Source organism: Pseudomonas sp. 31-12, from assembly GCF_003151075.1.
Taxonomy (GTDB): domain Bacteria; phylum Pseudomonadota; class Gammaproteobacteria; order Pseudomonadales; family Pseudomonadaceae; genus Aquipseudomonas.
Genome location: NZ_CP029482.1, coordinates 4,287,682 through 4,343,416 on the forward strand (window position 1 = coordinate 4,287,682; position 55,735 = coordinate 4,343,416).

At 60.9% G+C, this 55,735-nt stretch carries 56 protein-coding genes and 1 pseudogene (1 of these 57 cut by a window edge); 34 read left to right on the forward strand and 23 right to left on the reverse strand.

The window, feature by feature from the left end:
- The first annotated feature begins 301 nt into the window (after positions 1-301).
- Together DJ564_RS20265 and DJ564_RS20270 are read left to right on the forward strand one after the other, a co-directional pair.
- Positions 302-1,507 (forward strand): NAD(P)/FAD-dependent oxidoreductase, encoded by a 1,206-nt coding sequence (locus tag DJ564_RS20265; protein WP_109632762.1) that lies wholly within the window; start codon positions 302-304, stop codon positions 1,505-1,507.
- Positions 1,508-1,676: 169 nt separating this feature from the next.
- Positions 1,677-3,128, forward strand: coding sequence for a M15 family metallopeptidase (locus DJ564_RS20270; protein ID WP_109632764.1), 1,452 nt, complete (start codon positions 1,677-1,679; stop codon positions 3,126-3,128).
- Positions 3,129-3,352: 224 nt separating this feature from the next.
- Here the strand turns inward: DJ564_RS20270 and DJ564_RS20275 are convergent, their stop codons facing one another.
- Positions 3,353-4,075: a tellurite resistance TerB family protein gene (locus tag DJ564_RS20275; protein ID WP_109632766.1), complete on the reverse strand. Its 723-nt coding sequence runs from the start codon at positions 4,073-4,075 to the stop codon at positions 3,353-3,355.
- 397 nt (positions 4,076-4,472) lie between these two features.
- On the opposite strand from DJ564_RS20275, the gene pcsA reads away from it, so the two are divergent.
- The 4 genes from pcsA (at position 4,473) to DJ564_RS20295 (ending at position 7,216) form a co-directional block, all read left to right on the forward strand.
- Positions 4,473-5,195: a phosphatidylcholine synthase gene (gene pcsA / locus DJ564_RS20280; RefSeq protein WP_109636136.1), complete on the forward strand. Its 723-nt coding sequence runs from the start codon at positions 4,473-4,475 to the stop codon at positions 5,193-5,195.
- Between the two features lie 6 nt (positions 5,196-5,201).
- Positions 5,202-5,588 (forward strand): DUF488 domain-containing protein, encoded by a 387-nt coding sequence (locus tag DJ564_RS20285; RefSeq protein ID WP_109632767.1) that lies wholly within the window; start codon positions 5,202-5,204, stop codon positions 5,586-5,588.
- Positions 5,589-5,721: 133 nt separating this feature from the next.
- Positions 5,722-6,189, forward strand: coding sequence for a GNAT family N-acetyltransferase (locus DJ564_RS20290; protein WP_109632769.1), 468 nt, complete (start codon positions 5,722-5,724; stop codon positions 6,187-6,189).
- A gap of 100 nt (positions 6,190-6,289) precedes the next feature.
- Positions 6,290-7,216, forward strand: a complete 927-nt coding sequence (locus tag DJ564_RS20295; RefSeq protein ID WP_109632771.1) for a universal stress protein — start codon at positions 6,290-6,292, stop codon at positions 7,214-7,216.
- 135 nt (positions 7,217-7,351) lie between these two features.
- Here DJ564_RS20295 and DJ564_RS20300 read toward each other — a convergent pair whose 3' ends face one another.
- Together DJ564_RS20300 and DJ564_RS20305 are read right to left on the reverse strand one after the other, a co-directional pair.
- Positions 7,352-8,164 carry a class I SAM-dependent methyltransferase gene (locus DJ564_RS20300; RefSeq protein WP_109632773.1) on the reverse strand — a complete coding sequence of 271 codons (813 nt, stop codon included), beginning with the start codon at positions 8,162-8,164 and terminating at the stop codon, positions 7,352-7,354.
- 37 nt (positions 8,165-8,201) lie between these two features.
- The gene (locus DJ564_RS20305) at positions 8,202-8,471 is read right to left on the reverse strand and encodes a DUF4242 domain-containing protein (RefSeq protein WP_094471809.1); all 270 of its coding nucleotides are present in this window, start codon (positions 8,469-8,471) and stop codon (positions 8,202-8,204) included.
- A gap of 183 nt (positions 8,472-8,654) precedes the next feature.
- Between DJ564_RS20305 and DJ564_RS20310 the strand changes: the two genes are divergently transcribed.
- Positions 8,655-9,647 carry an AraC family transcriptional regulator gene (locus DJ564_RS20310; RefSeq protein WP_109632775.1) on the forward strand — a complete coding sequence of 331 codons (993 nt, stop codon included), beginning with the start codon at positions 8,655-8,657 and terminating at the stop codon, positions 9,645-9,647.
- Positions 9,648-9,656: 9 nt separating this feature from the next.
- Here the strand turns inward: DJ564_RS20310 and DJ564_RS20315 are convergent, their stop codons facing one another.
- The 3 genes from DJ564_RS20315 to DJ564_RS20325 all read right to left on the reverse strand — a co-directional run bounded on the left by DJ564_RS20315 (position 9,657) and on the right by DJ564_RS20325 (position 11,520).
- Positions 9,657-10,865 (reverse strand): cytochrome c biogenesis protein DipZ, encoded by a 1,209-nt coding sequence (locus DJ564_RS20315; RefSeq protein WP_109632777.1) that lies wholly within the window; start codon positions 10,863-10,865, stop codon positions 9,657-9,659.
- An 85-nt stretch (positions 10,866-10,950) separates the two neighbouring features.
- On the reverse strand, positions 10,951-11,205 hold the full coding sequence (locus tag DJ564_RS20320; RefSeq protein WP_109632779.1) for a hypothetical protein: 255 nt from the start codon (positions 11,203-11,205) through the stop codon (positions 10,951-10,953).
- A 48-nt stretch (positions 11,206-11,253) separates the two neighbouring features.
- Positions 11,254-11,520 carry a DUF2790 domain-containing protein gene (locus DJ564_RS20325; RefSeq protein WP_109632780.1) on the reverse strand — a complete coding sequence of 89 codons (267 nt, stop codon included), beginning with the start codon at positions 11,518-11,520 and terminating at the stop codon, positions 11,254-11,256.
- Positions 11,521-11,826: 306 nt separating this feature from the next.
- On the opposite strand from DJ564_RS20325, the gene DJ564_RS20330 reads away from it, so the two are divergent.
- The 5 genes from DJ564_RS20330 to DJ564_RS20350 all read left to right on the forward strand — a co-directional run bounded on the left by DJ564_RS20330 (position 11,827) and on the right by DJ564_RS20350 (position 16,141).
- Positions 11,827-12,567 carry a response regulator gene (locus tag DJ564_RS20330; RefSeq protein ID WP_109632782.1) on the forward strand — a complete coding sequence of 247 codons (741 nt, stop codon included), beginning with the start codon at positions 11,827-11,829 and terminating at the stop codon, positions 12,565-12,567.
- A complete protein-coding gene (locus tag DJ564_RS20335) occupies positions 12,564-13,874 on the forward strand; it encodes an ATP-binding protein (RefSeq protein WP_109632784.1) in 1,311 nt (436 codons plus the stop codon). Before DJ564_RS20330 ends, DJ564_RS20335 begins: the two co-directional genes overlap by 4 nt.
- A 104-nt stretch (positions 13,875-13,978) precedes the next feature.
- On the forward strand, positions 13,979-14,611 hold the full coding sequence (locus DJ564_RS20340; protein WP_109632786.1) for a CDP-alcohol phosphatidyltransferase family protein: 633 nt from the start codon (positions 13,979-13,981) through the stop codon (positions 14,609-14,611).
- On the forward strand, positions 14,598-15,197 hold the full coding sequence (locus DJ564_RS20345) for a 1-acyl-sn-glycerol-3-phosphate acyltransferase (protein ID WP_109632787.1): 600 nt from the start codon (positions 14,598-14,600) through the stop codon (positions 15,195-15,197). The genes DJ564_RS20340 and DJ564_RS20345 overlap by 14 nt, the downstream gene beginning before the upstream one ends.
- Positions 15,194-16,141, forward strand: a complete 948-nt coding sequence (locus DJ564_RS20350) for a phosphatidate cytidylyltransferase (RefSeq protein WP_109632789.1) — start codon at positions 15,194-15,196, stop codon at positions 16,139-16,141. Before DJ564_RS20345 ends, DJ564_RS20350 begins: the two co-directional genes overlap by 4 nt.
- A 144-nt stretch (positions 16,142-16,285) precedes the next feature.
- On the opposite strand, the gene DJ564_RS20355 is transcribed toward DJ564_RS20350, so the two are convergent.
- From DJ564_RS20355 to DJ564_RS20365, 3 genes are all read right to left on the reverse strand, one after another.
- Positions 16,286-17,044 carry a DUF2063 domain-containing protein gene (locus DJ564_RS20355; protein ID WP_109632791.1) on the reverse strand — a complete coding sequence of 253 codons (759 nt, stop codon included), beginning with the start codon at positions 17,042-17,044 and terminating at the stop codon, positions 16,286-16,288.
- A complete protein-coding gene (locus DJ564_RS20360) occupies positions 17,037-17,876 on the reverse strand; it encodes a DUF692 domain-containing protein (RefSeq protein ID WP_109632793.1) in 840 nt (279 codons plus the stop codon). Before DJ564_RS20360 ends, DJ564_RS20355 begins: the two co-directional genes overlap by 8 nt.
- A gap of 144 nt (positions 17,877-18,020) precedes the next feature.
- Positions 18,021-19,355, reverse strand: coding sequence for an acetamidase/formamidase family protein (locus DJ564_RS20365; protein WP_109632795.1), 1,335 nt, complete (start codon positions 19,353-19,355; stop codon positions 18,021-18,023).
- Positions 19,356-19,789: 434 nt separating this feature from the next.
- On the opposite strand from DJ564_RS20365, the gene DJ564_RS20375 reads away from it, so the two are divergent.
- Both DJ564_RS20375 and DJ564_RS20380 read left to right on the forward strand, forming a co-directional pair.
- The gene (locus DJ564_RS20375) at positions 19,790-20,836 is read left to right on the forward strand and encodes a class I SAM-dependent methyltransferase (RefSeq protein WP_109632798.1); all 1,047 of its coding nucleotides are present in this window, start codon (positions 19,790-19,792) and stop codon (positions 20,834-20,836) included.
- 131 nt (positions 20,837-20,967) lie between these two features.
- A complete protein-coding gene (locus DJ564_RS20380; protein ID WP_109632800.1) occupies positions 20,968-21,798 on the forward strand; it encodes an NAD-dependent protein deacetylase in 831 nt (276 codons plus the stop codon).
- Positions 21,799-21,920: 122 nt separating this feature from the next.
- Here the strand turns inward: DJ564_RS20380 and DJ564_RS20385 are convergent, their stop codons facing one another.
- Positions 21,921-22,823: a LysR family transcriptional regulator gene (locus DJ564_RS20385; protein ID WP_109632802.1), complete on the reverse strand. Its 903-nt coding sequence runs from the start codon at positions 22,821-22,823 to the stop codon at positions 21,921-21,923.
- Positions 22,824-22,974: 151 nt separating this feature from the next.
- Between DJ564_RS20385 and DJ564_RS20390 the strand changes: the two genes are divergently transcribed.
- From DJ564_RS20390 to DJ564_RS20400, 3 genes are read left to right on the forward strand one after another with little or no spacing between them, the layout of a single operon-like run.
- Positions 22,975-23,673, forward strand: coding sequence for a CoA transferase subunit A (locus DJ564_RS20390; protein ID WP_109632803.1), 699 nt, complete (start codon positions 22,975-22,977; stop codon positions 23,671-23,673).
- Between the two features lie 33 nt (positions 23,674-23,706).
- Positions 23,707-24,372 carry a CoA transferase subunit B gene (locus DJ564_RS20395; RefSeq protein ID WP_054051104.1) on the forward strand — a complete coding sequence of 222 codons (666 nt, stop codon included), beginning with the start codon at positions 23,707-23,709 and terminating at the stop codon, positions 24,370-24,372.
- A gap of 11 nt (positions 24,373-24,383) precedes the next feature.
- Positions 24,384-25,565, forward strand: coding sequence for an acetyl-CoA C-acetyltransferase (locus DJ564_RS20400; protein ID WP_109632805.1), 1,182 nt, complete (start codon positions 24,384-24,386; stop codon positions 25,563-25,565).
- 170 nt (positions 25,566-25,735) lie between these two features.
- Here the strand turns inward: DJ564_RS20400 and DJ564_RS20405 are convergent, their stop codons facing one another.
- Positions 25,736-26,338 (reverse strand): NADPH-dependent F420 reductase, encoded by a 603-nt coding sequence (locus DJ564_RS20405; RefSeq protein WP_109632807.1) that lies wholly within the window; start codon positions 26,336-26,338, stop codon positions 25,736-25,738.
- 112 nt (positions 26,339-26,450) lie between these two features.
- On the opposite strand from DJ564_RS20405, the gene DJ564_RS20410 reads away from it, so the two are divergent.
- Complete coding sequence (locus DJ564_RS20410; RefSeq protein ID WP_109632809.1) at positions 26,451-27,344, forward strand: LysR family transcriptional regulator; 894 nt, start codon at positions 26,451-26,453, stop codon at positions 27,342-27,344.
- A gap of 101 nt (positions 27,345-27,445) precedes the next feature.
- Here DJ564_RS20410 and DJ564_RS20415 read toward each other — a convergent pair whose 3' ends face one another.
- The 3 genes from DJ564_RS20415 to DJ564_RS20425 all read right to left on the reverse strand — a co-directional run bounded on the left by DJ564_RS20415 (position 27,446) and on the right by DJ564_RS20425 (position 29,913).
- Positions 27,446-28,765, reverse strand: coding sequence for an Nramp family divalent metal transporter (locus DJ564_RS20415; protein ID WP_109632810.1), 1,320 nt, complete (start codon positions 28,763-28,765; stop codon positions 27,446-27,448).
- A 79-nt stretch (positions 28,766-28,844) separates the two neighbouring features.
- Positions 28,845-29,369 carry a DUF3833 domain-containing protein gene (locus tag DJ564_RS20420; protein WP_109632812.1) on the reverse strand — a complete coding sequence of 175 codons (525 nt, stop codon included), beginning with the start codon at positions 29,367-29,369 and terminating at the stop codon, positions 28,845-28,847.
- A gap of 10 nt (positions 29,370-29,379) precedes the next feature.
- Entirely contained in the window at positions 29,380-29,913 is a 534-nt protein-coding gene (locus DJ564_RS20425; protein ID WP_109632814.1) for a chalcone isomerase family protein, read from the reverse strand.
- Between the two features lie 164 nt (positions 29,914-30,077).
- Between DJ564_RS20425 and DJ564_RS20430 the strand changes: the two genes are divergently transcribed.
- From DJ564_RS20430 to DJ564_RS20440, 3 genes are all read left to right on the forward strand, one after another.
- The gene (locus DJ564_RS20430) at positions 30,078-30,872 is read left to right on the forward strand and encodes a hypothetical protein (RefSeq protein ID WP_109632816.1); all 795 of its coding nucleotides are present in this window, start codon (positions 30,078-30,080) and stop codon (positions 30,870-30,872) included.
- Positions 30,873-30,928: 56 nt separating this feature from the next.
- Entirely contained in the window at positions 30,929-31,852 is a 924-nt protein-coding gene (locus DJ564_RS20435; RefSeq protein WP_109632817.1) for a DMT family transporter, read from the forward strand.
- Positions 31,853-31,975: 123 nt separating this feature from the next.
- A complete protein-coding gene (locus DJ564_RS20440) occupies positions 31,976-32,563 on the forward strand; it encodes a hypothetical protein (RefSeq protein ID WP_109632819.1) in 588 nt (195 codons plus the stop codon).
- Between the two features lie 3 nt (positions 32,564-32,566).
- On the opposite strand, the gene DJ564_RS20445 is transcribed toward DJ564_RS20440, so the two are convergent.
- The 3 genes from DJ564_RS20445 to DJ564_RS20460 all read right to left on the reverse strand — a co-directional run bounded on the left by DJ564_RS20445 (position 32,567) and on the right by DJ564_RS20460 (position 35,470).
- Positions 32,567-33,283, reverse strand: coding sequence for an alpha/beta hydrolase (locus tag DJ564_RS20445; RefSeq protein WP_109632820.1), 717 nt, complete (start codon positions 33,281-33,283; stop codon positions 32,567-32,569).
- Between the two features lie 182 nt (positions 33,284-33,465).
- Entirely contained in the window at positions 33,466-34,578 is a 1,113-nt protein-coding gene (locus tag DJ564_RS20455) for a succinylglutamate desuccinylase/aspartoacylase family protein (protein WP_109632822.1), read from the reverse strand.
- 112 nt (positions 34,579-34,690) lie between these two features.
- Positions 34,691-35,470: an ABC transporter substrate-binding protein gene (locus tag DJ564_RS20460; RefSeq protein ID WP_109632824.1), complete on the reverse strand. Its 780-nt coding sequence runs from the start codon at positions 35,468-35,470 to the stop codon at positions 34,691-34,693.
- 245 nt (positions 35,471-35,715) lie between these two features.
- Here DJ564_RS20460 and DJ564_RS20465 point away from each other — a divergent pair, with 245 nt between their 5' ends.
- Positions 35,716-36,363, forward strand: a complete 648-nt coding sequence (locus DJ564_RS20465) for a type 1 glutamine amidotransferase (protein WP_109632826.1) — start codon at positions 35,716-35,718, stop codon at positions 36,361-36,363.
- A gap of 148 nt (positions 36,364-36,511) precedes the next feature.
- Here DJ564_RS20465 and DJ564_RS20475 read toward each other — a convergent pair whose 3' ends face one another.
- Positions 36,512-36,946: a rhodanese-like domain-containing protein gene (locus DJ564_RS20475; protein ID WP_109632829.1), complete on the reverse strand. Its 435-nt coding sequence runs from the start codon at positions 36,944-36,946 to the stop codon at positions 36,512-36,514.
- Between the two features lie 103 nt (positions 36,947-37,049).
- Here DJ564_RS20475 and ftrA point away from each other — a divergent pair, with 103 nt between their 5' ends.
- Positions 37,050-38,024: a transcriptional regulator FtrA gene (gene ftrA / locus DJ564_RS20480; RefSeq protein WP_109632831.1), complete on the forward strand. Its 975-nt coding sequence runs from the start codon at positions 37,050-37,052 to the stop codon at positions 38,022-38,024.
- Positions 38,025-38,141: 117 nt separating this feature from the next.
- Here the strand turns inward: ftrA and cobF are convergent, their stop codons facing one another.
- Together cobF and DJ564_RS20490 are read right to left on the reverse strand one after the other, a co-directional pair.
- On the reverse strand, positions 38,142-38,897 hold the full coding sequence (gene cobF / locus DJ564_RS20485) for a precorrin-6A synthase (deacetylating) (protein WP_109632832.1): 756 nt from the start codon (positions 38,895-38,897) through the stop codon (positions 38,142-38,144).
- Positions 38,897-39,457, reverse strand: coding sequence for a histidine phosphatase family protein (locus tag DJ564_RS20490; protein ID WP_109632834.1), 561 nt, complete (start codon positions 39,455-39,457; stop codon positions 38,897-38,899). Before DJ564_RS20490 ends, cobF begins: the two co-directional genes overlap by 1 nt.
- Positions 39,458-39,799: 342 nt before the next feature.
- Between DJ564_RS20490 and DJ564_RS20495 the strand changes: the two genes are divergently transcribed.
- The 8 genes from DJ564_RS20495 to DJ564_RS20530 all read left to right on the forward strand — a co-directional run bounded on the left by DJ564_RS20495 (position 39,800) and on the right by DJ564_RS20530 (position 48,205).
- Positions 39,800-40,654: a MurR/RpiR family transcriptional regulator gene (locus DJ564_RS20495; RefSeq protein WP_109632836.1), complete on the forward strand. Its 855-nt coding sequence runs from the start codon at positions 39,800-39,802 to the stop codon at positions 40,652-40,654.
- A 2-nt stretch (positions 40,655-40,656) separates the two neighbouring features.
- Positions 40,657-41,301, forward strand: a complete 645-nt coding sequence (locus tag DJ564_RS20500; RefSeq protein WP_109632838.1) for an isochorismatase family cysteine hydrolase — start codon at positions 40,657-40,659, stop codon at positions 41,299-41,301.
- On the forward strand, positions 41,298-42,629 hold the full coding sequence (locus DJ564_RS20505) for a glutamine synthetase family protein (RefSeq protein ID WP_109632840.1): 1,332 nt from the start codon (positions 41,298-41,300) through the stop codon (positions 42,627-42,629). The genes DJ564_RS20500 and DJ564_RS20505 overlap by 4 nt, the downstream gene beginning before the upstream one ends.
- A complete protein-coding gene (locus DJ564_RS20510; protein WP_109632841.1) occupies positions 42,613-43,365 on the forward strand; it encodes an N-formylglutamate amidohydrolase in 753 nt (250 codons plus the stop codon). Before DJ564_RS20505 ends, DJ564_RS20510 begins: the two co-directional genes overlap by 17 nt.
- Before the next feature lie 56 nt (positions 43,366-43,421).
- Entirely contained in the window at positions 43,422-44,771 is a 1,350-nt protein-coding gene (locus tag DJ564_RS20515) for an APC family permease (protein WP_109632843.1), read from the forward strand.
- Positions 44,772-44,890: 119 nt separating this feature from the next.
- On the forward strand, positions 44,891-45,907 hold the full coding sequence (locus tag DJ564_RS20520; RefSeq protein WP_109632845.1) for an arginine N-succinyltransferase: 1,017 nt from the start codon (positions 44,891-44,893) through the stop codon (positions 45,905-45,907).
- Between the two features lie 61 nt (positions 45,908-45,968).
- A complete protein-coding gene (gene astA / locus DJ564_RS20525) occupies positions 45,969-47,003 on the forward strand; it encodes an arginine N-succinyltransferase (protein ID WP_109632846.1) in 1,035 nt (344 codons plus the stop codon).
- A gap of 332 nt (positions 47,004-47,335) precedes the next feature.
- Positions 47,336-48,205 carry an oxaloacetate decarboxylase gene (locus DJ564_RS20530; protein WP_010455567.1) on the forward strand — a complete coding sequence of 290 codons (870 nt, stop codon included), beginning with the start codon at positions 47,336-47,338 and terminating at the stop codon, positions 48,203-48,205.
- Positions 48,206-48,362: 157 nt separating this feature from the next.
- Here DJ564_RS20530 and DJ564_RS20540 read toward each other — a convergent pair.
- Positions 48,363-49,603, reverse strand: a pseudogene (locus DJ564_RS20540) (M20/M25/M40 family metallo-hydrolase).
- Positions 49,604-49,904: 301 nt separating this feature from the next.
- Positions 49,905-50,978: a diguanylate cyclase gene (locus DJ564_RS20545; RefSeq protein WP_109632848.1), complete on the reverse strand. Its 1,074-nt coding sequence runs from the start codon at positions 50,976-50,978 to the stop codon at positions 49,905-49,907.
- Between the two features lie 262 nt (positions 50,979-51,240).
- On the opposite strand from DJ564_RS20545, the gene DJ564_RS20550 reads away from it, so the two are divergent.
- The 3 genes from DJ564_RS20550 to DJ564_RS20560 all read left to right on the forward strand — a co-directional run bounded on the left by DJ564_RS20550 (position 51,241) and on the right by DJ564_RS20560 (position 55,335).
- Positions 51,241-52,695: an NAD(P)/FAD-dependent oxidoreductase gene (locus DJ564_RS20550; RefSeq protein WP_109632849.1), complete on the forward strand. Its 1,455-nt coding sequence runs from the start codon at positions 51,241-51,243 to the stop codon at positions 52,693-52,695.
- A 22-nt stretch (positions 52,696-52,717) separates the two neighbouring features.
- Complete coding sequence (locus DJ564_RS20555; RefSeq protein ID WP_109632851.1) at positions 52,718-53,665, forward strand: alpha/beta fold hydrolase; 948 nt, start codon at positions 52,718-52,720, stop codon at positions 53,663-53,665.
- A gap of 284 nt (positions 53,666-53,949) precedes the next feature.
- Positions 53,950-55,335, forward strand: coding sequence for a VOC family protein (locus DJ564_RS20560; protein WP_109632853.1), 1,386 nt, complete (start codon positions 53,950-53,952; stop codon positions 55,333-55,335).
- A gap of 157 nt (positions 55,336-55,492) precedes the next feature.
- Here DJ564_RS20560 and DJ564_RS20565 read toward each other — a convergent pair whose 3' ends face one another.
- Positions 55,493-55,735, reverse strand: the 3' portion of a protein-coding gene (locus tag DJ564_RS20565) for a type 1 glutamine amidotransferase domain-containing protein (protein WP_109632854.1). It continues 435 nt past the right edge of the window; only the last 243 of its 678 coding nucleotides appear in the window; the start codon falls outside the window, past its right edge; it ends in the stop codon at positions 55,493-55,495.

Below are 55,735 nucleotides of genomic sequence, written 5' to 3' on the forward strand. Positions count from 1 at the left end.
AACGGTGGATCGCTTCACACGGTTGCCTGGCTACCCAAACCCTGTGACGCCGACAAGCTGCTGGACTGCATCAAGCCCGCCCTCCTTGCGCGCCACTGAAAGCTCGCTGCAAAGTGGCTCGCCGCCACCCGCTAATACCTTGGTATACCTTTCGCCCACTGAAGTATGACTTTGCTGAACCGATGTAGAAGCGCGCTCGACAGAATCGGTCAATACCATGCACTCACAGCGGACGACTGCCGGCCCGCCAACGTGAAGAACACCTTCAAGACTATTGACCACTTCTTTTCAGGAACAAATCATGAAACAGCACATTCTGGTTATCGGCGCGGGGTTCGGTGGTGTATGGAGTGCGTTGAGCGCCGCGCGGCTGCTGGACATGCACGACCGTAACGACGTGGACATCACCTTGCTGGCGCCTCAGGCGGAATTGCGCATCCGTCCCCGCTTCTACGAACCCGACGTGCACAAGATGTTCGTCCCGCTGGACGCACTGTTCGACTCGGTCGGCGTACGTTTCGTCAAAGGCATGGCCGAGCGTATCGACGAGCAGACAAAGACCGTCAGCTACCGCGATGAAGCGGGTCGCGAGGGGGCCTTGAGCTACGACCGTCTGGTGCTGGCGGCCGGCAGCCAGTTGGCCCGTCCGAAAGCAGTGCCGGGCCTTGCCGAGCACGCCTTCGATGTGGACCAGATCGAAGCCGCCGTGCGTTTGGAAAACCACATCAAATCCCTCAAGGACAAGCCGTACAACGCTGCCCGCAACACGGTGGTGGTCGCCGGTGGCGGCTTTACCGGGATCGAGACCGGCACCGAGATGCCGGCACGCCTGCGGGCTGTGCTGGGCGATGACCAGGACGTACGCGTGATCATCGTCGACCGCGCGCCGCAGATCGGTGCGACGTTGGGTGACGGTATTCGTCCGTCGCTCATCGAGGCCTCCGAACACCTGGGCGTCGAATGGATCGTCAACGCGAGTGTTGCTGCGGTGGACGCCAACGGCGTTACCCTCGCCGATGGCCGCCACATCGAGGCGCAAACGGTGATCTGGACCGTCGGTTTCCGCGCCAGTCCGCTGACCGAACATCTGACCAGCGATCGCGATCCGCAAGGACGCCTGCACGTCGATGAAAACCTGAAAGTGTTGGGCCAGAAGCATGTCTATGCCGCCGGCGACGTCGCCTATGCCGCCACCGACGATCTTGGCAACTTCGCCGCCATGTCGTGCCAGCATGCGATCGCCCTGGGCCGTCACGCCGGGAACAACGTTGCTGCGGATCTGCTGGGCGTCGCGCCAACCCCTTACCGTCAACCGAAATACGTGACCTGCCTCGACCTGGGTGCCTGGGGCGCGGTGTTCACCGAAGGCTGGGATCGCCAGCTCAAACTGGTCAAGGACGAAGCCAAGGAGCTCAAGACGCAGATCAACACCCAGTGGATCTACCCGCCAGCCGCTGATCGGGCCATTGCTTTGGCAGCGGCTGACCCGATGATTCCGGTGGCCTGAAGACCTGGCCTGAACCTGGCGCCCGCGACAACATCGCGGGCGTCTTCGTTTTTGCACCGTAAAGCCTGCTGCCGGACATGAATCGGCCATACACGGGCAGTCATGGTTTAAGCTCCGTTTGAAGTGTTCTCCGGACAAAAACTTCATGCGCTTAAACCTGAAGGTTCGTATGCCCTCCTTGCTACCATTCCCGAATCAATCGCGCCGCCGCCCGTGCCTGCGATCCCTGCTGTTGCTGAGCTTCATCGTTCCTGGCATGGCCAGTGCCGAGTCAAAGCCGGAACACATGGTCTATCTGCGCACGATTGACCCCACCATCGAGCAAGACATCCGCTACGCCAGCGCCCACAACTTCACCGGACACCCACTCGACGGTTACGCCGCTGCCGAATGCCTGCTGTCGCTGGACACCGCCCAGGCCCTCGCCCGGGTGCAACAGGCACTTCAAAAGCAAGGCTACGGTTTGAAGGTGTTCGACTGCTATCGACCCAGCCGTGCGGTGGCCGATATGGGCCGCTTCGCGACTGAGCCGGGAGACCCGCGCAAGGCCGAGTTCTATCCGCGCGTGGACAAGCAGGACTTCTGGCGACTGGGGTATGTGGCGCGGGTGTCGAATCACTCCAGAGGCTCAACCGTCGACCTGACGCTGACCGGCCCCAAGGCACCATCCGCCGACACCTGGACACCTTCGGCCGCACAAGTCGATTGCACCGCGCCGTATGCCCAACGCTGGCACGACGGCGCACTCGACATGGGCACCGGGTACGATTGCTTTGATGAGCGCGCGCATACCGCCAACCCGACCATCAATGCGACCGCAAAGGAAAACCGTCAGCGACTCAGCAGCGCCATGGAAAAAGAGGGATTTGCCGGGTACTCGAAAGAGTGGTGGCACTTCACGTTCGGTGGAGAGGGAGCGCCGAAGAACGTGATGGATTTTCCCATTACGCCGCTGAGTGCCAGCGAAGTGCTGGACACCAGCCGCCAACTGATTGTGGTCACCACAAAAAACTGGGATGACATTCAGGGCAATGCCCAGCGTTATGAGCGGGTTGGGGGAAGCTTTCGAAAAGTCGGTGACGGGTTTGCGGTGGTGGTCGGTAAGAACGGAATGGCCTGGGGCAAGGGTCTGGGCAACGTTGAGCCCGGTGAAGGACCGGTCAAACGTGAAGGAGACGGGAAAGCGCCTGCGGGGATATTCAAGCTTGGAACGGCGTTCGGCTACGACACGACGGGCAATACAAAACTGCCTTATCTCGCGCTGACATCAACCACGGAATGCGTGGATGACAGCAAATCCGCACGTTACAACGAACTGGTAGACGGCGCGGCGACAGCCAAGGACTGGAACAGCTCTGAGCGGATGCGCAAAGAGGATGGCTACCGCAAAGGCATCTTTATCGAGCACAACACGCCGGCGTCACCCGGTGGCGGTTCGTGCATTTTCTTCCATATCTGGCGCGGTCCTGACTCACCTACGTTGGGGTGTACGGCGATGGGTCAGGGGGATATTTCGCGGTTGTTCGAGTGGCTGGATCCTCGTGAGTCTCCGGTGTTGGTGCAGATGCCTGAAGGGCAGTATGAGCAATGGCGTGGACGCTGGAAGTTGCCGCAGCATTGATAGAACAGGTGAATCGAGTGCTGAGTAACCACGTCCCAGTCGAGTAAGCGCGGAGCCCCTGCAGCTGCCGTTGTGGCGAGGGGGCTTGCCCCCGTTGGGCTGCGAAGCGGCCCCCTATATTCCTTCAGGCGCACGCAGCTTGAAGGATTGACGACTGCTGCGTAGCCGAACGCAGCCTCGCAAGCTCGGCAGCTGCAGGTTAAGAGCGTTCGGGATTACATGACTTATGCCACACCACGCTTGGCCTGCTGCTCCAGATGCACTTGCAGCTGCGGATCAATCTTCAGTGCAGCCGCCAGCTCATCCAGATAGTTGCGCTCGGCATCCTGCTGATCGTCCACCAGCATCACACTGGCCAGGTACATCTCTGACGCCATGCCAGGATCCGTTGCCGACTGCGCCACATCGGCAGCATCCAGCGGCCGGGCCACTTCGTCATCCAGCCATTGCTGCAGCTGCGGGTCGTCGGTGTGGCGGCCAATTTCGGTGCTGATCATCTGCTTCTCGGATTCATCGATCCGGCCATCAGCCTTGGCCGCCGCAATCAACGCGCGCAGGATCGCATGGCTGTGATCCTCGACTTCCGGGCCGGACAACAAGTCGACCGTGCGCGGTGCCTGTTGCGGCGCAGCCGCCTGACTGCGTTGCCACGCCTGATACGCCTGAAATGCCATCATTCCGAGGGAAGCCAGGGCCGCATAGTTGGTGCCGCCACCCGAGCGGGTCCGGGTCGCGCCGCCCATGGGCGAAGCGCCTCCCAGCAGGCCACCGAGCAATCCACCCAGTCCGCCGCCACCCATGGCTGAACCGCCGCCACCGCCCAACAGGCCGCCCAGCAACCCGCCAAGCCCGCCGCCGATGCCGTCCTGAGCGGATGCGCCACCCTGTTGCGCCCCGGAGCCCTGGCCGGCCCGCAGGAGTTGTTCGAGCAAATCGCTGGTGTTCATGACGACGTCCTCATCGATGGGAGTGACCCGGTCAGGCAACAATAGTCCTCGCCGGCAAATGCGCCATTACCGTTTGGCCTGTGGCGAGGGAGCTTGCTCCCGCTTGAGTGCGTAGCACTCACAAAAACCGGCATTGCTGCCACATTTTTTTGGGGCCGCTACGCAGCCCAGCGGGAGCAAGCTCCCTCGCCACAAAAACGGGTGAGCCTGTATGCCGGTGTTCAGTGAACAGCACTGCAGATTAATCCGAAGTATTTCTTGCCGGCCCAGCTAAGATTCACTGACGGTGAACCTTATTCCCGGATTTCCGGTCGATACCTGCAACCGAACCGGTTTGCCGCCGCCCTTGATAACGAGGGTGATGACTGGCTTGCTTCACTTTCTGGAGAACGCCCCCGTGATATCCACCCTACACATCGCCAGGCTCAAAGCATGGGGCGCCCATGGTTTTACCGCCACCGGCGTGGTCACTGCCTTCCTCGCCACCCTCGCCCTGCTGGAGAACCAGGCCACCAACTGCCTGCTGTGGCTGGGCGTGGCCCTGATCGTCGACGGGCTGGACGGTGCCCTGGCGCGCAAGGTCAATGTGCAGTCGGTGCTGCCGAGCTTTGACGGGTCGATCCTCGATCTGGTGATCGACTACCTGACGTATGTGTTCATCCCCGCACTGTTCATCTATCGCTACATCCCGTTGCCGGACTACACGCTGCTGCTGACCGTGTCGCTGATTCTGGTGTCGTCGCTGTTTTGCTTCTGCAACGTCAACATGAAAAGCAAGGACAACTACTTCCAGGGCTTCCCCGCCGCGTGGAACGTCGTGGCCCTGTGCCTTTACATCATCGCCCCGTCGCCGTGGATTACCTTCCTGACCGTCATCGGCCTCGCCTTGCTGACCGTAACGCGGATGAAATTCCTGCACCCGTTCCGCGTGCGCAAATTCATGCCGATCAACATCGCCGTGACCGCCATCTGGTTGCTGTGCAGCTTGTCGCTGGTGGTGAACCATCCGGTGGTCAACCCGATGGTGATGGGGCTTTGGCTGCTGATGTCGGCTTACTTTCTCGGCATCTGCATCTGGCGCACCGCCATGGAGTGGTTTGACGGATCGCGTCACAAGTAACCCGGCATGGCCATCCACATCGTAAGACTTGGCTCACCCCGTTCGCCTGATGAAGGTCTGCGGATCGGCACGGTACGCCGCCCGCCTCGCGGGGTACCGAAAGCCGAGTTTGCCAGTCGGGATTTTTATGATGTGTGGCAGCCGTCGTTGTCGCCCAGCGCCGAGTTGGTGGCCGAAGCCAAAGCGGCCGAGGATGAGAAAGCCTGGAAGGCCTTTCGGCGCAAGTTCAAGGCCGAAATGAGCCACCCGGCGCCCAGCCAATTGCTGGATCTGCTGGCTGCCCTCTCCCATCAAACCTCACTGGCGGTCGGGTGTTATTGCGAGGAAGAGGCGCATTGCCACCGTTCCGTATTGCGCGAGCTGCTTGAAGCGCGCGGCGCCCGGATTACATGATCATTCCCTGTAGGAGCGAGCCTGCTCGCGATGACTGCTTTCCAGCCGATGTAGGTGTCGACTGACACTCAGCCATCGCGAGCAGGCTCGCTCCCACAGGGGGAGTGGTGTTTTCAAAGGACTGAGGTAGCACATGAAACCGCAAATACGACCCGCCACCCCAGCAGACGCGGCTGCCATCAGCCAGGTCATCATCCGGTCGCTACGCCAGTCCAACGCCCAGGACTACTCCCCCGACATCATCGCGCAGGTGGAAAAGAGCTTTTCCATCGAATCCGTTCGCGCGTTGTTGAGCCAACGACAGGTCTTCGTCGCAACGATCGAAAATCGTGTCGTGGCCACGGCCAGCCTTGATCGCGATGTGGTGCGCAGCGTATTTGTCGACCCCACCCATCAAGGACGCGGCCTCGGAAGGCAATTGATGGCAACCATAGAGTCCATCGCCACCGAAGCGAAAATCGAGGTCTTGCGCGTCCCCTCCTCCATCACCGCAGAAGCCTTTTACTTCAAGCTGGGCTTTCGCAAGGTCCGCGATGAATTCCACGGTGCCGAGCGCACCCTAATAATGGAAAGGCGCCTCCCCGCCCTGCGACCGTCATAAACCCCAACCTGCGCCGCGCTGACGGACGGGATCTCGATCATGGTCAATACTCAAGGATTGAATGACTGCTGTCTCTTCGTTCATCCACGGGAGGTTCGCCATGTCTGGTCAATCACGCTTCATGCTGGTCGCCTCGCCACTGATGGAACACAGCCCCGCCTTCGACAGGGCCGCGGCGCTGGCCAAGGCCGAAGACGCGGCGTTACACATCGTGGCTTTCGATTACCTGGAAGGTTTGGCCACGGCGAGCCTGGTCAACGAAAAGGCCTTGGAACAGATTCGCCTGGGCTACGTCGATCGACACCGCCAATGGCTCGAAGAGCAGGCCCGCCCCTTGCGCAAGATCGGGGTCCACGTCACCACCGAGGTGGCATGGGTCGAAAAGCCGCTGGAAGAAATCCTGATTCACCTCAAAGAGCAGCCGATGGATGTGCTGATCAAGGCACTGGAGCACGAATCGCTGCTGTCGCGGCTGATGTTCACTCCGCTCGATGTGCATTTGCTGCGTGAATGCCCGGTGCCGCTGCATTTCGTCAGCCATGCCGTTCACGCCCTGCCACGCCGGATCGTCGCGGCGGTCGATCCTTTCCATCGCGATGATCACTACAAAACCTTCAATGACCGGATCCTTCACGAAGCGGCGAAACTGGCGAGTGCCTGCAACGCCGAGCTGGACGTGGTGTACGCCTATGACTTGTCATCCATCAGCGCCGACGAATTCGGCTTCGACAACGGTTCGGCATTTTTCAATTCGGGCAAGGCCAAGACCCTGTTCGACTACCAGGAAGACGCCTTCAACGAATTGGCCGAGCGCAACGGCATCGCGCCCGAGCAGCGGCACATGATCATGGGCAATCCGGCCAAGGTATTGACCCGTTATGCCGATGCCTATGACGTTGATGTGATTGTCATGGGCCGGGTCGGCCATCGCGGCTTGGGTCGGTTGATCGGCAGCACGGTGGAGCACCTGCTGTACAAGATGCCGTGCAGCGTGTGGGTGGTGTATACCGAGCGGGTGGATGAGTGAGCCCTTGAACACACCACATATCCCTGTGGGAGCTAGCCCGCTAGCGATGGCGGAGTGCCAGGCAACATCATTGTCGATTGACACTCCGCCATCGCTAGCAGGCTAGCTCCCACAGAGGTTGTGTGTGCTGCCGGGTCAGCGCCGGGTGATCACCACTTCGAGGTATTCACTCGGCACCACCAGCGATTTCTCTCCCGCCCTGTTCATCTTGTTGATCAGTCCGCTCAGGTCGCTTTCCAACGCCTGGCCACTCTCGGGAGGCAGCGCCGCGAAGGCTTTGTGGACCGGGCCGTACCAGGTGCGGAAAGTGTCGATGAAGTGCGCCGCCGAGCGATAGCGGAAGTTGAAAGTACGGCGCGTCACCTGGACCTGGAAGTCGCGCTCATCGAAGTGCGTGTGCAACCAGGCTTCGGTTCCCCAGTTTGAAGGCGGTTGCGCGCCTGCTGGTGGCGGCAGATGCCGACCCAGGGTCTTGAACATCTGGCCGACGAAGCCTTCCGGCGTCCAGTTGGCCAAACCGATACGGCCGCCGGGGCGACACACTCTGGCCAGTTCCGAAGCCGCTTTGGCCTGGTCCGGCGTAAACATCACACCGAAGGTCGAGAGCACGGCATCGAAGCTGGCGTCTTCGAACGGCAGCGCCTCGGCGTCGGCGACCTGAAAGGTCACCTCCAGGCGTTCGGCCCGGGCCCGGTCTTCGCCGCGCTCCAGCAGCGCCGCCACGTAGTCGGTCGAGGTGACGTTGCAGCCCCGGCGTGCAGCAGCGAGCGTCGCATTGCCGTTACCGGCGGCCACGTCCAGCACACGCTCGTCGCAGAGCAAGTCACAGGCTTCGGCCAGTTGCTCGCCGACAATCTGCAAGGTGGTGCCGATCACGGCGTAGTCGCCGCTGGCCCAGGAGGCCATCTGGCGGTTTTTCAGGGCAGTGAGATCAAGGGGGGTACTCATTAATTCTGCTCCGTAAGGATTGGAACGCTGTCCCGGCTTATTCCGCCGTGGTCGGATCGATAATGTTGGTGACCTGGGAAATTCGGTTGGCCGGGAATCCGCTCTGCCTGGCGTGCTCCTGGATCAGCGCTTCGCTCGGCGAGATGTACACGCAGTACAACTTGTCGCCCGTGACATAACTCTGAAGCCACTGCACCTCTGGCAAATCGCGCAACGCCCGGCAGGACTTTTGCGAAGCCGCTTTCAAATCCCTTTCTGACAGTGTTCCAGCACCTGGAATCTCGCGTTCTATGACGAACTTCGGCATGGCAACCTCTCATTCTTGTTATTGATGACAGGGTCGGCAGTGGCCCTGTAGGCGAACTATCGCTCCGGCGCGGGCCGGCGTCCTGCCCGATCGTCGGGCAACACTGCCCGATCGTCCGGAGAATGCACGTTTGGCGGCGACGCGCTCACAATCAGAAAGCCCTCAGCAACAGGGGAAACCACCATGGATGCCCTGTCCCAAACCCTGCGCGTCGTCCGCCTGGTCGGTGCGATTTTCATCAACGCCAGGTTCACGGCGCCCTGGTGCTACCAGTCGCCCAGTGCCGACACCGCTGCCCCGTTTCTGGAGCCCGGCGCCGAGCGGGTGGTGATCTTTCACTTGATCACCGAAGGCGAATGCTACGTCGAGATGGGCAACGCTCCGCCGCTGCGGCTGACGGCCGGCGATGTGGTGGTATTCCCTCAGGGCGACGCCCATCGCATGAGTTCTCAACCCGGGCTGACGCCGGTCGCCGGCAAGCGCCTGGACGTGGTGCTGGCGCGGCGTCCACGACAATTGAGCTACGGCGGTGGAGGCGCGGTGACGCGTCTGGTGTGCGGTTATCTGGCGTGCGATACGCGGTTGGCGGGCATGTTACTGACCGGGTTGCCGGCCGTGGTCCGGGTCAATGTGCGCGGCTCGAATGCGGGTATCTGGCTGGAATCTTCCGTCCGTTATGCACTGGCCGAAGCACGCTCGCCCAGGCCCGGCGGCGAAGGTGTGCTGGCGAAACTGGCCGAGGTGCTGTTCATCGAAGTGCTGCGCCTGTACATGAACGAGCACGGTGAAGGCCGGACCGGATGGCTGGCGGGTGTGAGCGACCGGATTGTCGGTGCCGCCCTGAACGCATTGCACAAAAAACCCTGTCACGCCTGGACCCTGGATGAACTGGCGCGGACCGCCGGCACGTCCAGGTCGGTATTGGCGGAGCGCTTTGCGCAATTGGTGGGGAGTTCGCCGATGCAGTATTTGACGCAATGGCGGATGTTGCTCGCGGCCAACCTGTTACGCAGCAGTAACAGTTCGTTGATGCGGATTGCCGAAGAGGTGGGTTACCAGACTGACACGGCGTTCAGCCGGGCCTTTCGTCGAGAGTACGGAGCACCACCGGCAGCCTGGCGGCGCAATCAGGAGAAAAAACCAATGGCCCACGGCGCGCAGCCTGTGAGCCATTGATATCGCGAGTTACGCGGAAGGTGCCTTGGCCTCTTCCAGCAGTTGCTGAATCATTTTCTCCTGGGTTTCGTAGGCACCTTCACCGAAGTGGGTGTAACGCACCTGGCCCTTGGCGTCGATCAGGTAGTGAGCGGGCCAGTACTGGTTGTCGAAGGCGCGCCAGATCGCGTAGTTGTTGTCGATGGCCACAGGGTAGGTAATGCCGAGCTCTTTGACCTGATCCTTGACGTTGTCGATGATGCGCTCGTAACCGTATTCAGGGGTGTGGACGCCGACGACCACCAGGCCATCCTTCTCGTACTTCTTCGCCCAATCCTTCACGTACGGCAAGGTGTGCTGGCAGTTGATGCAGTCGTAGGTCCAGAAGTCCACCAACACCACTTTGCCTTTGAGCGAATCATTGCTCAACGCTGGCGAGTTCAGCCATTGCACGGCACCGGACAGTGACGGCATAGGGCCTTGGGCGTTGTCCATGGAGTCGGCCTTGACCTTGCTGACGAAGTAATCGACGACTTTCGGCACGGTCTCCATCACGCCTTTTTCGAGGCTGCTGACGCTTTCGGACGAGGTGCTGGCCAACAGTGTCCGGTCGGCACCGGTGGAAATCACCGCCACGGTGGCCAGCACGGCAACACCGGCACCACGCCGCAGCCAACCGGTGACCGGGATCGACGCTTTCAAGCGATTGACCAGGCCGCGACCGGCGAAGAGCAAGGTGCCCAGCGACAACGCGCTGCCCAGGCCGTACGCCAACAGCAACAGGCTGGTCTGGGCGTTGGCGCCTTGCAGCATGGCGCCGGTGAGAATTACGCCGAGGATCGGCCCGGCACACGGTGCCCAGAGCAGCCCGGTGGCCACGCCGATCATGACCGAACCCAGCGGGCCGGACATTTTGCGGGTGTCGGGGTCGAGGCGATTGCCCAGCGCCACGAAGGGGCGGGCCATCCAGTCACCGACACGGGCGGAAATCAGCGACAGGGCAAACAACCCCATCACGAAGAGCGCGACGTGGCGACCGGTGTTGTTGGCTTGCACCACCCATTCGCTGCTGACCACGGCCAGGCTCGAGATCAGGGCGAAGGTCAGGACCATGCCGCCAAGGGTGAGCAGGATCGAGGAGCGTGTGCGTTTGACACCGGCGAACAGAAACGGCACGACCGGGAGGATGCAGGGACTGAGGACGGTCAATATGCCGCCCAGGAAAGCGATGAGAAACATGGTAATCACCTTGAAAATAGAGAGTGACGACACACCACCCGCTCCCACAGGGGATTGGCGGTGAGCTCAAAACAGTGTTCGGGCTTCAGGCCGTCTGGTTATCCAGCAAATGTCCTTGCGGCGTCCGGCTGGCGCCGTTCTCTGCAACCAGCTGACCCTGCGGCGTACGGCTTGCACCGTCCTCGGCCAGGAAGGTATGGCCGCCCTGCTCCGCCACCGGCGTCAGCTGGAAGCAGGTCGCGCTGCCGCAGCTTTTCTGTTCAACCGCGGCATTGGCATGGGCCGCCGCACCGGCGACGGAGAAAGCAACAGCGGTCAAATAGCGAGTGACGTTGTTCATGGTCTTCTTCCTGTTTCAAAGGGGATTGGCAATCGGTCAGCGAAGAACTCAGTTGTCCGCGTTGCAGCCGTCAGCAAACTTGCGGTAATCGAGCACCTGGGTGTGCTGCTGGGAATCCAGGTAGGTCAGCTGGGCATTCACAATCCCGCAGGAAGGCGCGGCGTCCTCTTTCAGCGACACTACTTTCTTGATGTCCAAGTGGGTGCCGTAGGTGTAGGTTTTGGCGCTGACATCGGTAGCTTCGGCGCGGGCCGACAAGGTGCAGATGTTCAGGGCGGCAAACAAACAAGCGGCGTAGATGGCTTTGGTGTTCATGGTGATTTCCTCAAGGCTTCAATGGGTAGATCGTTCAATTGAGAAGAGGCTGTGTGGGTTGCCTCGATGGAACCCATTAGAAGCTCGCGAGGTATCTCGTCTGTGTCGAAAACAGACGCGTGTAAATCGGTACGTATCAAAGCCGGCCCCTGATACAGAGCGATACAAAACCCCCGGAAAATCGTATTTTTGCGTTCGCGTGTATCCGCTGCCACGCCAGATACACTGCAATACAAAGGGCTGCGGGCGAGCAGGCAAAGGCTCGATAGACTGCGCAACAACCCCCATTGATAGAGGCTTGGCCCCATGGAACACGTCGATCACATTCTCATCGTGGACGATGACCGCGAGATCCGGGAACTGGTAGGCAACTACCTCAAGAAGAACGGCCTGCGCACCACGGTCGTCGCCGACGGGCGTCAGATGCGCACCTTCCTTGAGTCCACGCCGGTGGACCTGATCGTGCTCGACATCATGATGCCGGGCGACGATGGCCTGATGCTCTGCCGCGAGTTGCGCGCCGGCAAACACAAGGCCACGCCGGTGCTTATGCTCACCGCCCGCAACGACGAAACCGACCGCATCATCGGCCTGGAAATGGGCGCCGACGATTACCTGGTCAAGCCATTCGCCGCCCGTGAATTGCTCGCCCGAATCAACGCCGTACTGCGCCGCACGCGAATGCTGCCGCCGAATCTGGTGGTCACCGAAAGCGGTCGCCTGCTGGCGTTCGGCCGCTGGCGCCTGGACACGTCGGCCCGGCACTTGCTGGATGAAGACGGCACCATGGTCGCGCTCAGCGGCGCGGAATATCGGTTGCTGCGAGTATTCCTCGATCACCCTCAACGGGTGCTCAATCGTGACCAACTGCTGAATCTGACCCAGGGCCGCGACGCCGATCTGTTTGATCGCTCCATCGACTTGCTGGTCAGCCGTTTACGCCAGCGCTTGCTGGACGATGCCCGCGAACCGGCCTATATCAAAACCGTGCGCAGTGAGGGCTACGTGTTTTCGCTGCCGGTGGACGTGCTCGGTGCGCCGTCATGAACCTGTCGCTTCGTTGGCCACGCACCCTCGCCTCACGGTTGTCGCTGATCTTCCTGGTCTGCCTGATCCTGGCGCAGGCGCTGTCCTTCGGCGCGCAGTATTACGAGCGTTACGAAAGCGCGAAAAACACCATGCTCGGCAACCTCGAAACCGACGTCTCGACCTCCATTGCCATCCTCGACCGCTTGCCGGCCGAAGAACGCATGAGCTGGCTGCAACAACTGAACCGTCGCAATTACAGTTATCTGCTCAATGAAGGGTCGCCGGGCACCCGCATGGAAGACATGCCCATCGCGATGACCTCGATCAAAGACGCCATCGGCAAGGATTACCCGATGACTGTGACCGACATTCCCGGCCCGCAAAAGCACTTCCAGGTCCACCTTAAACTCGCGGACGGCAGCCCCGTCACCATCGATGTGCGTCCGGCAATGGTGGCGCTGTCGCCGTGGTTACCCATCGTGTTGTTGGGTCAGTTGGCGCTGATGATCGCCTGCACCTGGCTGGCCGTCAGAATCGCTATCCGCCCCCTCACCCGCCTTGCCGAGGCGGTGGACAACCTTGATCCCAACGCCCACGCGGTGCACCTGGACGAAAAAGGCCCGACCGAAGTTGCCCACGCCGCCATCGCCTTCAATTCGATGCAGGCGCGCATCGCCGCGTACCTGAAGGAGCGCATGCAACTGCTGGCGGCGATTTCTCACGACCTGCAAACCCCGATCACGCGCATGAAACTGCGCGCCGAATTCATGGACGACTGCATCGAGAAAGACAAATTGTGGAGTGACCTCGGCGAGATGGAGCACTTGGTGCGCGAAGGCGTGGCGTATGCCCGCAGCGTGCACGGCGCCACCGAAGAAAGCCGCCGCACCGACCTGGATTCGTTCCTCGACAGCCTGGTGTTTGACTACCAGGACGTGGGCAAGGACGTGCAGCTCAGTGGCAAATGTGGCGCGGTAATCGACATCCGGCCGCATGCCTTGCGGCGGGTGCTGGTCAACCTGACGGATAACGCACTGAAGTTCGCCGGGGCCGCTGAACTGAAGGTGGAAGCGAAAAAAGACAGCCTGTCGGTGAAGGTCATGGATCGCGGGCCGGGCATTGCCGAAGAGGAGCTGGCCCACGTGATGGAACCGTTTTATCGGGTAGAGAATTCGCGCAACCGCAGCACCGGCGGCACCGGTCTGGGGCTGGCGATTGCACAGCAATTGGCGTTGGCGCTCGGGGGATCGTTGACGTTGAGCAATCGTGAAGGCGGCGGGTTGTGTGCGGAGTTGAAGCTGCCGGTACGACCAGGCAGTCAGTAAACAGACCCAAAGGCCAAGGAAAGCCTTTATATTGTCGGCACCGTCGCGTCACACGCGGCGGTGGCGCACCCGATAGAAACCGACACTTATATGGATATTGGCGAATGGATGACAACAGAAGGCCCATCAAGACGCGCTCTGCGGGCTGGGCGAAACACATCACCGACCTCCTGGTGAAAAAAGACATCTCCCCCAATCAGATCTCCGTCGCCAGCATCGCCTTTGCGCTCGCCGGGGCGGTGGCATTGAATATTGATAACGGGCTCATCGGCTCGATCCTCTGCGCTGTCGGCATTCAATTGCGCCTGCTGTGCAACCTCTTCGACGGGATGGTAGCGATCGAGGGCGGCAAGAAATCCGACATCGGCAGCCTCTACAACGAATTCCCCGACCGCATTGCCGACAGCCTGCTGATCGTCGCGCTGGGGTATGCCATCGGCTACGCCGATCTTGGCTGGTTCGCGGCGCTGGCCGCGGCACTGACGGCGTATGTCAGGGTGTTCGGCGGCTCGATTGGCCTGAAGCAAAGCTTCATCGGCCCCATGGCCAAGCAGCATCGCATGGCCGTGATGACCGTGGCCCTTCTGTTGAATGCCGTCGAAGCCAGCGTTTATGCCACTCACTACGTACTGTTGATCGCGCTGATCATCATTGCTGTCGGCTCAGCCGCGACCTGCGTCACGCGCACGCTGGCCATCTCGCGCCAGCTCAAGGGGAATGCTCATGTGGATCAGTAACGCGCTGATATCTGTTCTTCGCTTCCTGATCGGCGTCACCGCCCGCTGGGAAAGCCCGCCGGACCTGACACGCCAACGCATTTACTTCGCCAATCACTCCAGTCACATGGACACCCTGGCAATCATCGCCGCCCTGCCACCGGAAGCCCGGGTGAACGTGAAACCGGTCGCCGCCGCTGACTACTGGGGAAAGAACAAATTTCTCTCGTACATCTCGCAGAAAGGCCTGAATGCGGTGCTGATCGAGCGCAATCCGGCGCCCGGCGTCAATGTGCTAGAGCCGATTTTCGATGTGGTGCGTGCCGGCCATTCGATCATCATCTTTCCGGAAGGCACGCGCGGCAGCGAGGCGTTGCCCGGTCCTTTCAAATCAGGCCTGTACCGTTTGGCCGAGACATTCCCCGAGGTGGACCTGGTGCCCATCTACCTGGAAAACCTGCATCGCTCCATGCCAAAAGGCAAACACGTCCCGCTGCCCATCATCTGCACGATCCGTATCGGCGACCCGCTGCAACGGATCAGTGGCGAGGAAAAACAGGTGTTTCTGGATCGGGCGCGTGAAGCGATTGTGAGGTTGGCGGAATGAATCTTGACCAAAAGTTCTTGTGGTTCTTCGGCGCCATTGCCTGTCTGTTGGCGATCGCTTCGATCATCGGCCGGATTCTGGCCAGGCGCGCTCAATCAGAAAGCTCGATGTCGACCATCGAAAACCTCAACCAGCGGGTGAATGCCTGGTGGGGCATGGTCATCATCTTCTTCGTGTCCTACCTGTTGGGCGGCAACGCAACGGTCATCCTGTTTGGTTTCATTTCACTGTTCGCGCTCCGGGAATTCATCACCCTGACGCCGACACGGCTTGGCGACCATAACGCGCTGTTCTCGGCGTTTTTCATTCTGATCCCGCTGCAATACGTGCTGATCGGCACCCACTGGTATTCGCTGTTCACCCTGTTGATTCCGGTGTACGCGTTCCTGCTGTTGCCGGCGATTGCGGTGCTGAGCCAGGACACCGACGCGTTCCTGGAACGGGCAGCCAAGATCCAGTGGGGGGTGATGATTTGCGTCTACTGCATCAGCCACGCACCCGCTCTGTTGCTGCTGGACCTGGAAGGCTTCAAGGGGCAGAACGCGCTGCTGCTGTTCTATCTCGTGTTTGTCGTGCAGTTGAGTGATGTGTTGCAGTACGTATTCGGCAAGCTCTTCGGCAAGCACAAGGTTGCACCGCTGGTGAGTCCGTCGAAAACGGTGGAAGGCTTGGTCGGTGGCGGTCTGTCCGCAACGCTGATTGGCGGGTGCATGTTCTGGATGACCCCGTTCAATTTCTGGCAGTCGCTGCTGATGTCGCTGGTGATCGTGGTGATGGGTTTTCTGGGTGGGTTGGTTATGTCCGCCATTAAACGCAGCCTGAGCGCGAAGGATTGGGGGACCATGATCAAGGGCCATGGCGGCATGCTGGATCGGATGGATTCGATTTGCTTTGCGGCGCCGATCTTCTTTCACCTGACGCGATATTTCTTCTCCGCCACATAAATATCCATTCACACCACTAAACCTGTGGGAGCGGGCTTGCTCGCGAAGGCGGTGTCAGTCGACAGTGATGTTGCCTGACACGACGCCTTCGCGAGCAAGCCCGCTCCCACAGGGTCAAGTGGTGTTTGGGGGGATTGCATTCGGTCAGGCAATTACGCCAACAACCCCTTCCCCGTGCATCTGCCGCAACAACGCCGCGCCACTCGCCATGAATTCCGGCGATCCAGCGGCCCCCGCCTCCACCGCCAACCCTTCCAGCTGCGCCTGCCCGTCCAGCTCGGGAAATTCCTCGATCCGCTGCAACAACCGCCACGCCAACGGGCTCAGCTCGGAAAATTTCACACTCCAGTCCTCAGCCCGACGCACCAACAATAATGTGGGTTGAGGCGGTGCAATGTCCGGCTGATGATCCGGCCCCACTAACTGCACCGGCCACGCATAGGCCAATGGCCAGGCCAGCGGCGACACCTGCAACGGTCGTTCCAGGATCAAGGCCACATCACTCGGCGCCAACGGCTCCGCCTCGGACTGCTGCAATGCCATTTCAACCCACTCGTAATGCGCCAGTTCCACCATGAACGGCGGCCACTCGCGCTCACCTAACGCCTGCGGTCCGGAGGCCAGGAACTCGACAAACTCCTGGGCGATTTCACCGAATTTCGGGGTGCGCGCGCGGTAGTCGCGCAGAAAGATTCGCACCAGCGAACGCCAGTGCTCATCACCGAGAATCTTGATCAGCACCGGAAAGGTCCCGCTGAGCAACAACGACAGGTTGGAAAAAATCAGGTCGCGGTAAACCTGTGCCCGCGCCACATCCATCCCGGCCGGCGGCGCGCAGTGATCGGGATCGCGCAGGTACTGGCCCAGCGTGGATTGCTGGTGATGCAACGAGTGTTTAACCACGGTTCACCCCCTCAGCCTGCAAACGGCGAATAGTCTGCAATTCAGCCACCAGTTCGGAGAACGCCGGGAAGTTGAAATCCCGCTCCAGCAGCGTCGGTTGTGCGCCAAACCGGGCGTAAGCCTGGGCCAGCAACGACCACACCACTGGTTTCACCGACGCGCCATGGGTGTCTATTTTCAACGTATCGGACTCATCGAAGTGCCCGGCCACGTGCATCGCCACCACCCGGCCCGAATCGATGCCGGCCAGAAAGTCCTGCGGATCGAACCCATGGTTGATCGAGTTGACGTAGACGTTGTTGACGTCCAGCAACAGGTCGCAATCGGCTTCACGCAGGACCGCGTTGGTGAAGGTCACTTCGTCCATGTCCTGCTGGGGTGCGGCATAGTAGGACACGTTTTCCACCGCCAGGCGCCGACCGAGAATGTCCTGGGCCTGGCGAATTCGAGCGGCAACGTGATGCACCGCTTCTTCGGTAAACGGCAACGGCAACAGGTCGTAAAGATGACCGTCATCGCCGCAATAACTCAGGTGCTCGCTGTACAGCGGCACGTTGTAGTGATCGAGGAACACCCGGACTTCCTGCAAAAACCCGACGTCCAGCGGCGCCGGTCCACCCAGCGACAGCGATAAGCCGTGGCAGGACAACGGAAAACGCTCGGCCAGGGCACGCAACGCATGACCGTGGGCACCGCCGATGCCGATCCAGTTTTCCGGGGCGACTTCCAGAAAATCGAAATCGCCGGTACGGGCGGCCTGGAGGTCTTTCATTAATCCGCGACGCAAGCCAAGCCCGACGGTCGCTTTCGCTGAGGTGATGGAGGTCTGCATGATGTCGATCTCGAAGGTTGCCAGTTCGGAATCACAGTTAATCCAAGCGGTGTATCGGGGCTGTGTTGCGCAGCGGCAGAAAATCGCAGCGCTTGTATCGCCAGCGGGTCTGTACACACTTCGGTACAGACCCTTTGGCAGGCGTTACGCCAGGTCGTATTTCTCGCGCACCAGATGACCGATGCCGATGCGATCGAGCACGTCCATCGGGCACAGGAAGGTCACGCGGACGGTGCCCGGCAAGCGGCTGATGTCGATCGAGCCGGTGATGGTCGCTCGGTTGAGCACTTCGTCATACGGCAGGCCGGTGACCGAAGCGGCGCGTTTCAAACCGTTCTCGACGGCGACGTTGAGGTTCTCGCCGCTGCCGATAAAGGTGATGGGACCGCTCTGCTCGATGTCGTGCTGCCCCCAACGCTCACCCAGTTCGCGGACTTTCTGCCGCTGTTCGGCATTCATCGGCCGCGCCATGGGCGGCAGATCGTCGAGGTTTTGCAGGAGGATCGGCCCTTCCAGCGTCAGGTTTTTCACCACTTGCACCACCACTTCGGTTTCCCCGGAGCAATCGGTGGCGTGCCCGGCGATTTCGCCGTTGCCTTGCTGGGCGTGCATGTCGCCCATGTACACACCGGCTCCCGGCACTTTCACCGGGCAGATCAGCACGCAGCCTTCGCGGATCGAGTTGGTGTCCATGTGGCCGTCAGTCTTGGCCGCGTGCAGCTCTTCGCGGGTCATGCCGAAACGGTGCGGCGCGTTGATCAGGTATTGGCCGAAATCGGCGCAGTTGTGCGAATCGGGCAAGTCACGGGACGGCGTGGTGCCGATATTGCCGAGGAACGGGCGCATGTGCGCGGCAACGCCGGGAATGTCGGCGCGGGCCAGGGACAGGATCGAGTGCTGGGCGGCGAATTCCGGCAGGGCTGACATTTGCGAGGCATTGCCGGCCAATCGGTTGGCGACGTCCTGATTGACGGTCAGGCTGACCTGGTTCTGCGCATCGAACACGATCACGTAGCCATGGCTGAAGCGAAACGCGCTGACTTCGGCGCCGCAGTTGTTACAACGAATCGACTCCTCGCCAATGCCTTCGACATGACTGGCCGGGTGGTCGGTGCCGCACTTGGAGCAGAACTTGGCGACAAACGGGTCGCCGTTGTATCGCCCCTCCACGAAGCTCATGACCCCGGACGAGGTCGCCAGCGAAGTGACGCGCATGCTTTTGATCTTGATCGCCACGGCGTCGCCGACTTCTGCCCCGGCGATGGCCACCGGTTGCGTCACCTCATGGCCGCCCTCGAAGGCCGGCGTGATCATCGGACCCCAGCAGCCCGGCGGCGTGCCGGTGATCAGGGTGCCGCCATCGGCCAGAGGTCCGAGCATCGGTTGGCTGGGGCCGATGAGGCCATTGGTGTACTGATCGACGCGCAGGTGGTTGACGGGAGTGGATTGCAGGTCGGTTTCAGGCTGGAGCGTGGTCATTGTTGTCCCCTTCACGGTGTATAGGGTGCCAAGCGGCCTATGCAGTTCATCGCAGGTTTGTATCTGGGCTGTGTTCGGCGGTGGCGGGGAATGAACTGGAATGTGTCGGGATGCCGGTTAGATACAGTGCGATACACACCACCAATACCCTGTGGGAGCTAGCCTGCTAGCGATGGGCGTTAACGATTACGCCTGCTGTCTGAATGACCGCGGTGTCTGGACCTCCATCGCTAGCAGGCTAGCTCCCACAGGGGTTCAGTGGTGTCAGGGAGATGGGCTTTCGTCGCTCCAGGCCGCGGAGCAAGGGGCTCGGACTAAACTTAATGCACGCAGGACGTGCAGAGCGTCCTGGTCATTCCCACGACCACCGCCCAGGGTGAACGCCTCGAAAAACAAGGCCTCTGGACCGTGATCCTGCTGAAGGAGCACATGTGATGGACGAGGCCAGACTCAATGATTTCATGGGCAAACTGGTGAACGACATGGGCGGCGCGGCGATGCTTGCCAACGTCATCCTCGGCGAAGAGCTTGGCCTGTACCGGGCCATGGCCGACAGTCAGCCGATCACCCCCGAAGCACTCGCCGACAAGACCGGCTGCAATCCCCGCCTGTTGCGCGAATGGCTCAGCGCCCACGCCGCTTCCGGTTACATGGAGCACGAGAGCGGCCAGTTCCGCCTGCCCGAAGAGCAAGCGCTGGCATTGGCCATCGAAGATTCGCCGGTTTACATCGCAGGCGGTATCGGGGTGGTCGCGTCGTTTTTCCATGACAAGGACAAACTGGTCAACGCCATGCGCGGCAACGGCGCCCTGGCCTGGGGCGATCACCATCCGTGCATGTTCAGCGGCACGGAACGGTTCTTCCGGCCCGGTTACAAGGCGCACCTGATTGCCGAATGGCTGCCGGCACTCGACAGCGTGGTCGCCAAATTGCAGTCCGGCGCCAAAGTGGCGGACATCGGCTGCGGTCACGGTGCATCAACGGTGATCATGGCCCAGGCGTTCCCGGACTCACGGTTCGTTGGTTTCGACTACCACGCACCGTCCGTCACCGTCGCCACCCAACGCGCCGAAGAAGGCGGCGTTTCCGGCCGCGCGCGGTTCTTCCAGGGCACCGCGAAAAGCTTCCCCGGCGACGACTATGACCTGGTCTGCTATTTCGACTGCCTGCACGACATGGGCGACCCGGTGGGCGCGGCAAAACACGCGTATGACGCACTGAAACCGGACGGCACGGTGCTGCTGGTGGAACCGTTCGCCAACGACTCGCTCGACGACAACGTCACCCCGGTCGGACGGCTGTTCTACGCCGCGTCGACCTTCATTTGCACCCCGAACTCGCTGTCTCAGGAAGTCGGCCTCGGGCTCGGCGCTCAGGCGGGTGAGGCACGGTTGCGCAAGGTCTTTACCGAAGCCGGATTCAAGAGTTTCCGGCGGGCGACGGAAACGCCGTTCAACCTGATTCTGGAGGCGCGTAAGTAATCCCTGGACCTGTGGCGCATGGCTTGCGGGTGATGGCGTTTTTGAAATCGCCTTCGCCGGCAAGCCGCGCTCCTACAGGGTGATCGGCAATGCTACTCTGCAGACACTCAAGGCCTTGCGGAGTGTTGAACATGCTCGACGAACAAATCGACCGACTCCAGCGATTGATGGCCGAGCAGCCATTCATGGTGCTGACCGGCGCCGGCATCAGCACCCCGTCGGGCATTCCGGACTACCGCGACAATCAGGGCGTGCGGCGCGGCCGGCAACCGATGATGTATCAGGAGTTCCTGTCGGCCCCGGAATCACGGCGCCGTTACTGGGCGCGGGCGATGCTCGGCTGGCCGCGGGTGCGCCAGGCTCAGCCGAACGTGGCCCACGAAGCCCTGGCCAGTTTGCAAAGCAGCCAGCAGATCAGCGGGCTGATCACCCAGAACGTCGACACCCTGCACGATCAGGCCGGCAGCCATGATGTGATCGAACTTCACGGCAGCCTGCACCGGGTACTGTGCCTGGACTGTGGACAGCGCAGCGAGCGGGATTCGATTCAGCAACTGATGGAAGCGCAGAATCCCTATCTGGCCGGGGTCGATGCGGTGCAGGCACCGGATGGCGACACGTTGCTGGATCCGGCGTTCGAGGCGCGGTTCCAGGTGCCGCATTGTCCGCATTGCGCGGGTGAAAGGATGAAGCCGGACGTGGTGTTTTTTGGCGAGAATGTGGCGCAGGTGACGGCAGCCAAGGCCATGGCGGCGGTGGAACAGGCGGCGGGGTTGTTGGTGGTGGGGTCGTCGTTGATGGCGTATTCGGCGTTTCGCTTGTGCCGGGTGGTGGCGGATCAGGGAAAGCCGTTGATGGCGATCAATCTGGGCAAGACCCGGGCAGATGATCTGCTGGATATGAAGATTGAGGCATCGTGCGAACAGCTGTTGCCCTTGCTGGCTCAGCGCCTGACCACTTAATGACTGACGAAACCCAATCCCTGTGGGAGCGAGCCTGCTCGCGATGAGGCCAGCACCTTCAACATTGATGTCGCCTGATACACCGCCATCGCGAGCAGGCTCGCTCCCACAGGGGATTGTGATCAGGGCATGGACACTTGTTGGCCCAGGTTCTCGGCTTTCAGGATATCGAACAACGCCTGCGCCGCCGCCGACAGTTCCACCCCAGGCTTGGTCAACACTCCAATCGCCCGTTCCACCACCGGGTCGCGCAAGGTAATGCACCGCGCACCCAATTCGCGCATCTGCCCGGCGCACAACGCCGGCACGGCGCTCACGCCCAATCCGCTGGCGACCATGCGCCCGACCGTCGCCAGCTGATGGCTTTCAAATTCCACCGGCAACTTCATCCCCCGGGCCTGCAAGTGTTCTTCCAGCATCACCCGCACCGTCGAGGGGCGCTGCAAGGTGATGAACGGTTCCTTGAGCAAGGTTTGCCAATCGATGTCTTTCAGTGCGGCCAAGGGAGAATCGTCCGGCACCACGGCAACAAAACGATCCCGATACAACGGCGTGAATTCCAGCGATGAACTCTGGCTCGGCTCAAACGCCACCCCCAGTTCCACCTGCCGGTCGCGCACCATTTCCAGCACTTGCTCGTTGATCACGTCGTTCACCGTGACGTTGACCTTGGGATACCGGGCGCGAAAGGTCTTGAGGATCGGCGGCAGCAGATTGCCGGCAAACGAGGGCATCGCCGCCAGGGTCACGCGTCCGCGCTGCAGGGTGAAACGCTGGCGCAGTTCATCCTCGGCGTTGTCCCAGTCGGCAATCAGCCGGCGCGCCAGCGGCACCAGGGATTCGCCTTCTGCCGTCAACGCCACATTGCGCGTGTTGCGGGTGAATAACCGGCCGCCCAGCCCCTCTTCCAGGGCCTTGATGGTCAGGCTCAAGGCCGATTGCGACAGGTGCAATCGCTCGCAGGCCACGGCGAAACTCAGGCTCTGGGCGACGGCCAGGAATGCGCGGATCTGCTTGACTGTCATGACCGCTGGCTCCAACGTAGTACAGATGATTGATTGGTGAGTTTTATCTATCAATCAACCTTAAAAATCAACTTAACAAATAAATCCTCCAGCGAGACACTCCTACCCCATACGGCTAGCCAGCCGCCCACAAAGAATAAAAGAGGTGCATATGGCAGGTTTCGACAAGCGCGTGAGTTCCTATGAGGAAGCTCTGGCAGGTCTTGAAGACGGCATGACCGTGATCGCCGGCGGCTTCGGCCTGTGCGGGATCCCGGAAAACCTGATCGCCGAGATCAAGCGCAAAGGCACCCGCGACCTCACCGTGGTTTCCAACAACTGTGGCGTCGACGGTTTCGGCCTCGGTGTGCTGCTGGAAGACCGGCAGATCAGTAAAGTAGTGGCCTCCTACGTCGGCGAGAACAAACTGTTCGAAGACCAATTGCTGAAAGGCGAAATCGAAGTCGTCCTGACCCCGCAAGGCACCCTGGCCGAAAAAATGCGCGCAGGCGGTGCCGGCATCCCGGCCTTCTTCACCGCCACCGGCGTCGGCACGCCCGTTGCCGATGGCAAGGAAGTGCGTGAATTCCATGGCCGCAAGTACCTGATGGAAGAATCCATCACCGGTGACTTCGCCATCGTCAAAGGCTGGAAAGCCGATCACTTCGGCAACGTCATCTATCGCCACACCGCCCAGAACTTCAACCCGCTGGCCGCCACCGCCGGCAAGATCACCGTGGTCGAAGTCGAAGAAATTGTCGAACCCGGCGAGCTGGACCCGTCGCAGATCCACACCCCTGGCATCTACGTCGACCGGGTCATTTGCGGCACGTTCGAGAAGCGCATCGAACAGCGCACCGTGCGTAAGTGATCCCCAGCCCCCGGACCTGAAGGAAGAATAACAATGGCACTTTCCCGCGAACAAATGGCTCAACGCGTCGCCCGCGAAATGCAGGACGGCTTTTACGTGAACCTGGGCATCGGCATTCCGACCCTGGTTGCCAACTACATTCCTGAAGGCATGGAAGTCATGCTGCAGTCGGAAAACGGCCTGCTCGGCATGGGTCCTTTTCCTACTGAAGAAACCATCGATGCCGACATGATCAACGCCGGCAAACAAACGGTGACCGCGCGTATCGGCGCTTCGATCTTTTCCTCGGCCGAGTCCTTCGCGATGATTCGCGGGGGTCATGTCGACCTGACCGTGCTGGGTGCTTTCGAAGTCGACGTTGAAGGCAACATCGCCTCGTGGATGATCCCCGGCAAACTGGTCAAGGGCATGGGCGGCGCGATGGACTTGGTGGCCGGCGCAGACAACATCATCGTCATCATGACCCACGCGTCCAAGGACGGTGAGTCCAAGCTTCTGTCCAAATGCAGCCTGCCGCTGACCGGCGCCGGATGCATCAAGCGTGTGCTGACCGACCTGGCTTATCTTGAAATCGAAAACGGCGCGTTCATTCTCAAAGAACGTGCGCCGGGCGTCAGCGTCGAAGAGATTGTCGCCAAGACCGCCGGTAAACTGATCGTGCCGGATCACGTTCCGGAAATGCAGTTCGCTGCTCAGTGAGGAATCATTCCATGCAAGACGTCGTTATTGTTGCCGCCACCCGTACCGCCATTGGCAGTTTCCAGGGGGCCTTGGCGAGCGTTTCCGCCGTTGATCTCGGTGCTGCGGTGATCCGTCAGTTGCTGGCGCAAACCGGTCTGGACGTAGCTGAAGTCGATGAAGTGATCATGGGCCAGGTATTGACCGCCGGCGCCGGGCAAAACCCTGCGCGCCAGTCCGCGATCAAGGCCGGCCTGCCCTTCACCGTGCCTGCGATGACCCTGAACAAGGTCTGTGGTTCGGGCCTGAAAGCGCTGCACCTGGCCACTCAGGCTATTCGCTGCGGCGATGCCGACGTGATCATTGCCGGCGGCCAGGAAAACATGAGCCTGTCCAATTACGTTATGCCGGGCGCTCGCACCGGTCTGCGCATGGGTCACGCGCAAATCGTCGATACCATGATCAGCGACGGCCTGTGGGATGCGTTCAACGATTACCACATGGGCATTACCGCCGAGAACCTGGCCGAGAAGTACAGCCTGACTCGCGAGCAACAAGACGCCTTCGCCGCGGCCTCCCAGCAGAAAGCCACGGCCGCCATTGAAGCCGGGCGTTTTGTCGATGAAATCACGCCAATCCTGATTCCGCAGCGCAAGGGCGATCCGGTCGCCTTCCAGGTAGACGAACAGCCACGCGCCGGCACCACCGCTGAAGCGCTGGGCAAACTGAAACCGGCCTTCAAGAAGGACGGTTCGGTGACCGCCGGCAACGCCTCGTCCCTGAACGACGGCGCCGCCGCCGTGATCCTGATGAGCGCTGAAAAAGCCAAGGCCCTGGGCCTGCCCGTGCTGGCGAAAATCGCCGCTTACGCCAACGCGGGCGTCGATCCGGCGATCATGGGCATCGGCCCGGTCTCGGCGACGCGTCGCTGCCTGAGCAAGGCCGGCTGGTCGATCGACCAACTGGACCTGATTGAAGCCAACGAAGCCTTCGCCGCGCAATCCCTGGCGGTGGCCAAGGACCTGGAATGGGACTTGAACAAGGTCAACGTCAACGGCGGCGCCATCGCCCTCGGTCACCCGATTGGTGCATCGGGCTGCCGTGTGCTGGTGACCTTGCTGCACGAAATGATCAAGCGTGACGCCAAGAAAGGCCTCGCCACCTTGTGCATCGGTGGTGGTCAGGGTGTAGCGCTGGCGATCGAGCGGGCGTAAAGCGTTCAACAGACTGCGCGGGGACCCACGAAGAGCCGCCGCAGTCTGGAAACACCCCCGGTGTTCCTGCGTTGCAGGCTTTTGTGGCGAGGGAGCTTGCTCCCTCGCCACAGTCAGTGTCTGTATGAGCTGACTGTTATCAGAAGCACCGGGTTCTTTTGGCCTGCCTTTCAGGCAAATTTCACCAGGTTCAGCGTAGGCAACGGTCCACCCGGAAACTGCGCCAGTCGCGCGCCGACACTCAACTCCCCAAGATCAATCCCGAAGAAGCCCAATCGCTCGGTCAACCCGATCACTTGAGCGTTCGCCTCGGCGTCATCGCCCGAAACAAACAGCACCCGCTGCCCGCCCTCCGCCGCCGGATCGCTTTCCAGCAACCGCGCCGCCAAATGGTTGAATGCCTTCACCACCCGCGCCCCAGGCACCCATTCGGCAAACACTTCGCTGGACGTACGCCCCTGCAAATCCACGGCTTTGAACGACGGCGCCTCGATCGAGTTGTTGGCGTCGATGACGATCCGCCCGTCAAAATCCGGCAGGCCCGCCAATGCCGTCGGCAATTTCGACCAGTTGACGGCGACCAGCACAATGGCTTGTGCGGCCGCTTCTTCACGGGTTCCTGCACGAGCCGTTGGCCCGAGTTCTTCCACCAGCGAAGCCAGTGTTTCTGGCCCACGGCTGTTGGCGATAACGATCTCAATGCCTTTGCGTGAAAGCGCTCGGGCAAAGGCTGAGCCAATGGCGCCGGCGCCGATGATTCCAATTTTGATCATGATGGTTCACTCCGAGGGGTTGTCGTTGGAGTGAATACTGAGCTTGCCATTAGGACTTTATTAGACGGTAATGCCTTGAATCATCTTCAAGCATTGCTATCAGGTGCCAGCCATGGAAACCCTTGCCAACCTTGAGTCGTTTGTCCGCAGCGCCGAGACCGGCAGCTTTTCTGCCGCGGCCCGCTTGCTGGCGCTGACGCCCGCCGCCGTCAGTCGCAATGTAGCGATACTCGAACGAAACATCGGTGTGCGGCTGTTCCAGCGCTCGACCCGCAAACTATCGCTGACCGAGGCTGGCGAGCGTTTTTTGGCGAGCATCGGCGGCAACCTGCAAGCATTACAGTCGGCGATCAGCGCGATGAGCAGCGATCAGGGCGAGCCGGCCGGGGTACTCAAAGTCAGCCTGGCGCCGACGTTTGGCATCGATCATGTGCTACCGCTGTTGCCGGAGTTCCTCAAGCGTTACCCGCTGATCAAACCGGAATGGCACTTCGAAAACCGTCAGGTGGAACTGATTGCCGAAGGCTATGACGCGGCCATCGGCGGTGGTTTCGAGTTGACGCCCGGGGTCATCTCCCGAACCTTGGCGGCGGCGCATGTCGTGGCAGTGGCATCACCGGCCTATATGGCGGGACGCACGCCGCCCGACAGTCCGCCGGACTTGCACCGATTGAACGGCATCGTGATGCGCGGCACCCGCACCGGACGGATTCGGCAGTGGGTCATGCAGGATGGTGTGGGCAATGAGGCGCAGGGGATTTTGACCGAGAACATCGTGCTCAACGACCCGGCGGCCATGCGTGAGGCGGCGATCCTCGGCCTGGGCGTGACGCTGCTGGTGTTGCCGGACGTGGCGGCGAATATCCAGCGCGGCGAACTGGTGCGTCTGTTGCCCGATTGGCACGCCGACGCTGGGCCGATCTCGTTGTACTACCCGAGCCGGACGTTGATGCCGGCCAAGACCCGGGTGTTTATTGATTTTGTGGTTGAAGCGTTTCAGAAGTAGACCGCGTTATCGTTCATCGCGGGCAAGCCCGCTCCCACAGTGGATTTGTGTCGTACATCAAACCTGTGGGAGCGGGCTTGCCCGCGATGAGGCCAACCCAGTCACCCGAGAAACTGGAAGATCAACCAGCTATTCGCCCCACTGATCACCACAAACAACCCCCACGCCAATACCCGCGTCGGCCAGCGGTTCACAAACGGCCCCATCAGTTTGTGATCGTTGGTCATGCGAATCAGCGGATACAACGCGAACGGCAACTGCAGACTCAACACCACCTGACTCAACACCAGCAACTTGCCAATCGCGTTATCACCCATCAACCAGACCCCGATGAACGCCGGGATCAACGCCAGCCCGCGGGTAATCAGCCGCCGTTGCCAGCAAGGGAGCCGCAGGTTCAGATAGCCCTCCATGATCACCTGCCCGGCGATGGTTCCGGTAAAGGTCGAACTCTGCCCCGAAGCCAGCAACGCCACCCCGAACAACACGCTGGCCAAGGCGCCGCCCACCAGCGGATCGAGCAAGTGATAGGCGTCCTGGATGTCCACCACGTCGGTGTGCCCGCTCTTGTGAAACGCCGCTGCGGCGAGGATCAGGATCGCCGCATTGACCAGCAGCGCCAGCGCCAGGGAGCCAATGGTGTCGATGCGCGCCAGTTTGACCGCGTCCTGCTTGCTGGCCAGGTCCTTGCCGATCATTCGGGTCTGTACGATCGAGGTGTGCAGGTACAAGTTATGCGGCATTACCGTGGCCCCGAGGATGCCGATGGCCAGGTACAGCGGCGCGGCATCGCCGATGGCTGACAGGGACGGTGTAAAACCACGGGCCACGTCCGGCCAGTACGGTTTGATCAGCAGCAACTCGACGAAGAAGCTCACGCCGATGGTGCTCACCAGCACCAGCATGATCGCCTCCAGCCGGCGGAAACCACGGTTTTGCAGGGCCAATACCAATAGCGTGTCAAACGCGGTCAGCGCGATGCCGACGGTCAGCGAACAGCCCAGCAGCAGATGGAACGCCAGGGCACAACCGAGTACTTTCGCCAGGTCAGTGGCGATGATCGAGATTTCCGCCAGCACCCATTGGGTCCGCGCGGTCCGCGTGCTGTAGCGCTCCCGGGACAGTTGCGCCAGGTCACGACCCGTGGCGATGCCCAAGCGCGAACACAAACATTGCACCACCATCCCCGCCAGACTCGCCAGCAGCACCACGAACAACAGGCTGTAACCGAACCGCGAACCCGCCTCGATGGCGGTCGCCCAATTGCCCGGGTCCATGTAACCGATGGACACCAGTAAGCCTGGACCGGCAAAGCGCAGCATGCGCTTGAAGAATGAGGCGCTCGGGTCAACGGCAACGCTGCCCGCCACTTCCGGCGGGCAAAACGGCGCAGTGCCGACTTTGGGCAAACTGAATTTCACGCAAACATCCGTCGACAGGTGGAAAAGCGCAGCTTAGACGTTTCAGCCTGTGCGCCCAAGGGGCAAAAATGCCCAGATGTCAGGCGCCGTGTCGACGGAAGAACAACGTCACCTGGCCTAACTCAACACCGAACTTGGTCATGGCGGAGCGATTGGCCATGGTGTTTTCGTCCAGCAAGTACATCCAGTCATCGAAATGCACCTGGTAGACCTTGCCGTCCACCGGCAGGCTGAGTTCATAGCGCCAGTGCAAAGCGTTGCCGGCCACCTCACCGCGGGACTCGCCGACCACATCGCCGGCCGTGCCGCGCCAACGGCCTGGACCGTCAGGGTACAACGTCCAGACGCGGGTCTGTTTCGTGCCGTCGCTGTAGGTAAAGGCTTCATGCATGATCAGGTTCTGGCCGTCCATTCGACTGTTGATCAGCACATGAAAGCGTTTGATCACCTCGCCCGAGCGTTTCTGGAACATCCCCCAGCCATCCACTCGCCCGACGAAGAACCCGGGCAGATCGAGTTTGGGGGATTGCTCGCTGTAGCGCTGCACATCAACGCTGCAACCGGCCAGGCAGACGAACAACACCAGCAGCAGTTTCTTCAGCATGTCATGCACCTCAAGGAGTAGCGCTGCCCAGCAACTGCTGGCGCAACTCCGGATTACGCGTACGTGGGTCGAGCCAGATAGCGAAAAAGGCCCGAGCGAATTGCGGGTCTTTCACTTCGTGTTGCGGCTGCTGGCCGACAAAGAACCGCGCGCCCTGCCCCGGCAAATAAATGCCGGTAATGCGGGTACCGGCTTTTACATCGACGAACGACTGTTGCATCTGCACCTTCCAGCGCTCGAGCTGCTCGGTGCTGACCGAGGCGCCGGACAATCGCTTGATTTCATTGACACTGGCCTGCACCAGATCATCGCGGGAAATGCTGCGTTGATAGATCAGTTCCAGGGCAAACGGCTGGTCCGGCGCCAATGGCCGTGCCGCACTCCATAACCGGGCGTTGTAGACATCAAACCCGAACACCCGAAACTCGCCGGCGCCGATGATCTGCGCGCCGGGCAATGCCTCCTGCCAATTGGCCAGGGCCTGGGTGCCTAATAATCCCAGCAATAACACACTGTGGTGCAGGCGAAATCGGGGTCTGTTCATCGCGCTCTATTCACCGTGGGCTTCTGCTAAAAACTTATACGCAAAGTATCTTCTTGTACAATTATTTGAGCGGCACGCTTTGTATACAAAACTCCTTCATTTCTAGAGCAATCCAATGTCTGCAGTGCTAACGTTGGCGCCTCACTCAGGTCGGAGACACGTGCGTGCTGATGCTTAAACTGCTGGTGATCCCAGGCTTTCTCTTGTTGATTTCCCTCGCGGGCAAACGCTGGGGCCCAAGCGTGGCCGGTTGGCTGTCGGGTTTACCGGTGGTGGTCGGGCCGATTCTGTTCTTCCTCGCCATCGAGCAAGGCGAAGTGTTCGCCGCGCAGTCAGCGACGGCAGCGTTGTCGGCCATGTTCGCGATGATCGCCTTCTGCGTGACCTACGCCCAGGTCGCTCAACGGGCGGGATGGCCATGGGCGTTGATGATTTCACTGTCGGTCTGGGCCGCCGTGGCCGTGGTGCTGTCGCTGATCCCACCCTCGCTGGTGTTCTCGGTGATCGCGGCCGCCACCGCGCTGCTGGCGGCGCCGTTCCTGTTTCCCAGCGTGCAGCCCATCGTCTCCGGCCCGGCGCCGAAGTCCGACAAACTGCTGCTGCGCATGATTGCCGGCGCCCTGCTCACCCTCGCCGTCACGCTGCTCGCCAGCACCGTCGGCGAAGGCTGGAGCGGTCTGCTCGCAGTGTTCCCGGTGCTCGGCAGCGTGATGGCGGTGTTTTCCCAGCAAACCCGTGGCCCGGCGTTTACCGCCGCATTGCTGCGCGCGACGGCAACCGGGATGTATTCGTTCGCGGCGTTTTGCCTGGTGTTGGCGCTGGCGTTGCCCGAGATGGGCATGAGCGCGTTTGCGCTGGGGGTTGCGGTGTCCGTGGGCATGTTGGGCATCACCCGGCGCTTGCTGGCGCGACCGGCCAACCCGACGACCGAGGCTGGACGAGCCGCGATCAAACGCTAAGCTCCTTCACATCCCGAGGGCCAGGATGTCGCCCGCTACGTGCTGAAGGAACAGACATGAGTCTCGCAACGTCGCTCGTCCGTACGCCCCATTCAGCCACCGCCGTTGGCGTGATCGCGATATTTCTCTGGTCCTGCCTCGCGCTGTTGACCACCCTTACCGAAGGCATTCCGCCCTTTCAACTGCTGACGTTGAGCTTTGGCATCGCGTTTGCGGCGAGCCTGGTGATACTGGGTCGACGCGGGCTCGCCGGCTTCAGCAGTTGGCGACAACCCTGGGCGGTATGGGTGACCGGCTTCGTGGGCATTTTCGTTTATCACGCGCTGTATTTTTTCGCGCTCAAAGTCGCCCCGGCCGCCGAGGCCAGCCTGATCAATTACCTGTGGCCGCTGTTGCTGGTGCTGCTCTCGGCGTTCTCGGCCGGGGAAAAGCTGCACAAACGGCAAATGCTCGGCGCGCTGCTGGGCCTGGCCGGCACCGCGTTCATCATGCAACAACATGGCCCGGAGACTGGCGCATCGATGCCCATTGCCGGATATCTCGCGGCCTTCGGCTGTGCGGTGATCTGGGCCGGTTACTCGGTGGTCAACCGACAGTTCAACGACGTACCCAGCAGCATCATCGGCGGGATCTGCGGCATGTCGGCCGTGTCCGGCCTGATCTGTCACCTGGCCTTCGAAACCACGGTGCAGCCTGATCTCGGCCAATGGGCCGCGATTGTGGTGCTCGGCCTCGGGCCGGTGGGAATGGCATTTTTTGCCTGGGACCACGCCACCAAACACGGCAGTCTGGCAACGCTGGGAGCGCTTTCCTATCTCGCACCATTGATTTCGACGTTGTTACTGATCGCCGTGGGACGCAGCCATGCCGGTCCGATCCTGATCGTCCCCGCCGTGTTGATTATCGCCGGGGCGGTGATTGCCACGTCGCGAGCAAGCGATAAGGCCCCCGCAACACGCTCGATTATTCCGAACGAGTAGGGCAACAACCTCGTACGTCAATCGAACAGGTTTGCTGCAGAACCAGGCCTGATGCTGCTGTGCTACGAATCGTATTCCATGGGATGATTGCGGCGAATGCGCGATCATCCCTGGAGTTTCCGAATGTCATTGTTGAGTAAAAAAGCCGTTGTCCTGTTACTGACGGCGGCCGCCAGCCTGGGGGCTTTGAATGCCTATGCCGCCAAGGCCACTGCCAGCGACAAAGCGCCTGCACAAGTCGTCTCGATGCTCGGCGGCAAGTTCAAGTTCACCCTGCCCAAGGGCTTTATCGCCAACCCGTTGCCCGCCGGCGACGCGGCGACCGGTACCGCCGGGGCCACGGGCACCATGTACACCAATGACGCCACCAAAACCGTGGTGATCGCCGCTGAAAACACCATCCCCGGTGGCGCCAACGTCAAGGACAACGACGGTCCGTTCCTCGACTCCGCCGCGGCCGACTTCGCCACCGAACAAGCCAAGGCACTGCCGGACTTCACCAAGCTCAGCGAAAAAAGCCTGACCCAGAAAGGCACCGGCCTGGGGCTGAGGCAGATCGACAGCACCGCCACCCAGGGCGGCGGCAAAACCCTCGACACCACACTGATGGCCGCGTCCAACACGCGCATGGCGATCGTTCAGGTGATTTCCCGCCTCAGCGACAATGGCGGTCACGAGACGCTGGTCAAACAGATCGTCACCGGCAAATAAGACTCATCGATTGAGGCGCTGCAACCAGGCGCTCAAGTCCTGCATCTCGGTGGCGCTGATGCTGTGACCGACGCCCGGGTAGGCATGAAACTCAGGCTTGAGTGACAGGCTCTGTAACAGGCTGTTGGCGTCGGTGCCGTCGATGTAGGGCAGGCGTTTGTCTGCCGTGCCGTGACCGATAAAGATCGCCAGTTTCTGGCGTTTTTCATCCGGTTTGAGTTCGGACCTGAGCACCGGCAGAATCCGCCCGCTCAGCGCCGCGATCCCGCCCACAGCCTCGGGATGACGCAACGCCACCTCGTAGGACATGATCGCGCCCTGGCTGAAACCGACCAGGAACACCTTGTCGGGTTCGGTGTGATATTTCTTCGCCGCCTGTGCGATGAACTCCAGCAACACCTGGCCGCTGGCCTTCAGATCATCGGTTTCACCGTTGTAGGCCCCGCTGCCCTTCTCGCGAAACCACTTGTAACTGCCCTCCTCCATCACCATCGGCGCCCGCACCGACAGGTAGTTGTACTGCGTCGGCAATTCATTCTTGATGTCGAACAGATCCTCCTCGTTACTGCCGTAACCGTGGAGGAAAATCACCAAGGGCTGGTGGCGGGATTCGGGGTTGGCCTGCTCAAGATATTTGAGCGGCAGATCGGTGTGCAGCGGGGTTTCAGCGTGGACGGTGGCCGAGGCCAGCAACGTCAGCAGAGCGAGAAACTTCAACATAAACCTTCCTTCACAGAGCGCAGGATTCGGGGGGAGCCTAACACTGTGAAGCTTGCCGGGGGATTTTCGGTGTGGCTGATGCCGCCTTCGCGAGCAAGCCCGCTCCCACAGCGGAATGCATTCCAAATGTGGGAGCGGGCTTGCTCGCGAAGAGGCCCGGCAAGGCACCGAAGATTCTGCAGCTAATCGTTGACCAGTTTCCCCACCCTAATCGGCTCACGCCCCGCCACTTTCGCCTGCCACGTGCCCGGCTGCGTATACCGCCCGCGATCAATCGCGAACAACACACCGCGGGTCCCGGCGCGCACGGTGGTGACGCGGTCGCTCAGCGGATCAACCACCTCAAACAATGCATCGCCCTGCTCCACCCACTCCCCCGAATCACGCAGAAAACTCACCACCCCGTGATGCGGCGCGAACAGGTATTCGGTGCCCTCGAACGGCATGCCTTCGCAGCATTCGCTCGGTGCCTCTGGCCAGGTGCCGGCGATGAAGCCCTGCTCGGCGAGAAACCCGAGAATCGCCTCGCAATTGGCCTGGGCCTGATCCACCCGGGTGTCGCCCATGCTGCCCAGTTCCAGCGTCGTCGCCAGGTTGGCCGGGGGAATCGCCGCCTCGGGGAAAGCCCGCGCCAGGCGCAACCATGGCGAAGAACAGGACTCATCGAATGAACTGCCGCCGGAATCTTCACACAGCAACGCCACCCCGGCCTTCAGGCGCGCCGCCAGTGATTGCCACTGCGGCCAGTGTTGCGGCAAGGCGTAGAGATGAATCGCCGCATCGAAATCGCAATGCAGGTCCAGCGTGATGTCCGCGTCGCACGCGTGGCGCAGCAGCAAGCGGTGCATGGCTTCCAGCTGCGAGGCCGGTGCCGGCAAGTCGTCGAGGACCTGGCCCATGGTCTGGCGAATCAGCGCGATGTTGGCCTGCGCATCGCTACCTAATCGGTCGCCGATCAACGCAGCCACCGGGGTGCTGAGTTCAACGAACGAACGGTTGAAGTTCTTGCCGCTGCCCAGTTCGAAACGCCCCATGTGGCTGCCTTGCAAGTGCTGGTCAAGGCCGATCGGATTGGCCACCGGCACCAGTTCGATGACGCCCTGCAACTGGCCCTGGGTTTCGAGTTCGGCCAGGCGTTTCTTCAGCTCCCAGGCGGTACGCATCCCGGGCAACTCGTCGGCGTGCAAGCTGGCCTGGATATAGACCTTGCGAGTGCCGGCGCCGTAACGAAACACGCTGAGGGTGCGTTCGGTGCCCAGATGGCTCCAGGGCAGAGGATGGTCGATGCGTTGCATGGAGACTCCGATATAAGGGGCACTGAAATACAGGGGATCTCATTTCAACAGAGAGAGCGCATAAAAAAAGTGGCAACCGCGTCAACGGTTGCCACTTTTTTGAACGGCGTGATTAATGACCGTAAACGTCAAAGTCGAAGTACTTGTCTTGCACTTGCTTGTACTTGCCGTTGGCGCGGATTTCGGTGATGGCGGTGTTGAATTTGTCCGCCAGAGCGGTATCGCCCTTGCGCACAGCGATACCGGCGCCGCCGCCGAAGTACTTGGCGTCTTCGTAGGTCGGGCCAACGAAAGCGAAGCCTTTACCGGCGTCGGTTTTCAGGAAACCGTCGTCCAGGTTGACCGAGTCGGCCAGCAGCGCGTCAACGCGGCCGGAAACCATGTCCAGGTTGGCTTCCTGTTGGGAGCCGTAGCGAACCAGGTTGATACCGGCCGGCACCAGCACTTCAGTGGCGAAGCGGTCGTGGGTACTGGCGCGCAGCACACCGACTTTCTTGCCCTTGAGTTCGGTCAACGGGTCCTTGATGTCGGTGCCGGCCTTCATCACGAAACGTGCCGGGGTGTGGTAATACTTGATGGTGAAATCGACGTTCTTTTTGCGATCGTCAGTGATGGTCATGGACGACAGGATCGCGTCGATTTTCTTCACTTTCAGTGCCGGGATCAGGCCGTCGAACTCTTGCTCGACCCAGGTGCACTTCACTTTCATCTGCTCGCAGAGCGCGTCGCCGATGTCGACGTCGAAACCGGTGAGTTTGCCGTCAGGGGTTTTCATCGAGAAGGGCGGGTAACCGGCTTCGATACCGATGCGGATCGGCTTGGCGTCATCGGCCACGGCGGTCAGGGACAACATCGACAGTGCCAGGGCACCAAACATCACTAGCTTCTTCATTTATAACTCCTGTGTGCGGAGGCTTTTATTGGCAGCTTTCGAATGACTTTCGGTCGGTGAAGATCGAAGTGGCCGGCAGTCTAGAGCGGCTTTCACAGGGCAAATTGTGTTTAAGCGACAAATACTTATAGAAAAGTGGCCAAGAAATTCAAAGCCCTTGAAGCGTGCGCCAAGGCGGTGCAAGGACTGTAGGACAAGCCCTTTTTTCAGACAAAACCTACACGCAAAAACTACAGAGAGTACCGATGCCAATGTTGAACCTGATCCAGCATCACCCCGCCGAAGGTCCTGGTGCCATTGCTCATTGGGCGAAGTCCCGAGGGGTGACGCTGAACGTCTTTCGCGCCGACCTCGGCCAATTACCGCCAGTGAGTGCGGCGCCCGTGATTGTGTTGGGCGGGCCTTATGAATCCAACGCCGGGCCGGCGTGGCTGGAAGCAGAACGACAGTGGCTGGCGGCGAGCCTGGATCAGGGCACGGCAGTGTTTGCGATTTGTCTGGGGGCGCAGTTGCTGGCGCTGAGTCTGGGTGGGAAAGTGCGGCGGATGGAGCGGACCGAAACCGGCTGGACCACCGTGACGTTCACCGATGGCCAGGCGCTGAAGGTGCTGGAGTGGCACGAAGACGCAATCGATTTGCCGCCTGATGCGCAATTGCTGGCCAGCAGTGATCAATGTGAACAGCAGATGTACCGCGTGGGGCCTACGCGGGTGGGTTTGCAGTTTCATCCGGAGTGGAATGCGGAATCGGTGGCGATGCTGAATGCGCACTTTGGAGAAGAGTCGCCGTTGCCTCGCGGGGAACCGGACAGCGCCGCCCATGCAGCCGTGTTTGAGTGGTTGCAGGTGACACTGGATGAGTGGTGGGATTCTGTGGCGAGTAGGCCTTTGTAGCAAAGGAGCTTTTGTGGCGAGGGAGCTTGCTCCCGCTGGAGTGCGGAGCGCTCCCAAAATCTTCGACAATTGCCAAGATTGTGGGGCTGCTGCGCAACCCAGCGGGAGCAAGCTCCCTCGCCACAATGTGTTCAGCGGTGTCTGAATGTCAGCATTCGCAACCGATGGCGGTGGTGGCAGGCCGTTGCGCCGCAACACTCAATTGCAGCCCTTCATCCAGCCACCCGGTCACGCCGCCGATCATTTCCTTGACCGGGTAACCCAGCGCCGCCAGTTTCACCGCCGCCTTGTGCACGCCGTTACAGTGCGGCCCGGCGCAATAGACCACAAACAGAGTGGAGGTCGGGTAATCCGCCAGGCTCTCGGCGGTGAGCAGTCGTCCCGGAATGTTGATCGCGCCCGGCACATGCCCGCGTTCGAACGCCAACGGTCCACGCACGTCCACCAGGACAAAATCCACTTCGCCGGCCTGTTGGCTGCCGTACACGTCGGAACAATCGGTTTCATAGGTCAGACGGTTGCTGAAGTGCATCAGGGCAATGGCCGAAGGGGCTGCGGGAATGGCGCGGACCAGGCTGGACATGGGGCTGTACTCCAAAGTCTTGAGTGGGTGTGAGAAGACTTTATCCGCCCGACGCTTGCGGCTACAGTGGCGCACAAGACACTCACCGGGAACTTTCCGCCAAATGCAGCCTAACCCTGGATTGGTCGCGATTCTGGCCTACGACGGCCTCTGTACCTTTGAATTCGGCATCGCCGTGGAGATCTTTGGCCTGGCGCGGCCGGAGTTCGATTTCCCTTGGTATGAGCATCGTATCGTCGCGGTGGATCAGGGCCCGATGCGCGCCATGGGCGGCATTCAGGTGCTGGCCGATGGCGGTATGGAACTGCTTGAAAACGCCCGCACCATCATCATTCCCGGTTGGCGCGACCGTACCGAGCCGGTGCCGGAACACTTGCTCGCCGCCCTGCGCCAGGCCCATGGGCGGGGCGCGCGGTTGCTGTCGATCTGCTCCGGCGTGTTTGTGCTGGCGGCGACCGGCCTGCTGGACGGTCACGGCGCCACCACGCATTGGCGCTACACCACCGAGTTGGCCGAACGCTTTCCGAACATTCTGGTGGACCCGGACGTGCTCTACGTCGACTCCGGTCAATTGATCACTTCTGCCGGCAGCGCGGCGGGGATCGATGCATGCCTGCACCTGGTGGCGCGGGATTTCGGCACTCAAGTGGCGAACTCGGTGGCGCGGCGGCTGGTGATGTCGCCGCAACGCACCGGCGGTCAGGCGCAGTTTATTCCTACGCCCGTCAGTCCTACGCCGCGCAGCGATTTGTCTCGCGTCATGCAATGGGCCCGGGAGCGTTTGCATGAACCACTGGAGGTTCGCGAATTGGCGAGCGAGGCGGCCATGAGTGAACGGACCTTTCTGCGCCGGTTTACCGAAGCCACCGGCATGCCGCCCAAGGCATGGTTGCAGCATGAGCGGTTGGCGCGGGCGCGGGAGCTGCTGGAAAGCACCGGGCAAAACACAGACCAGATTGCCGAGCAATGTGGGTATCGGTCGGTGGAGAGTTTTCGGGTGGCGTTTCGTGGGGTGGTGGGTGTGCCGCCATCGGTGTATCGGGAGCGATTTGGGCGTGAGGTCAAAGCGATTATCTGAGGTGTGTTTAAGGGCCCATCGCGAGCAGGCTCGCTCCCACAGGGATTGTGTAAACACCGCAGATCCAATGTGGGAGCGGGCTTGCTCGCGAAGGGGCCAGCCCATACACCAATACTCTCAAGGCTTACGCAACAGGTACGTATCCATAATCCACCCATTAGCCACTCGCGCCGCCTTGCGCACTCGCTCGATCTCATCCGCCACATCCTTGAGCTTGCCGCTGATCAAAATCTCATCCGGCGTCCCCAAATAAGCCCCCCAGTAAATCTCCGTCTCCGGGTCCGCCACCCGATGGTAGGAATCCTCGGCATCGAGCATCACCACCAGGCTGTCGGCATCGCTCACCTGCCCCGCCGCCAGGCGTCGGCCGGTGGTGATTTCGATCGAGCGACCAATGCGATTCAGCGGCACCTTATGCTGCGCCGCCAACGCCTGGACGCTGGTAATGCCGGGGATCACTTCATACTCGAACGCACAGCGGCCCGAGGTCAGGATCGCCTGCAAAATCCGCAGGGTGCTGTCGTACAACGCCGGATCGCCCCACACCAGAAAACCGCCGCACTGGTCGTCGGATATTTCCTCATTGATCAGCCGCTCGAAGGTCTGTTGCTTGGCGAGGTTCAGATCTTCGACGCTGGTCTTGTAGTCCACTTCCCCGCGCTCGCGCTCCGGGCTGTGGGCCTCGACGAAGCGGTAGTCGTGCTCGGTGATGTAGCGCTCGCAGATCTCACGGCGCAGGTCGATCAATTTGTCTTTGCTCTGGCCCTTGTCCATCAGGAAAAACACGTCGACGCGGTTCAGCGCCTTCACGGCCTGCATTGTGATGTAGTCGGGGTTGCCGGCACCGATGCCGATGACCAGAAGCTTTTTCATCAAATGACTCCTTCAAGCAAACGCAGCCGCCAGCGGCCGGTGAACCGCAACTCGATGGCCGATAACGGTTCGACATCGATCAGGTTGAACGCCTTGGCCTGCAACACCTGGGTCAATGCGGCGTGAATGACAAAGGGATGGGTGATGGCAAGGAAATGCCCCGGTGTTGCCTCAAGGGACTTGAGCCACTGCGCCACGCGCACCGTGAGCTGCGCGACCGACTCACCGCCATGGGGCGCCGAGGTCGGGTCATCGAGCCAGGCCTGCAGCGCCTCGGGTTCGGACTTTTGCAGGTCATTGATCCGCGCCCCGCGCCACCGTCCGAAGTCGCAATCCCTCAGTGCCGCGATGATTTCAACATCACTGCCAAACAACTCTGCCGTCTGCTGCGTACGCAACTCCGGCCCGCAGAGCAGCCGTGGCGTCTCTTCGAACTGGCCGCTACGCGATCCCTTCGCCCATTGGCCATAAAATTCCAACGGCTCATTCGTAGGAAAACTCGCCAATTTTTGTGCGACGGTTCGCGCGTGGCACATCAGGGTCAAACGGGTTGCCTGCACGGATTATCACCCTGTCGATGAAATGGAAGACGGCACGATGCTGCCGTTAATGACGCAATTGTGCCGCAAGAAGCGCGATCCAGGGCGTTTCCTTTGAACCAGCTATCACGGAGACACAACCTCGACCAACCAATGAATTTAGGCAATCTCTGACACGTTTGCGGGCGATGGACTACAACGCCAGTCGACTTCCATGTAGCCCCCAGCGCACAGGCTTTTCGCCTCATTTTGGCCCCTGAAAAACCCATGGAAAAATTCACTAGACATGTAGCGCGCACTACATAAATACTGTTTTAGCAATTTATGAAACAAAACCGACACACCCATCCAGCAGGAGCCCGGATGCCCTCTCTCAGAGACCTGATCACCGATCCCGGCCTGGACCTTACGCCGTCGGAACGCAAAGTCATTCGTGCCTTATTGGACCAGTACCCCCGTAACGGGCTGGGGCCGATGTCACGTTTGGCCGAACATGCCGGTGTCAGCGACCCCACCATCGTGCGGCTGGTGAAAAAACTGGGTTTCAGCGGTTACGCCGATTTTCAGGACGCCCTGCTCAGCGACATGGACCACCGCCTGCGGTCCCCCAGCGCCTTATTACAGCTTCGCTCTCATCTTCAGAAAGGCGACGCCTGGAGCCATTATCTGGCGGACAGCCATCGGGCGCTGGTGGAAACCCATGCACTGACCCAGCCCGAAGACGTGCGGATTCTGGTGGAATGGCTGCTCGACACCCGCCATCAGGTTCACTGCTTTGGCGGACGCTTCAGCAGTTTCCTCGCCAGCTATCTGCTCAACCATTTGCGCCTGCTGCGCCCGGGCTGCTTCGCCCTGGAAGACAACGCGCAACTGCCGGACCGGCTGTTCGACGTGCAGCGCCAGGACGTGGTGCTGGTGTTCGACTATCGCCGCTACCAATCACAGGCCCTGCGCGTGGCCAACGCGGCGAAAAGCCGAAATGCCCGCGTGGTGTTGTTCACTGATATCTATGCTTCACCGCTGCGAGAAATGGCTGACCTGATTATCAGTGCGCCGGTGGAATCGGTGTCGGCCTTCGACTCCATGGTGCCGGCGCTGGCCCAGGTCGAGGCGCTGATTGCCTGTCTGACCCTGCGCAGCCCGGAGCTGGCCGATCGCCTGGAAGGCATCGATGCCCTGCGGACCGACTTCGACACCCACCTGCTGGAGGATAAATAAGGATGTTCACGCTCCCCCATCACTCGCCCCGCGACTTGCCGTTCACTGCCAACCACACCGCGCTGTTGCTGGTAGACATGCAACGGGCCTGGCTCGAACCGCAGTTCGACCCGCACCTCAACGGACCGGATGGCGAATACTTCCTGACCCGCACCCACATGCAGGTGGTGCCCAATCAACGCCGGTTGCTCAGTGCATTTCGCAGCGCACGGCAAAACGTCCTGCACACGATCATCGAAAGCCTGACCGCCGACGGCCGCGACCGCTCGCTGGACCACAAGCTCTCGGACATGCACTTGCCCAAAGGCAGCGCATCGGCGCGGATCATCGACGACCTGACGCCTGTCGAAAACGAAATCGTTCTGCCCAAGACCTCCTCCGGGGTCTTCAACTCCACCAACATCGACTACGTGCTGCGCAATCTTGAGGCGCGGCACTTGATCATCGCCGGCATCGTCACCGACCAGTGCGTGGACATGGCCGTGCGTGACGCCGCAGACCGCGGCTACCTGGTGACGCTGGTGGAAGATGCCTGTGCGACCTACACGCCGCAGCGTCATCAAGCCTGCCTGAACGCGATCAAGGGTTACTGCTGGATCACCGACACCCAAACCGTGCTCGGCCGATTGCAGGAGATGCCAGCATGAGCGAACGCCTGTCGCCGCTGCCCATGACCACCATCGTCACCACCGACCTGATCGGCGTGACCCGTGGCCGCTCGTTCCCCACCGATGAACTTGAACACTACGTGGCGACGGGTTGCGGCTGGGTGCCGGCCAACAGCGCCCTGACCCCGCAAGACGTCATCGCCTCCACCAACCCGTGGGGCGCCTATGGCGATCTACGCCTGATTCCCGACCTGAGCAGCCGGGTGACGGTGAGCAATGGCCCGGATGCCAAGGCCCCGGCATTGGACTTCATTCACGGCGACATTCGTGAAACCGATGGCCGCCCGTGGGGCGCCTGTCCGCGCACGCTGTTGCGCAATGAAGTGGAGCGCTATCGCGCCGAACTGGGTTTGCAGGTCAACGCCGCGTTCGAGCATGAATTCAACCTGGGCAGCGGCAAGGCCGATCAGCTGGCGTTCTCCCTTGAGGCACAGCGTCAGGGCGCCGAGTTCGGTGGCTGGCTGCTCAGCGCCCTGCGCGCCGGCGGCGTCGAACCGGAAATGTTCCTGCCCGAATACGGCAAGCATCAATACGAAATCACCTGCCGCCCCGCCCTCGGTGTAGCGGCGGCGGACCGTGCGGTGAACGTGCGCGAGATTACTCGCGAGATCGCCCGGCAGATGGACCTGGACCTGAGCTTCGCGCCGAAGACGTCCGAGCATGCCGTGTGCAACGGCGTGCACCTGCATGTGAGCCTGCTGGACCTGGACGGCCAACCGCTGATGTACGACGCCGACACGATCAATGGCCTGTCGACTCTCGGCCAGCACTGGGCCGCCGGCATCCTGCATTACTTGCCGGCGCTGTGCGCGTTTACCGCGCCGACACCGGTGTCCTATGAACGATTGCAGCCGCATCACTGGAGCGCGTCCTACGCCTGCCTCGGCCAGCGCAACCGCGAAGCGGCGCTGCGGATCTGCCCGACCGTGAGCCTGGGCGGCAAATCCGTGGCAGCGCAATACAACCTCGAATTTCGCGCCATGGACGCCACGGCTTCGCCGCACCTGGCCATGGCCGCACTGCTGATTGCCGGTCGCCTGGGCATCGAACAACGCCTGGCCTTGAATGCGATCACCGATGAAACCCCCGATTCCCTGAACGAAGAGCAACGCCAGGCCCGCGGCATCGTCGCCCTGCCCGCGTCCCTTGACCAGGCGCTTGAGTGCCTGCGCAACAGCGAAGCGCTGATCGAAGCCCTGCCGAGTGAACTGATGGACACCTGGATCGCCCTTAAAACCGAGGAACTGACGCTGACGGAACAGCTGTCGCCCGCCGAACGCTGTGAGCACTATGCACGCGTGTACTGAATCCGCTGAACGCGGTCTCTTTACCGAGCCCGCGTACACCCTGAGCCGCGAAGACTCGACACACCCGTTGATTCTGGTGTGCGAACACGCCAGCCGTTTTATCCCGGCCAGGTTGAATGACCTGGGCTTGAGTCATGCAGCGGCCCGCGAGCATATCGCCTGGGACATTGGCGCGCTGGCACTGGCGCAAGGTTTGTCCCAGGCACTGGGGGCAACGCTGCTGGCGGCCAATTACTCGCGGTTATTGGTTGACCTCAACCGCCCGCGCCATGCCCCGGACAGTATCCCGGCGCACAGCGAGATCTATCAGATACCGGGCAATCAGGATCTGGACGAGGCCACGCGCGAGTACCGCCGCGAATGCCTGTTCAAACCGTTTCATGCCCGGCTGCAAACCTTGATCGACCAGCGTGTCGCGCAAGGGCGGCCGGTTCGGGTGGTCGGCATTCACAGCTTCACCCCGATTTACCACGGCCAGCCACGCGCGCTGGAAGCCGGCGTGCTGTTTGGTGAAGCCAAGGGCTACGCCCAACGATTGATTGACGGGTTGAGCCAGCACCCCTTGAAGGTTGCCGGAAACGAGCCGTACAAAATCAATCCGCTGGGCGACATGACGGTGCCGGTGCATGGCGATGCTCGGGGATTGGAGTCGGTGTTGATCGAAGTGCGCAACGACCTGTTGCGCACCCCTGAAGAGGTCAGTCGCTGGACAGATTACCTGGCGCCACTGCTGTAAAAAATCGCGTAAAACCTGCAGCAAGCAGCTGCTTTCATCCCAAGGAGTAGGGCTTCATGGAAATAGAAGAATTCGGCTACAAGCAAGAGTTGAAACGTAGCCTGTCACTGACCGACCTGGTGGTGTACGGGATGATCTTCATGATCCCCATCGCCCCGTTCGGAGTGTACGGTTATGTCAACGCCGAAGCGCCCGGGATGGTGCCGCTGGCCTACATCATCGGCATGGTCGCGATGCTGTTCACCGCCCTGAGTTACGGCAGCATGGCCCGGGCTTTTCCGATTGCGGGTTCGGTGTATTCCTACGCACAACGCGGCCTCAACCCGCATGTCGGGTTTATCGCCGGATGGCTGATGCTGCTCGATTACCTGCTGATTCCACCGTTGCTCTACGTTTACGCGGCCATGGCGCTGAATCACCTTTATCCGGACATTCCCAAGGTCGGTTTCATCCTGGCGTTTCTGGTCAGCGCGACGTTCGTCAACCTGCGGGGCATCACGTTTACCGCCCGCATGAACATTGTGTTTCTGCTGGCGCAACTGGTGGTGCTGGGGATCTTCCTGTTCTACGCCTGGAATGCGCTGCACAGCGGTGGCGGCAACGGTCAGCTAACCCTGGCGCCGTTGTACAACCCCGACACCTTCAATTTCGCCCTGCTGATGCAAGCGGTATCGATTGCGGTGCTGTCGTTCCTCGGTTTCGATGCGATCTCCACCCTCGCCGAAGAAATCAAGGGCGACCCGGGCCGCAGCGTCGGCAAGGCAGCGCTCATTACCCTCTTGGTGATGGGCGTGATCTTTGTCGTGCAGACCTGGATTGCCACTGACCTGGCGGCCGGCATGGGCTTCACCTCCGCCGACACCGCGTTCTATGAAATCGCCGAAATCGCCGCCGGCAGCTGGCTGGCGACCCTGACCGGCGTGGCCACGGCCCTGGCCTGGGGCGTAGCGGTCGCCATTACGTCGCAAGCGGCGGTATCGCGGCTGCTGTTCGGCATGGCCCGAGACGGCAAGCTGCCGAAAGTGCTGGCCAGGGTTCACCCGAAACACAACACCCCGTACCTGAGCATCTACCTGGTGGCCGTGTTGTCTCTGGTGATTTGCTACCTGTTCATCAACTCGGTGGACACCCTCACCTCGCTGGTGAACTTCGGCGCGTTGAGCGGTTTCATGTTGCTGCACCTGACCGTGATCAATTACTACTGGCGTCGGCAGAAGTCCGGCCAGGTGATCCGTCACCTGATCTGCCCGGTAATCGGCTTCATCATCGTCGCGGCCATCATGTACAACATGGGCGTCGATGCACAAAAACTCGGTCTGATCTGGATTGCCCTGGGCCTGGTGTATCTGTTCTTCCTGAACAGGCTCGGCGCCAGCACCGAATTGCCCGATCCGAGCAACGGCTGACAAGAAAAAGAGCGGCGTCTGACAAGAAATCAGGCGACCGCCGATTTAATGCGTGGAAACCGACAGTGATAGTCAGGTTCGGCACACACCGCCGAACCCTTTGATACAGGAGTACATCCATGCTGGTCTTACGCCCAGTCGAGTTAACCGACCTGCCCCAGTTACAGCAACTGGCGCGCGACAGTCTGGTCGGTGTCACGTCCTTGCCGGACGACACTGAACGCCTGCGACTGAAGATACTCGACTCCTGCGCCTCGTTCGACAAAGACGTCGAGGTGCATGGCCCGGAGAATTATTTCTTCGTACTGGAGGATCTCGCGGCCCGGCGTCTGGTGGGTTGCTCGGAAATCCTTGCCACCGCCGGCTTCAACGAACCGTTCTACAGCTTGCGCAACCGTCACTTCACCAGCGCTTCCCGAGAGCTGAACATCGAACACGGCGTGCCGGCGTTGTCGTTGTGCCAGGACCTCAGCGGCCACACCTTGCTGCGGGGTTTTCATATCGACACGGCACTGGTGCGCACAGCGTTTTCGGAGTTGCTGTCCCGGGCGCGCCTGTTGTTCATCGCCGCCCATTCGCAGCGCTTTGCCGAAGCGGTGATCACCGAGATCGTCGGTTTCAGCAGCGAGGAGGCGCAGTCACCGTTCTGGGATGCGCTGGGCAAGCATTTCTTCGATTTACCCTACGCCGAGGCCGAGCGGCTCTGCGGTCTGGAGAGCCGGACCTTCCTCGCCGAACTGATGCCGCAATACCCGATCTACGTGCCGATGCTGCCCCAGGCTGCGCAGGATTGCATCGGCCGGATTCACCCCGACGGCCAGGAGGCCTTCGATATCCTTGAGCGCGAGGGATTTGAAACCAACAGCTACATCGACCTGTTTGACGCAGGCCCGACGCTGTATGCGCGCACCTCGAACATTCTCTCCATCGCGCAAAGCCAGATCGGTACGGTGCAGTCGGCTTCGTCCATTGAGGCGAGCGGCCGTTACCTGGTGAGCAACGATTCGCTGAAGGATTACCGCGCCATCGTCGCCGAACTGAGTGTCCAGGCTGGGCAACCGGTAGGGTTGAGCGTCGAGATGTGCGCCGCCCTGAGCGTGACCGATGGCAGCCCGATCCGCCTGATTGCCCTGTGAGCATCACCCGGCCTCGTGCCCAACGACAGCGCCCGAACTGGCGCGAAGAAGGAGCTGCATCATGATTGTCCGTCCGGTTCACGTCACCGACCTGCCCGCCTTGATGGACCTGGTGCAACAGGCCGGCCCCGGCTTCACCACCCTGCCGGCCAACGAAGAGCGTCTGGTGCACCGGGTGCGCTGGGCCCAACGGACCTTCGCCGAACAGGTCGAGCGTGCGGATGCCGATTACCTGTTCGTGCTGGAAGATGACGATCAGCAAGTGGTCGGCATCAGTGCGTTGGCCGGCGCCGTTGGCCTGCGTGAGCCCTGGTACAACTATCGGGTCGGGCTGACGGTCAGTTCGTCGCCGGACCTGGGTATTCAGCGGCAGATTCCGACGCTGTTCCTGAACAACGAAATGACTGGCCAATCGGAAATCTGCTCGCTGTTTCTACACCCCGATCAACGCCATGGCAGCAATGGTCGGTTGCTGTCCCTGGGACGCTTGCTGTTCGTGGCCGAGTTCCCGCACCTGTTCGGCGACAAGCTGATTGCCGAACTGCGCGGCAGCGCCGACGAAAACGGCTGTTCGCCGTTCTGGGACAGCCTGGGCCGGCACTTCTTCAAGATGGACTTCAGCCACGCCGATCACCTGTCGGGGCTGGGCAGCAAACCGTTCATCGCCGAACTGATGCCACGCCAGCCGCTCTACACCTGCCTGCTCACCGAACAGGCCCAGGCCGTCATCGGCAAGGCACACCCGAACACCGAACCGGCGTTGAAGATCCTCAGCGCCGAAGGATTTGTGCATCAGGGCTACATCGACATCTTCGACGCCGGCCCGGTGATCGAAGCCCCGGTCGCGAAAATCCGCACCGTGCGCGACAGTCAGCCCCTGGTATTGGCCATCGGCACGCCTGACGAACAGGCCCCGGTGTGGCTGATTCACAACCGCCGCCTGGAAAACTGCCGCATCACCACCGCTCAGGCCCGGTTGGTAGGCAACAGCCTGATCGTCGACCGACTCACGGCCAAACGCCTGCAACTGCAACCGGGGAATTCGGTGCGGGCGGTGTTGTTGCCCAATCGACAGCAGCAGGCTGTGGCGGCCTGATCGCCACCACTACTGTGGCGAGGGAGCTTGCTCCCGCTGGGCTGCGAAGCGGCCCCAAAAAACCAGCTCCCCCATTTATCTGGCATACCGCATTCGCCAATTGACGACTGCTGCGCAGCCGAGCGGGAGCAAGCTCCTCGCCACAGGTAAATCTCCTCGCCACAACCCTCTTCACCACAGACACACCTCCTGGCCACAAAGGGTCCGCGTCTATCTGAGCCACCCCGCAAATTCGTCATCATCTTCCCCTCGTCCGCGTGATAGCCTTTTGTTCCTTCGGCGTTGACACCTTTGCTCAAGCCTTTCCATTCCTTTGTATTGGTGGAACTCATATGTCCAGGCTTTCTCATCAAGATTTGCGCCGTAACTTCCGCGAGCTTTTTGCTTCCAACACCTGCTATCACACGGCGTCGGTTTTCGACCCGATGTCGGCCCGCATTGCCGCTGACCTGGGGTTTGAAGTGGGTATCCTCGGTGGCTCAGTCGCCTCGTTGCAGGTGCTGGGTGCCCCCGACTTCGCCTTGATCACCCTCAGCGAGTTCGCCGAACAGGCCACGCGCATCGGCCGTGTCGCCCAATTGCCGGTCATCGCCGACGCCGACCACGGCTACGGCAACGCGCTCAACGTGATGCGCACCATCGTCGAACTGGAACGCGCCGGCATCGCCGCGCTGACCATCGAAGACACCCTGTTGCCAGCGCAATTCGGCCGCAAATCCACCGATCTGATCGGCGTCGCGGAAGGCGTCGGCAAGATTCGCGCGGCACTGGAAGCCCGGGTTGACTCGGAAATGGCGATCATCGCGCGGACCAACGCCGGGATCCTGCCCGTTCAGGAAGTCATCAGCCGTACCTGCCATTACCAGCAGGCCGGTGCGGACGGGATTTGCATGGTGGGTGTGCGGGACTTCGATCACCTCGAACAGATTGCCGAACACCTGAGCGTGCCACTGATGCTGGTCACCTACGGCAACCCTCTGCTGCGTGACGACAAACGCCTGGCGGAACTGGGCGTGCGGGTGACCATTGATGGTCATGGCGCGTACTTCGCAGCGATCAAAGCGACCTACGACAGTTTGCGCGAACAGCGGCAGATCTTTACCCAGGCGTCGGATTTGAGCGCTACCGAGTTGACTCACACGTATACGCAACCTGAGGAATACATTCGTTGGGCGGAAGAGTTTATGAGTGTGAAGGAATAGCGCAGCAGCATGTTGCGCTGTAGGACATCGATTTTACTAACACCAAAATCCCTGTGGCGAGGGAGCTTGCTCCCGCTGGGCTGCGAAGCGGCCCCAAGAAAAGGGGACTGCTGCGCGGTCCAGCGGGGGCAAGCCCCCTGGCGCTAGGGAACAATTTTCAGCGCTTCGCCAACTCCATGATCATCCGCGACAACAGATAAATCCGCGGCGCCACGCTTTCTACTTCTGCGTACTCTTCAGGCGTATGAATATTGCCGCCAACAATCCCGAACCCATCCAGCGTCGGCGTGCCCACACCGGCTGAGAGGCTGGCATCCGCTGCCCCGCCACTGCCTTCTTCCGTCAACTTGCGCCCGATCTCACCGTAAATCCCCTGGGCCATGGCCATCAGCCGATCCGATTCCGCCGTCTGCGGCATCGGCGGCAGACCGCGTTGTAGCGTGGTGGTGACTTCGGTGTCCGCAATCAGCTTGTCTTTGGAAACCCGCGCCAGGTCCTTCTCGATCCGGTCAAACTCTTCCGGTACCGCCGCCCGCACGTCAGCCTTGGCGGTGGCCTGATCCGGAATCACGTTCGTGCGGTCGCCCGACTTGATCACCGTGAAGTTGATGGTGGTTTTCTTCTCGGCGTCGCCCAGTTTGCCGAGCTGCAGAATCTGGTGCGCCGCTTCCATCGCCGCGTTGCGGCCCAGTTCCGGCGCGACACCGGCGTGGGCGGCTTTGCCTTTGACTTCCACCACCGCCGTCGCGCTGCCTTTGCGCCACACCACCAGACCATCCGCCGGGCGGCCCGGCTCGAGGTTGAGGGTTACATCGTGGGCCTTGGCGGTTTTCTTGATCAGGTCGGTGGCGATGTCCGAGCCGGTTTCTTCGCTGGCGTCGAGCAGGAAGGTAATTAGCGCGTAATCCTTGAAGTCGAGGTTTTTCAGGACTTTCAGCGCGTAGATCCCGGCGACGATACCGCCCTTGTCGTCCATCACGCCCGGACCGTAGGCGCGGCCGTCCTTGATGTGGAACGGGCGCTCGGCGGCCGAGCCTTCCTTGAACACGGTATCCATGTGCGCCATCAGCAGGATTTTCGCCTTGCCGGTGCCTTTGAGGGTGGCGATCACGTGGCTGCTTTTGTCCGGTGTGTTCGGCACCAGTTCGATGCTGAAGCCGAGTTTTTTCAGCTCGTCGATGGCGATGTCGCGTACTTGCGTCAGACCGGGTTCATAGCCGGAACCGGAGTCGATGTTCACCAGGCGTTCCAGCAATTTCAGGGCTTGCCCCTTGTACTGTTCGGAATCGGCGAGGACTTGTTTGTGGGGTTCGGCAAGACCGCCGGGGCGAATACGCCGAGGGCGAGGGTCAGGCCAAGGCTGGTGGCCAGCAGGGAACGAGGGAGATTGAGCGTCATGAATCGGTCCTTGTTTCGTGTCGGGGAACCGAAACCCTACCTCACTGAGCTGCTTGGCTCTATGCCGAATGCGACCCCAACAGAACTGGCACACCGCAATTCCCCTGTGGGAGCGGGCCTTTGTGGTGAGGGAATTTATCCCCGTTGGGATGCGAAGCAGCCCCAGTTCTGCCATTGCGTTTTTCAGGCACGCCGCGTTCAGTGGTTTACGACTGCTTCGCAGCCGAACGGGGATAAATCCCCTCGCCACAAAAGCCCTTTAGCCACATAGGTTCGTTCCCACAGGGATGTTTGCGGGCTTTCAGACCGGGTCGAGCAGTTCGTGCTGGGGCTTGCCGCCAATGCGGCTAATGACGCGATTGCGGCCGGTGCTCTTGGCTTCGTAGAGCGCCTGATCGGCATCGTTGAGCCACAGGGTGGCGTCGGTGTACGCCGGGTTGAAAGCGGCCAGGCCAATGCTCAGGCTGACTTTCAGCGCCGGGTTCTGCTCGTAGCCCAGGGTGGCGAAGCGATCACGCAAGGCGTCCATGGCCGCCACCGCGCTGTTGAGGGGCAAATCCGGGAGCAGCACGCAGAATTCGTCACCGCCATAGCGCCCCGCCACATCAGTCGCCCGCAGGTTCTGCTTGAGCATTTTGCTCAGTTGTCGCAACACGATGTCCCCGGCGACGTGGCCGTAGGTGTCGTTGATGGTCTTGAAATGGTCGATGTCGATCAGCGCAATCGCTCCACCCTGCTGCTGGCGTCGGCACCGCTGGAATTCAACTTCCAACTGGTCTTTCCAGGCGCCATGGTTCAGCAGGCCGGTGAGGCTGTCGGTCCGGCTCAGGGCCAGCAGTTCGCGTTTTTGCCGGCCAAGGGTGGTGGCCTGGCGGAAGCAGATCCAGCCCAGCGCCAATGGATACAGGATCAGCAGGGGCAGACAAGCGTAAAGCTGCAAAGGACTGGTTTGAGGGACAAAGGCCGGGGTGAACACCAGCATGCCGACACCCATCCCGAGAATCTGCGCGGCCGTGCCCACCAGCAGGAACCGCAAACCGCCGATCGCCACGTTGTTCATGGCCATCATGGACAGCGTCGCCGCGCTCGGCAGCGGATTGAAGTGCATGGCGGCGACCCAGAAGCCACCGAGAAAGGCGTCGACCAGAATGTTGCGATGTTCGGCGTGAAAAGGCACCTTCGCCCGACGCGCCCATTGATAGGCAACATGCGGCCAGAGCACCCCATTGAACAGCATCAGCCCCCAGACCCACGGCGCCGGGCCGAGCGGATACATCGCCGCGCCTACGCACAACAGCCCCAGCACCAGGCCCAGGGTTCGCGATGTATAGAGCCTTCTGGCCAGTGAAAGTCCTTTTCCTCCCGTATTTCCCATAAGGGCCTCTGCGTCACAGAACGGAACCTGACAACACACGGGTTGCGGATGTGCTGGAAGTCTATCAGGGCAACGTTAAATAGCCATCACCGGCGGGCAGCCTGAATCCTGCGCAGTTTGTGAGAGCGTGGCTTGCCCGCGAAGCTTTTGGCGGCGTTGAGGGCCCCTTCGCGGGCAAGCCACGCTCCCACAGGTGATGTGTGCAATGTTTGGGCTATACATGAAGAGAGGGTTGGATAAACACGGATAAAAAAGGAGACCCATGCAGACCTTTCAAGTGTTGATCATCGGCAGCGGTTTTGGCGGTCAGTGCGCGGCGATCAATTTGCTTAAGGCAGGCATCGACGATTTTCGCCTGCTGGAACGACGGGACTTTTTTGGCGGCACCTGGTGCCAGAACACCTACCCCGGCGCGGCCGTCGATGTGCCCTCGCCACTCTATTCGCTGTCCTTCGCCCCTTACCGCTGGACGCAAATGTTCGCCGATCAGGCTGAACTGCACCACTACACCCAGTACGTGGTGGAGCACTTCGGCCTGCGGGACAAGGTCGAACTGCAAGCCAATGTCGAGCGCATCGAATGGGACGCCGACGGCCAACGCTGGGCGGTGCACACCGGCGCCAAAGGCACGTTTTACGCGCAGTTCCTGATCAATGCCACGGGGCCGCTGAGCCAACCCGTTGTCCCGCACTTCGAAGGTCAGGAACGCTTTCAGGGCAAGACTTTTCATACCAACAACTGGGATCACTCCTTCGACTATCGCCATAAACGTGTCGCCATCGTCGGCAGCGGCGCCAGTGCGGCGCAGGTTATTCCGACCATTGCCCCCGACGTCGAGCACCTGCATGTGTTCCAGCGCACGCCGCATTGGGTATTACCACGGGCCGACCGGACGTTTGGTCCCTTCCAGCGTTGGCTGCTGGGCCTCAAACCGGCGTACAAACTGCTGCGCTGGATGCTCTACTGGCAGTTCGAAACCCGGGTGATTGCCTTCAAATACTCGAAACCAGCCATCCGCATGGTCCAGCAACACGCCCTGCGCTTCCTCAAACGCCAGGTACCCGACCCGCAATTGCGCCGAAAACTGACGCCGGACTTCACCATCGGCTGTAAGCGCGTGATTGTCTCAAGCACCCTTTACCCGGCGCTTGGCCGCCGCAACGTGACGCTGCACAGCCGCGAACAAGGCATCGCGTCCATCGATGAAACCGGCATCGTCACCCAGGACGGTCAGCACATCGACCTGGACCTGATCGTCTGGTCCACCGGGTACGACGCCACCGACGGGGTGATTTCCTACCCGGTCACCGGCAAAAACGGCACCCGACTAAAAGACGTCTGGGCCCAGTACCCGCGGGCTTATCTGGGCACCAGCCTGCCGGACTTTCCCAACCTGTTTATCGTCACCGGGCCCAACACCGGCATTGGCCACACCTCGGCGCTGTTCATCATCGAATCACAGATGAATTACATCCTCGATTGCATTCGCACGCTCAAGGAACAGGGTTTGCGCAGCATTGAAGTGCGTCCCGAGGCAGAACGTACCTACACTGAGATGATCCACCGCGAAATGGAGCGCACCGTCTGGAAGTCCGGGGGTTGCCACAGCTGGTATCAAAGCAAGAGCGGTCATGTGATTGCCATGTTTCCGGGGTTCAGTTTCAGCTATCACCGGTTGACCCGGACCCTGAAACCCGCTGACCACATTTTGTCCTGAACACGTAAAAGGAAGATGCCTGATGCTTGTGTTGGTTGTCCTTATCGCGGTTTTTGTAGCCTGGAGCTGGCTGAGTTATCCGGCCATCGGTTACTGGCTCTATGACCTGAACATGGCCATGGAGGCCAAGCTGTATCGGCTGCACAAAATCGTCGTACCGATCACGGAAATGACCGTCTCGACCTGGCAAGGCGGGCCGTACGAAGCGTCCAGCAGTGTGCTGATGCTGCACGGCTACAGCGCCGACAAGAACGTCTGGCTGCGCTTCGCCCGGCACTTTGTCGGCAACTATCGAGTCATCATCCCCGACATCGCCGGCCATGGCGAAACCGGGTTCAAGGCCGGTGGCGGCTACGACATCCCGCTGCAGGCCAAGCGGATGATCCAGTTGCTGGACGTTTGCGGGGTCGAGAAAGTCCATGTGATCGGCAACTCGATGGGCGGCTACATCGCGGCGTGGTTGGCGGCGACTTACCCGGACCGGATTGCCTCCGTCGCCCTGATCGACCCGGCTGGCGTCACCGCCCCCGAGGCCAGTGACCTGGAGCGGCATCTGGCCAAGGGGCACAACCCGTTTCTGATTCACTCACGGGAAGAATTCCGGCGCCTCTATGCCATGACCATGGCCGAACCACCGTGGGTGCCCGGCGTGGTGCTGGATGCTATTGCCCAGCGTTATGAACAGAGTCGCGATGAGCTGGAAGAAATCTTCAACGACTTCCGCGCCAGCCCGCCGATGGAGCCCAAACTGCCCGACATCAAGTGCCCGGCGCTGCTGCTGTGGGGGCACAAGGACCGCTTGATCGATGTCAGCAGCGTGGCGGTGTGGAGTAAAGGCATCGCGGATTTGCGTGTGGACATCTGGGACCACATTGGCCATATGCCGATGGTCGAACAACCGGCCAATACGGCGCGGTTGTATGGGGAGTTTTTGGGGTCGCTGCGCTCGGAAAGCCGTTCGCACCTGTAATCCCCGCGCCATGCAGCTGCCCTGTGGCGAGGGGGCTTGCCCCCGTTCGGCTGCGAAGCAGTCGCAAAACCTGAACGCACGGTCTATCTGATGCACCGCGTTGTTTGAATTCACGACTGCTTCGCAGCCGAACGCAGCCTCGCGCTGCTCGGCAGCTGCTACACCGCCACGGTGAATGCAGTCCTTGGCAGAATGAAGTCCGTAAGATTCTTCGTTTGTCGGCGTTGCAGAAGGCTGCGATCTTTTCCCACATCCTTCTCGTTACCGCGCCAGGAATTTTTTTCATGAACCACCCAAGCTTCGTCAGCCCTGACCTGATCCGCCAACGCTTCTCTAAAGCGATGTCCGACATGTACCGCGAAGAAGTGCCGCTGTACGGCGCGCTGATGAACCTGGTGGAGGAGACCAACCGCCATGTGCTGGACAGCGATCCGCAGGTGGCCCGTCAACTGAACAGCACCGGCGAAATCGAGCGGCTGGGCCTGGAGCGCCACGGCGCGATCCGCGTCGGCACTGCGGGAGAACTGGCCACCCTCGCCCGGCTGTTCGCGGTGATGGGCATGCAACCCGTGGGCTATTACGACCTGACCCCGGCGGGCGTGCCGGTGCACTCCACCGCGTTTCGCGCCGTGCACGAAGCCGCCTTGCAAGTCAGCCCGTTCCGGGTCTTCACCTCACTGCTGCGCCTGGAACTGATCGAAGACCTGGAACTGCGTGCCTTCGCCCAGTCGATGCTGGATAAACGCCAGATCTTCACCCCGACCGCCCTTGCACTGATCGACCGCGCCAAAACCGAGGGCGGTCTGACCGAACAAGAGGCCCAGAACTTCGTCGAACAGGCGCTGGAAACCTTTCGCTGGCACCACAGCGCCACCGTCACCGCCGAGCAGTACCAGAAACTCAGCGCGCAGCATCGCCTGATCGCCGACGTGGTGGCGTTCAAAGGCCCGCACATCAATCACCTGACACCGCGCACCCTGGACATCGACATCGTCCAGGCGCAGATGCCCGCCCACGGCATCACGCCCAAAGCCGTCATCGAAGGACCACCCCGCCGCCAGTGCCCGATCCTGCTGCGCCAGACCAGTTTCAAGGCGCTGGACGAACCGATCGCCTTCACCGATCAAGCCGAGACTCGTGGCAGCCACAGCGCGCGATTCGGTGAAATCGAGCAGCGTGGCGCCGCGCTCACTCCAAAAGGCCGGGCGCTTTATGACCGTTTGCTCAACGCTGCCCGCGATGAACTGAAGGACTTTCCCAACGAGGCCAATGCCGCACGCTACAACGCGCTGATGACGCAGCACTTTGCAGAGTTCCCTGACACGTATGAAGGCATGCGCCAACAGGAACTGGCGTACTTTCGTTATTTCGTCACGGAAAAAGGCCTGGAGGCGGATGAGCTGAAATCGTTGTCGCTAGACGATTTGCTCAGCGGCGGGTACTTGCGGGTCGAACCGTTGGTCTATGAAGATTTTCTGCCGGTCAGTGCGGCGGGGATTTTCCAGTCGAACCTGGGGGATGCGGCGCAGGTGAATTATGGCGTGCATTCGAACCAGCAGGCCTTTGAACAGGCGCTGGGGCGGCCGACCATTGATGAATTGGGCTTGTATGCCGAGACGCAGCGGCGTTCGATCGAACAGTGTTTTGCCGCGTTGACTCCCGCTATCTAAGGCGCGACACGGACCTGTAGCAGCTGGCGAAGCCTGCGTTCGGCTGCGAAGCAGTCGTAAACCGGTAAACGCGGTTTATCTGACAAACCGTAGCGCCTGATTTCACGACTGCTTCGCAGCCGAACGCAGGCTTCGCCAGCTGCTACAGGTCCGGTGTTTAGGCTAGTTTTGCCAACAACGCCTCAGCCGCAGCCTCGGACGACGCCGGGTTCTGGCCGGTGATCAGCAGGCCATCGGTGAGCACATAACTGGCCCAATCCGCGCCCTTGGAATACTCACCGCCCTTCTCCTTCAGCATGTCCTCCACCAGAAACGGCACGACCTTCGTCAGTTGCACCGCCTCTTCCTCAGAATTGGTGAAACCCGTGACTCGCTTGCCTTTGACCAATGGCTGGCCATC

Bases quoted from the DNA above. Each gene is read 5' to 3' on its own strand.
- DJ564_RS20265 (WP_109632762.1), top strand. From the start codon at position 302: ATGAAACAGCACATTCTGGTTATCGGCGCGGGGTTCGGTGGTGTATGG.
- DJ564_RS20270 (WP_109632764.1), top strand. From the start codon at position 1,677: ATGCCCTCCTTGCTACCATTCCCGAATCAATCGCGCCGCCGCCCGTGC.
- DJ564_RS20275 (WP_109632766.1), bottom strand. From the start codon at position 4,075: ATGAACACCAGCGATTTGCTCGAACAACTCCTGCGGGCCGGCCAGGGC.
- DJ564_RS20285 (WP_109632767.1), top strand. From the start codon at position 5,202: ATGGCCATCCACATCGTAAGACTTGGCTCACCCCGTTCGCCTGATGAA.
- DJ564_RS20290 (WP_109632769.1), top strand. From the start codon at position 5,722: ATGAAACCGCAAATACGACCCGCCACCCCAGCAGACGCGGCTGCCATC.
- DJ564_RS20295 (WP_109632771.1), top strand. From the start codon at position 6,290: ATGTCTGGTCAATCACGCTTCATGCTGGTCGCCTCGCCACTGATGGAA.
- DJ564_RS20300 (WP_109632773.1), bottom strand. From the start codon at position 8,164: ATGAGTACCCCCCTTGATCTCACTGCCCTGAAAAACCGCCAGATGGCC.
- DJ564_RS20305 (WP_094471809.1), bottom strand. From the start codon at position 8,471: ATGCCGAAGTTCGTCATAGAACGCGAGATTCCAGGTGCTGGAACACTG.
- DJ564_RS20310 (WP_109632775.1), top strand. From the start codon at position 8,655: ATGGATGCCCTGTCCCAAACCCTGCGCGTCGTCCGCCTGGTCGGTGCG.
- DJ564_RS20315 (WP_109632777.1), bottom strand. From the start codon at position 10,865: ATGTTTCTCATCGCTTTCCTGGGCGGCATATTGACCGTCCTCAGTCCC.
- DJ564_RS20320 (WP_109632779.1), bottom strand. From the start codon at position 11,205: ATGAACAACGTCACTCGCTATTTGACCGCTGTTGCTTTCTCCGTCGCC.
- DJ564_RS20325 (WP_109632780.1), bottom strand. From the start codon at position 11,520: ATGAACACCAAAGCCATCTACGCCGCTTGTTTGTTTGCCGCCCTGAAC.
- DJ564_RS20330 (WP_109632782.1), top strand. From the start codon at position 11,827: ATGGAACACGTCGATCACATTCTCATCGTGGACGATGACCGCGAGATC.
- DJ564_RS20335 (WP_109632784.1), top strand. From the start codon at position 12,564: ATGAACCTGTCGCTTCGTTGGCCACGCACCCTCGCCTCACGGTTGTCG.
- DJ564_RS20340 (WP_109632786.1), top strand. From the start codon at position 13,979: ATGGATGACAACAGAAGGCCCATCAAGACGCGCTCTGCGGGCTGGGCG.
- DJ564_RS20345 (WP_109632787.1), top strand. From the start codon at position 14,598: ATGTGGATCAGTAACGCGCTGATATCTGTTCTTCGCTTCCTGATCGGC.
- DJ564_RS20350 (WP_109632789.1), top strand. From the start codon at position 15,194: ATGAATCTTGACCAAAAGTTCTTGTGGTTCTTCGGCGCCATTGCCTGT.
- DJ564_RS20360 (WP_109632793.1), bottom strand. From the start codon at position 17,876: ATGCAGACCTCCATCACCTCAGCGAAAGCGACCGTCGGGCTTGGCTTG.
- DJ564_RS20365 (WP_109632795.1), bottom strand. From the start codon at position 19,355: ATGACCACGCTCCAGCCTGAAACCGACCTGCAATCCACTCCCGTCAAC.
- DJ564_RS20375 (WP_109632798.1), top strand. From the start codon at position 19,790: ATGGACGAGGCCAGACTCAATGATTTCATGGGCAAACTGGTGAACGAC.
- DJ564_RS20380 (WP_109632800.1), top strand. From the start codon at position 20,968: ATGCTCGACGAACAAATCGACCGACTCCAGCGATTGATGGCCGAGCAG.
- DJ564_RS20385 (WP_109632802.1), bottom strand. From the start codon at position 22,823: ATGACAGTCAAGCAGATCCGCGCATTCCTGGCCGTCGCCCAGAGCCTG.
- DJ564_RS20390 (WP_109632803.1), top strand. From the start codon at position 22,975: ATGGCAGGTTTCGACAAGCGCGTGAGTTCCTATGAGGAAGCTCTGGCA.
- DJ564_RS20395 (WP_054051104.1), top strand. From the start codon at position 23,707: ATGGCACTTTCCCGCGAACAAATGGCTCAACGCGTCGCCCGCGAAATG.
- DJ564_RS20400 (WP_109632805.1), top strand. From the start codon at position 24,384: ATGCAAGACGTCGTTATTGTTGCCGCCACCCGTACCGCCATTGGCAGT.
- DJ564_RS20405 (WP_109632807.1), bottom strand. From the start codon at position 26,338: ATGATCAAAATTGGAATCATCGGCGCCGGCGCCATTGGCTCAGCCTTT.
- DJ564_RS20410 (WP_109632809.1), top strand. From the start codon at position 26,451: ATGGAAACCCTTGCCAACCTTGAGTCGTTTGTCCGCAGCGCCGAGACC.
- DJ564_RS20420 (WP_109632812.1), bottom strand. From the start codon at position 29,369: ATGCTGAAGAAACTGCTGCTGGTGTTGTTCGTCTGCCTGGCCGGTTGC.
- DJ564_RS20425 (WP_109632814.1), bottom strand. From the start codon at position 29,913: ATGAACAGACCCCGATTTCGCCTGCACCACAGTGTGTTATTGCTGGGA.
- DJ564_RS20435 (WP_109632817.1), top strand. From the start codon at position 30,929: ATGAGTCTCGCAACGTCGCTCGTCCGTACGCCCCATTCAGCCACCGCC.
- DJ564_RS20440 (WP_109632819.1), top strand. From the start codon at position 31,976: ATGTCATTGTTGAGTAAAAAAGCCGTTGTCCTGTTACTGACGGCGGCC.
- DJ564_RS20445 (WP_109632820.1), bottom strand. From the start codon at position 33,283: ATGTTGAAGTTTCTCGCTCTGCTGACGTTGCTGGCCTCGGCCACCGTC.
- DJ564_RS20455 (WP_109632822.1), bottom strand. From the start codon at position 34,578: ATGCAACGCATCGACCATCCTCTGCCCTGGAGCCATCTGGGCACCGAA.
- DJ564_RS20460 (WP_109632824.1), bottom strand. From the start codon at position 35,470: ATGAAGAAGCTAGTGATGTTTGGTGCCCTGGCACTGTCGATGTTGTCC.
- DJ564_RS20465 (WP_109632826.1), top strand. From the start codon at position 35,716: ATGCCAATGTTGAACCTGATCCAGCATCACCCCGCCGAAGGTCCTGGT.
- DJ564_RS20475 (WP_109632829.1), bottom strand. From the start codon at position 36,946: ATGTCCAGCCTGGTCCGCGCCATTCCCGCAGCCCCTTCGGCCATTGCC.
- ftrA (WP_109632831.1), top strand. From the start codon at position 37,050: ATGCAGCCTAACCCTGGATTGGTCGCGATTCTGGCCTACGACGGCCTC.
- cobF (WP_109632832.1), bottom strand. From the start codon at position 38,897: ATGAAAAAGCTTCTGGTCATCGGCATCGGTGCCGGCAACCCCGACTAC.
- DJ564_RS20495 (WP_109632836.1), top strand. From the start codon at position 39,800: ATGCCCTCTCTCAGAGACCTGATCACCGATCCCGGCCTGGACCTTACG.
- DJ564_RS20500 (WP_109632838.1), top strand. From the start codon at position 40,657: ATGTTCACGCTCCCCCATCACTCGCCCCGCGACTTGCCGTTCACTGCC.
- DJ564_RS20505 (WP_109632840.1), top strand. From the start codon at position 41,298: ATGAGCGAACGCCTGTCGCCGCTGCCCATGACCACCATCGTCACCACC.
- DJ564_RS20510 (WP_109632841.1), top strand. From the start codon at position 42,613: ATGCACGCGTGTACTGAATCCGCTGAACGCGGTCTCTTTACCGAGCCC.
- DJ564_RS20515 (WP_109632843.1), top strand. From the start codon at position 43,422: ATGGAAATAGAAGAATTCGGCTACAAGCAAGAGTTGAAACGTAGCCTG.
- DJ564_RS20520 (WP_109632845.1), top strand. From the start codon at position 44,891: ATGCTGGTCTTACGCCCAGTCGAGTTAACCGACCTGCCCCAGTTACAG.
- astA (WP_109632846.1), top strand. From the start codon at position 45,969: ATGATTGTCCGTCCGGTTCACGTCACCGACCTGCCCGCCTTGATGGAC.
- DJ564_RS20530 (WP_010455567.1), top strand. From the start codon at position 47,336: ATGTCCAGGCTTTCTCATCAAGATTTGCGCCGTAACTTCCGCGAGCTT.
- DJ564_RS20545 (WP_109632848.1), bottom strand. From the start codon at position 50,978: ATGGGAAATACGGGAGGAAAAGGACTTTCACTGGCCAGAAGGCTCTAT.
- DJ564_RS20550 (WP_109632849.1), top strand. From the start codon at position 51,241: ATGCAGACCTTTCAAGTGTTGATCATCGGCAGCGGTTTTGGCGGTCAG.
- DJ564_RS20555 (WP_109632851.1), top strand. From the start codon at position 52,718: ATGCTTGTGTTGGTTGTCCTTATCGCGGTTTTTGTAGCCTGGAGCTGG.
- DJ564_RS20560 (WP_109632853.1), top strand. From the start codon at position 53,950: ATGAACCACCCAAGCTTCGTCAGCCCTGACCTGATCCGCCAACGCTTC.